Below are 57,671 nucleotides of genomic sequence, written 5' to 3'. Positions count from 1 at the left end.
TTAACGAGCTAGCCGAATGGCTTTTGAGTGGTAGCAGTTGGCAACGGGCTATGCACGGTACGGAACTCTTCGTCCAGGTCGCGGGGCACTTCGACACAGCAGTGCTCGACGTTCTCCTTGAACTGCTCCGCACGAAAGAGGATCGCCGCATCCGGCTCGTGGAGGACCTGCTTCAGCATGCGTCCCGACAGTTCGTGCTAGAAAGCGCGGTATTCGTCGAAGAGGCGATCAAGATCGCACAGGACCTGGCGCACGATAGCAGGCGGCAACTGATCCACGGTCTTCACGCTCCGACGCTGTACGGCTCGTATTCACGCACTGTCGGCGAAGACGATCCGGAAGAGATTGCCATCCGGGACGGAGCAACTGAGATAGCCAAGCACCACCCGGAAGGATCACCCGTCCGCTCCTTCTACGAAGAGGTTGCTCGAAGCGCCGCGAAACGACTCGAGAAAGAACGGGCAGACGACCGTTCGCTACGAGACACGCGTCGCTGGTAGCCACGGATGATGCTTCCAGGGTTTCCCTGCGGCCATGCACGTTGGCCAGGAAGCGCACCCACGGCTCCACCACGAGCGAACGCGATTTGCGGGACAACGATTATGCAGGCGTCACAAACATCCTGCGCGCATTGGAGGGCCGCAGCGTGCGCATCATACTCATGACCGCGATTGGCGTGACTCGGCCCGGCATGCCGTACACCCAATGGAAGCTGCGCAGCGAGCGGCTCGTCAGGGCGAGCGGTCAGCCCTACACGATCGTGCGGCCCGGCTGGTTCGACTACAACCAGACCGACCAGCGCCGCATCGTCATGCTCCAGGGAGACCGCCGGCAGAGCGGAACGCCCGCCGACGGTGTCATCGCGCGAGACCAGATCTCCCGCGTGCTCGTCGACAGCCTTAGCGCTCAAGCCGCTGACCGCAAGACCTTCGAACTTATTGCTGATCTCGGCGCAGAACAAGAGGACCGCACAGCAGTGTTTGAGTCATTGTCTGCAGACTCAGACGGAGAACTCGACGCGACGGAGTATTTGGAGGTTTGGAGACCACTCGATATTGCTTTTCGGGGCCAGCGATATTGCCAGTGGGGGCCAGTAGCCGCAGCGTTGGGGGCCAGCGGCTCCCAACGGCCTGCTCTCACTGATTCATCGTGGCATGTTCACGCATGTTGTGGATGCCTGCCTCGACCCAGATGGTGTCGTGCGCGATGCGGTCCATGATGGTGTCAGCGTGGACTCCGGAACCCAGGAGCGAGGGCCAGTCCTTCTTGGCATACTGCGCCTCCCCTCGTCCGGATGATCCAAAAGCCATTGATGGTTGCTCCTTCCATCGCGTGCCCAATACACGCGATGGAAGGAGCCTAGGCGAAGTGGCCCCCAAGCACGCCACTACCGGCCCCGAAGCGCGCTAACACCGGCAGCGCGTCCTGGCCCCCAAACCCTCGGCCGATGGACCCCAACGAAGCGAATATTCAGCGACCAAAGACGATGTCGACCTACCTGTCGCCAACGAACCAGAAAGGTTTCGTCAGGATCTGGCCAGCGTCTTGGCGGGAAACGGCAGAAACGAGCGCTAGCATCCAAAACCTCTCCCAACGCCGCGGACCGGGTTCGGCGCCACGATGACGAACTAGGACAATCGTTCGGCGACTACGCGTGATAGCCGGTGGTGTGGGCCACGAAAGCGATGTCGTCGGCACCTTAGGACGTGAAGTCAGGGCCCGGGCCGGAACCTTCGCTACCCAAGTCTCCATCCGGAGTCGAACCGCGACGAGATTTGGTCATCCTCCCCTTTGCAAGCTGCGCAATCTCGCTTAAAGCGCATCCTGCGGGGATACGGATAACCGGCTCCCCCACTACACGGGCCTTATCTACGCAAACTTCTTGGAGGCAGCTTCCTCCATTTGTCTGGCTTCGACCCATGCTGCCGCCGCTGCCATGATAGCGTCCGACCTGGGAGCCCGAGAATAGACACGGATCTCCAGATAATCGTCGCTGTTAATGCTCAGCTGCGGCAGATCATCTTCCCTGAGCCGGACCAACAGGTAGCCCGCGGCCAGCAGGTCGAGGCTCTTGGAACGGTCAACGAGCTGCTTGGGCTCGGGGCCATGCCAGTAAGCACCATCGTACTCGATGGCCACTTTTGTCCCATCGTGCTCGGCGAGGATGTCGACACTCCAGACTTTGCGTGAGCTGAAGGCTTTGTCCCGGACGTTGGCGCCCGATCGCACCTTCCCGAAGACAGTTTTGGCCGCCGCGAGGTGGTCCAGTTCTACCCGCGATTTTCCGGTTTGACGACAGTCCGGGCACTCCGACCCGTTGGAACGGGAAGCCAGCGGTGCCTCCCAGATGTGCAAAGGATTTACGGCGCATACCCATTTGGGTATAAAGCCTGTTTGGGCATGGGGCCGGACATGCCAGGGAGTCACAGGATTCTCATCACTCCATTCGGCAGCGAGGCCCGGGTCGTACCAGGCCAACGAATCGAGGATCGTGAAGCATTGCGGGCAGCGCTGTCGCTTGTATTTGTTCCGGGCTACCACTGGCTCCTGCCACTCGTGCCCGCAACAGTCGGTTTTCCACCAGATGCGCCGCTTGGATTCGGGGCCCATGTTCTGAAGCGTCCACTTACCGTTGCGCGTCGGATGCCACTGGCCCGCAATTTCGGGTAGCACGTCGGCGAGCATCGGCTTATGGCGCGCTACCGTCGCCTGACTACGGCAGGACGGGCAGCCCGATGAGAGGAACGTTTCCGGTCTGACCCTGGGGTAGTGTCCATTAGGGCACTTGAACCGACGCAGTTGCCACCCATCCGCCACCATGACCTCACGCGGATCGGCATCGTCAGCCCAGGCTGCCAGCAGCTCTGGTACCTCAGACGCCGGCGTCTGCTTCAGCCTTGCTCGCTCCTCGCCCCACTTCCGGCTCCGCTTTTCCTCGCACATGGGACATTCCGTCCTGTACATGTCAGTCATCTGGTAGACCTTGCGGAAGAACCTATGTTCGCACTGAGGGCAGACCCAACTCACCTCCCGCCGCGCTTTGAGCGTGATCGTCCTGAAGTCGTCTTCACTATTGCGTTCGTGATCCCACCATTTGAGCGCTTCGTTATCGGAATCGGCGAACAGATCCTTGCCACCGGCCTTTCGGCTCCCGGCCGGCTTGTGGCTCGAAACGGTGTTGCGAGTACAAGTGCAGCCCCACCCAATGTCACCTGGGCGTTCAGCCTGCTGAATGCCACAGTGAATGCACCGGGTCAGGACAGGATGGCTACCGCTCGGCAACGGAACAAGCTCGTGGACGGGCTCAAAGCCGTTTCGCTTCATCAGCTCGCGCAACTCGTCGACGCCGAATGGATAAATAGGCAGACCGGCCATCCGGTTGGCTTCCTCTGCCCACTGGGTCCAGAAGCAGAAGCGACAGGGAGGTTCGTTGTCCCGCGTCCGCAACTCCAGCAGGTAGTCCAGCCGGTAATGACATTCGGCATTACAGTCCCGGCATCTGGTCAGCCAGCGCTCGTTCTTGCCGGGAAAAGGAACCGCCGGTTCCATGTTCATCTCGTGGAGGATGCCGATCAGGCAATCCGTGCACCAGGCGGGCTTTGTTCTAGTGGTGAATGCGGCATTGTTTATGCAATCATCGGTCGAACAGACCTGGGTCTTAGGCACTGTCTCTCCCCCTTTATGTCGTCTGCCGGTGCCCGACTGGCCAGAATATTGTCTTCTCCGATGATAAGAGGCCTGCGACCGAGACCGCCTCACGACGACGCGAGTGGCCTAAGACGAACCTTCTGTACCAGCTACTTCAGCCTTTCCTTCAGCTCATCCAGACGCTCCTCAGCAAGAGGCGACCACCCCGCATAAATGGAGAACAAGAAAAATCCTTCGACCGCACGCAGAAGTAACTCAACTTCCGCAACTTCCTCGGCGCTGCCCTTGTCGGAGTGCTTGAGCTTTTGGAGGCGCTTCCGCGACGTAGCCAACCCAAGTGCAGCAATTTGATGGAACGTCGATTCTTCTTCAACTTCACGACCGCCGTGAGCAAAACACAGTGCCTGTCCTTGCTTGGTCGGCTTTAGCACGCCGTCTGCCACGTAAGTCATCTCGGCCGTGTCGGCACAGTTCTTTTGGATCCAAGTGCATACGAAGTCTTCTGTGAACGCCCTCCGCAGCAGCCTGTCCATGAATTCGATCAACGAGTTGGCTGCTTGTGATACGCCATCATCGGAAACCTGCAGTACCTGCTTCGCCCCTCTGATCTTGCGAGCTAGTGCGAGGCTGAGTGCCGCAACTCGCTCCTCCGACCGATCCGCCACGAGGTGCCCGATCTGGGTGGAGAGAGTTTCCAAATCCGTCTCAAGGGCCCGGAGCTCGTCTGGTCGAACTGGGATGTGCTCCAGTGGCAAGCCCTGGTCCAGTACCCGGTCGAGAACGCTGTCAAGCTCGTAGGCAATGTGGAGGGCCGAATGCGTCAACGAGGTGATGCCCTTGATGCCGCGCATTTGCTCGGGTGACAGAACGGAAGCACAACTATCCAATGCCACAGCAACGGGCATCAGTGCCCGGAGTCCCCGACGTGTCGCGATGACCAATAGTGCTCCGTCTTCCCGCATAGCACTGTCGACTCGGTCAAAGGCTGCCGCTCCCAGTAGCCGCCTGAAGAAAGCCCTGCCCTGCGGAGACTTCAAACGCTTAGTCCAAGCTTGAGCTGGGGCCTTATTCATGAAGTCGACGACCTCGCTGAGATTTGCTAGGTCAAGTGAACTAGCGTCGAGATCAAGCTCATCAAGCTTTTCAAACCATGGGCGGTTGCCTCCTTCGTCCAGCACGCATCGAACTACGGCTACAAGAACCTCAAGGAAGGCGATCACGTTATCCGAGATCCCGAAACGCTGGCGGATACTTGGCTTGATCATTTTGAGGGCGTCAGCCAGTGCTGAACTAGAAGCCTGTCCCTGGCCGTTGACCGGGCCGATTCCATGTTTGAGTTCAGATCGTGTCAGACTGTTCTTGCACAAATTTTTCCTCCGGGAAGACTATGGAGAACACGCGATTTCTCAGGTCTCAGCGTTCTCCAAACGGATCCCCGCACCAATTGGTGCGGGGATTCTCTTGCTTAGAGCATCCCCTCGTGCCTATTTGCTTTCCTGCCTCCTCGCCAATCCGTTCTAGTTCCGAGTACGCCCGTGGCTCGCATGCAGGGATACCAGAACTTACAGCTTCGGTGACCCCGCGAGGTTTTCCCCCGGCGGATCAGACACGTGACGAATTGGCCCTAATGATTGGCCTATCTGAGCTTTGCTCAGATAGGCCAATCATTTTGCTCAGATAGGTCGAGATCTCACAGCTTTTAGAAGTCCCAGTCCTCGTCTTCGGTGTTCACGGCCTTGCCGATCACGTACGAGGAACCCGATCCGGAGAAGAAGTCGTGGTTCTCGTCGGCGTTCGGGCTCAGCGCCGAGAGGATCGCCGGGTTCACGTCGGTGACCGAGGACGGGAACATCGCCTCGTAGCCCAGGTTCATCAGCGCCTTGTTGGCGTTGTAGTGCAGGAACTTCTTGACGTCCTCGCTCAGCCCCACGCCGTCGTACAGGTCGTGGGTGTACTGGACCTCGTTCTCGTACAGCTCGAAGAGCAGCTCGAAGGTGTAGTCCTTCAGCTCGGTCTTGCGCTCCTCGGACAGGCCCTCGAGCCCCTTCTGGAACTTGTAGCCGATGTAGTAGCCGTGCACGGCCTCGTCGCGGATGATCAAGCGGATCAAGTCGGCGGTGTTGGTCAGCTTGGCCCGGGAGGACCAGTACATCGGCAGGTAGAAGCCCGAGTAGAAGAGGAAGGACTCCAGCAGCGTCGAGGCGATCTTGCGCTTGAGCGGATCCTCGCCGTGGTAGTAGGACTCGATGATCGAGGCCTTCTTTTGCAGGTTCACGTTCTCCGTGGACCACCGGAACGCCTCGTCGATGTCCTTGGTGGAGGCCAGCGTGGAGAAGATCGACGAGTACGACTTCGCATGCACGGACTCCATGAACGCGATGTTCGTGTAGACGGCCTCCTCGTGCGGGGTGATCGCATCGGGGATGAGCGAGACCGCGCCGACGGTGCCCTGGAGGGTATCCAGCAGGGTCAGGCCGGTGAACACGCGCATCGTCAGCAGCTGCTCTTCGGCGGTGAGCGTGTTCCAGGACTGGACGTCGTTGGACAGCGGGATCTTCTCCGGCAGCCAGAAGTTGTTCACGAGGCGGTTCCACACCTCCACGTCCTTATCGTCCTGGATGCGGTTCCAGTTGATGGCCTCGACGTGGCCGTGCAGCTTGACCTGATCGGTCATTTCATCCCCTGACTTTCTGGTGGGCTGTGCCTGTGGGTAGGTGGTGCGGGAGCACGACGGCGGGAGGGACCCCGCCGTCGTGCTCTCCTGTGCCGGTATCGCCGGAAACTAGGTTGATACAATGCCTGCTACTAAAGCATGCAGCTGACGCAACCCTCCACCTCAGTTCCCTCCAGCGCGAGCTGGCGGAGACGGATGTAGTAGAGCGTCTTGATGCCCTTGCGCCACGCGTAGATCTGCGCCTTGTTGATATCGCGGGTCGTGGCGGTGTCCTTGAAGAACAGCGTCAGCGACAGCCCCTGGTCCACGTGCTGCGTGGCCGCGGCGTAGGTGTCGATGATCTTCTCGTAGCCGATCTCGTACGCGTCCTGGTAGTAGTCCAGGTTGTCGTTGGTCAGGTAGGGGGCCGGGTAGTAGACGCGGCCCAGCTTGCCTTCCTTGCGGATCTCGACCTTCGAGGCGACCGGGTGGATCGAGGAGGTCGAGTTGTTGATGTAGGAGATCGAGCCGGTGGGCGGCACGGCCTGCAGGTTCTGGTTGTAGATGCCGTGCTCCATGACGGAGGCCTTCAGCTCCAGCCAGTCCTGCTGGGTCGGGACGTGCACGCCGGCGAAGAGCTCACGGACCTTCGCGGTCTGCGGGACCCATTCGGCCTCGGTGTACTTGTCGAAGAACTCGCCGGAGGCGTACTTGGAGTCCTCGAAGCCGCCGAACGTCTCGCCCTTCTCCATCGCCAGGCGGTTGGAGGAGCGCAGGGCGTGGAACAGCACGGTGTAGAAGTAGATGTTCGTGAAGTCCAGGCCCTCCTCGGAGCCGTAGTGGACGCGTTCACGGGCCAGGTAGCCGTGCAGGTTCATCTGCCCCAGGCCGATGGCGTGCGATTGCTGGTTGCCCTCGGCGATGGAGGGGACCGAACCGATGTACGACATGTCCGAGACGGCGGACAGCGCGCGGATGGCGGTCTCGACAGTGGCGCCGAAGTCCGGCGAGTCCATCGTCTTGGCGATGTTCATCGACCCCAGGTTGCAGGAGATGTCCTTGCCGACGACCTCGTAGCCCAGGTCGTCGGTGTAGGTCGACGGCGAGGATACCTGCAGGATCTCCGAGCAGAGGTTGCTCATGATGACCTTGCCCTTGATGGGGTTGGCCCGGTTCACGGTGTCCTCGAACATGACGTACGGGTAGCCGGATTCGAACTGGATCTCCGCGAGGGTCTGGAAGAACTCGCGGGCGTTGATCTTGGTCTTCTTGATCCGCGAATCGTCGACCATCTCGTAGTATTTCTCGGTCACCGAGACGTCGGAGAAGGGCATGCCGTAGACGCGCTCGACGTCGTAGGGCGAGAAGAGGTACATGTCCTCGTTCTTGCGGGCCAGCTCGAAGGTGATGTCCGGGACCACGACACCGAGCGAGAGGGTCTTGATGCGGATCTTCTCGTCGGCGTTCTCGCGCTTGGTGTCCAGGAAGCGGTAGATGTCCGGGTGGTGGGCGTGCAGGTACACCGCCCCGGCCCCCTGGCGGGCGCCGAGCTGGTTGGCGTAGGAGAAGCTGTCTTCAAGGAGCTTCATCACGGGGATGACGCCGGAGGACTGGTTCTCGATCTGCTTGATCGGGGCACCGTGTTCACGGATGTTGGTCAGCGACAGGGCGACGCCGCCGCCGCGCTTGGAGAGCTGCAGCGAGGAGTTGATGCCGCGGGCGATCGACTCCATGTTGTCCTCGACGCGCAGCAGGAAGCAGGAGACGAGCTCGCCGCGCTGGGCCTTGCCTGCGTTCAGGAACGTGGGGGTGGCCGGCTGGAAGCGGCCGTCGATGATCTCGTCGACGAGTTGGGTGGCCAGCTTCTCGTCGCCGCGGGCCAGGTGCAGCGCAACCATGCAGACACGGTCCTCGTAGCGTTCGAGGTAGCGCTTGCCGTCGAAGGTCTTGAGCGTGTAGGAGGTGTAGAACTTGAAGGCGCCCAGGAAGGTCTCGAAGCGGAACTTCTTCTTGTAGGCGTGGGAGTAGAGGTCGCGCACGAAGTTCATCGTGTACTGGTCGAGGGTTTCGCGCTCGTAGTACTCGTGCTTGATCAGGTATTCGAGCTTCTCGTCCAGGTCGTGGAAGAAGACGGTGTTGGTGTTCACGTGCTGCAGGAAGTACTGTCGTGCAGCGGCCCGGTCCGCATCGAACTGGATGTTCCCATCCTTGTCGTAGAGGTTGAGCATGGCGTTCAGCTCGTGGTAGCCCAGCCCCTTGAAGGCCTCCGGGATCTCCTTGTTGTCGGTCTTCACGGTCGACTCCGCGACTGTTGTTTCCAAAACTCTTCCAATCCTTGGCGTACATGGGCCACGTCCTCGGACGTGCCCATCAGTTCGAAGCGGTACAGCACTGGAACACCGCATTTGGCGGAGATCTTGTCGGCCGCCAGGCAGTAGGTGGTTCCAAAGTTCGTATTGCCGGCGCCGATGACGCCGCGCAGCAGGTTCCGGTTTCCCTCGTTGTTCAGGAAGCGGATCACCTGCGGGAGAATCGACCGCTCCCCCTTCTCCCCACCGTAGGTGGGGAGAACGAGGACATACGGCCGGGTGGCCAACAACGCGGGGTCATTGGCGTGGAGGGGGATGCGTGCCGCGTCGAGCCCCAGCTTCTCGATGAACCGCTTCGTGTAACCCGAGGCGGAGGAGAAGTAGATCAGGGACGAACTCGTGCTGCAGGTGGTGGCGGCCGGAGACCTGTGGCCTGCCACTACCGTGTCGGCTGACATCGTGCCGGCCTCCAACTGGTCGTGATGGGTGGTGCTAGGCGACGCTCGAGGCGAGCTCTGCCAGCTCCGCGATCTTGTCCGGGCGGAAGCCGGACCAGTGGTCGGCCTCGGTGATGACGACAGGGGCCTGCATGTAACCGAGGGCCCGCACCCGCTCCAGGGCCTCAGGGTCCTGAGAGATGTCGACCTTCTGGTAGGCGATGCCCTTCTTGTCCAACGCGCGGTAGGTGGCGTTGCACTGCACGCATGCTGGCTTGGTGTAAACCGTGACGGTCATGGCGTTGGTCCCCTCGTACAAGATGGTGGTTTCTTCGATATGTGCCCCGGCTGGCCGGGGTTCTGGAAGCGGGCCGAAATGGCGTGGCCGGCGTGGAATCCGGCCGCTGTCCGCGGGGCGCCTCCAGAGATTTCAATACTACATGTAGTGCAAGCTGCGACAAGCAACCCCTATATGTTGTCTTACAAGTATGTCATTCCCCCCGGTGTTAGTCCACAGCCGCTGTGGAGAATCCGACCCCCGATTGCCGCACGAATCCGGGCTTTGGCTCGGGCCATCCACAGCCTGTGCGTTCGCCGTGCACAGGCCAAGTCCATGAGCGTGTCGTCGTCGGTCGGCGTGTCGCCTCCCCTGCTCCCTGCCGGCCCCTGCAGCCGTCAGCGTAGGGTGGGCGTAACCGCAGCGGAAGGAACGGAATCAGACATGGCCACTGTCGCAGAAAACATGATTGCCACCCTGAGGGCCAATGGCGTCCAGCGCATCTACGGCGTCCCCGGTGACTCCCTGAACGGCTTGACCGACGCGTTGCGCAAGGACGGCACGATCGCCTGGGCCCACGTCCGCCATGAGGAGGCCGCCGCGTTCGCTGCAGGAGCCGAGGCAGCCTTGACTGGCGAACTCGGCGTGTGTGCCGGCAGTTGCGGACCAGGAAACCTGCACCTGATCAATGGACTCTACGAGGCCAACAGAACTCGGGTGCCGGTGCTGGCCATCGCCGCGCACATTCCCAGTGGTGAAATCGGCAGCAATTACTTCCAGGAGACCCATCCGCAAGACCTTTTCGGCGAGTGCTCGGTGTTCTCCGAAATGGTCTCCACGCCCGACCAGATGCCTCGGCTGATGGAGATCGCCATGCGCACGGCCGTGGAAAAGCGCGGCGTCGCCGTGCTCGTGGTCCCCGGCGACGTGGCCCTGGCACCGGCAACAAGCACCCGTACCACCCGCATCCGCCGCAGCCGTCCCGTCGTCGTTCCCTGCCAGGAGGAGCTCCAGGAGGCCGCCGGGCTCCTCAACGCCGGCTCCAAGGTCACCATCCTCGCCGGCGCCGGCGTGGCCGGGGCACACGATGCAGTGACCGGCCTGGCCGAGACGCTCGGCGCACCAATCGTGCACGCGCTCGGCGGCAAGGAACACCTCGAGTACGACAACGAGTTCGACGTCGGCATGACCGGGCTGCTCGGTTTCGCCTCCGGTTACCGGGCCATGGAGGACGCGGACACCCTCCTGATGCTGGGCACGGATTTCCCCTACCAGCAGTTCTTCCCCTCGCACGCGCGCATCATCCAGGTGGACATCCGCGGGGAGCAGCTGGGGCGGCGTGCCCCCGTCGACCTGGGCCTGGTGGGCGACGTGGGCGACACGGCGGAGGCCCTCCTGCCGCTGCTCAAGCACAAGTCCCGGCGCGGCCACCTCAAGGACGCGCAGAAGCACTACCGCAAGACCCGCGAGAAGTTGGACGACCTGGCGTCGAAGACCCGCAAGGGCGTTCCCCTGCACCCGCAGTTCGTCGCCCGCAGCGTCAACCAGCTCGCCTCGGATGACGCGGTCTTCCTGCCGGACGTCGGCTCCCCCGTCATGTGGGCCGCCCGCTATATCCGGATGAACGGCCGACGGCGGATGATTGGCTCCTTCGCCCACGGCTCGATGGCCAACGCCCTTCCCCAGGCCATCGGCGTCCAGTCGGCAGCGCCCGGCCGGCAGGTCGTCGCCCTCTGCGGCGACGGGGGCCTGGCGATGCTCATGGGCGAGCTGCTCACGGTGGTGCAGTCCCGTTTACCGGTGAAGATGGTCGTCTTCAACAACTCCTCCCTGAACTTCGTCGAACTGGAGATGAAGGCGGCCGGATTCGTGAACTACGCGACCGACCTGGACAACCCCAACTTTGCCGACGTCGCCAACTCGCTCGGCGTCCTGGGGATCCGGGTGGAAAGCTCGGCCGATCTGGACGCCGCACTGAAGAAGGCCTTCGACCACAACGGCCCGGCGTTGGTCGACGTCGTCACGACGCGCCAGGAACTGTCCATGCCCCCGGCGGTCACCGCCGAACAGGCCAAGGGATTCGCGCTGTACGCCGTGCGTACCGTCCTGTCCGGCCGCGGCGACGAGTTGATCGACCTGGCCGCCACGAACTGGCGTCAGCTCTTCTAGTACCGCCATGGGCCGCACCGACGTGGTGACACAGTGGATTCCGGCGAGCCCGGACCGCGTGTTCGCTGCGTTCACCGACAACCAGGCACTCGAGTCATGGCTGCCACCCACCGGTATGAGCTGCCGCGTGCTGGAGCTGGATCTGCGGCCCGGAGGGCACTTGCGCCTGCTCATGCGGTACCTCGACGCAAGGGGTGCACCGGGCAAGTCCACAGCGGATGCGGACATCGTCTCCTCGTCCGTGCTGGAGGTAGTGCCGGGCGTCCGGCTCGTCCAGGCCGTGGAATTCGAGCAGGCCGGTCCCGAATTCGTGGGTCAGATGGTCATGACCTGGTCCGCCGTCCCCGCCCCGGGCGGGTCCGACGTCGAATTCCGTGCGGACAACGTGCCCCGGGGAATCCTGGAAGGCGACCACCGGAAGGGGATGTCCGATTCGCTGGCTCAGCTGGCCGCGTACCTGGCCTAGGTGGCAGGAGCGTCGACACTTCGACTCACGGCGTGCGGAGCTTGCGGGCTACCATGAGGTAGCCGCAAATCGGCAGGGTTCGCCGCGCTCTAGGCATGCGCCCGGTGCTGGACCGGGCCTCGTATTCCCCTTGCGCGGGTTCCCTTCACGACCCGCCAGCGAAGGAGAATTGATTGTCAGAGGGCGATGACCCGCAGGCCGCTCCCCCGGAACCGACCGAGGGACGTGTCGAGCGCAGTCGTTTCGGCGCCACGGAACGGCGCAAGGACCCTGTGGCCGAGGAACGACGCCCGCCGATTTCCAGCAATGAGCTGAGCAAGGGCCCGGCCGAGCTGGCGGAGCACCGTGGTCCCCGGGTCAATTGGCGCGTCTTCATCATCTCCGCTGCGATCGTGTTGGCGTTCTCCATCTGGGCGATGATCCTCCCGGACCAGGCGGCTACCATCATGCAGACGGCGGTCACCTGGATCGCAACGAACCTGGGCTGGTTCTACGTGCTAACGATCACCCTGGTCATACTCTTCGTCCTCTGGGTGGCCCTGTCCAAGGAGGGCAGCGTCCGGCTGGGACCGGATCATTCCCGCCCGCAGTACAGCCTGTTCACGTGGGTGGCGATGCTCTTCGCTGCCGGCGTGGGAATCGACATGCTCTTCTATTCGGTCACCGGGCCCATCACCCAGTACATGGCGCCCCCGGCAGCCACCCCGGAGTCCGCTGCTGCGGCGCAGGACGCGGTCGTCTGGACGATGTTCCACTACGGGATCGCCGGTTGGTCGATGTATGCACTGCTGGGTATGGCGATGGGCTATTTTGCCTACCGCTGGGGCATGCCGCTCTCCATCCGTGCCGCGCTCTATCCGCTCCTGGGCAGGCGCGTCCGGGGAGCGACAGGTGATGTGATCGACATCTTCGCCCTCGTCGGCACGGTCTTCGGCGTCGCGACCTCCATGGGCATCGGCGTCGTCCTGCTCGATGTCGGATTCGCCTGGCTCTTCGGCTTGTCAGAGGGCCTTTCGCTGCAGATCGCCCTGGTGCTCGTCGCCGTGATCATGACCGTGGCAGCGTGCACCTCGGGTGTGGACAAGGGCATCCGCCTCATCTCCGAGCTCAACCTCTGGGCCGCCGGCGCCATGATGCTGTACATCCTGGTCACCGGGAAGACCTCGTTCCTGCTCAATGCCATGGTCGAGAACATCGGCCGGTTCGTCTTTTCCCTGCCGGAACGGACATTGCAAACGTTTGCCTACACAGACGGCGGCGCTGACTGGATGGCTGGATGGACCCTCTTCTTCTGGGCGTTCTGGCTCGCGTGGGGCCCGTTCGTCGGTCTGTTCCTCGCCCGTATTTCCCGCGGCCGGACCCTGCGCGAATTCGTCATTGCCGCCATCACGGCGCCGGTCCTCTGCGATTTCTTCATCGTCTCCATTTTCGGAAACAGCGCGATGAGCGAGGTCCTGGACGGCAACACTGCCTTCGCCGACCTGGCCATGAGAGACCCGGAACACGGCTGGTACGCCTTGCTGGAGATGTTCCCCGGTGCGCCCTTCCTCATCGGCCTGGCCACCCTGTCGGGTCTTCTCTTCTACTTAACGAGCGCCAACTCCGGGGCGATGGTCATGTCGAACTTCTCCTCGTCGATTCCCGATCCCGCGGTGGACGGGGCGAAATGGCTGCGGATCTTCTGGGCCCTGCTCACCGCAGTCCTGACCGTCGCCATGCTTGTTGCCGGCGGCGTGACGACCATGGAACACGCGACCCTGATCTTCGCGCTTCCGGTGACGATCATCGCCTATCTGGTGATGGCTTCCTTCTCCAAGGTGCTGCGGATGGAGCGGGCCGAGCGCGAGGGGCAGGTGATGCGTCGACGGAGTGCGGCAGTGCATGGCGGGCAGACGCCGGAGAAGACCTGGCGCCAGCGGCTGGCGCAGCTCCGCGCCTACCCGTCCAAGAAGCAGGTGGCCCAGTTCGCCGAACGGGTCGTCCACCCGGCGCTGCAGGACGTGCTCAGGGAATTCAGCGAACTCGGCTACGACGCCGACCTCACGACGACGCCGAACGACGCGACCTCCATCGACGAGTACACGCTTGTGGTCAACATGGCGCATCACCGCAACTTCCACTACCAGGTCGCGGCGGTGGAGGCCCCGGTGCCGATGTTCGGCGCGCGGAGCGTGTCCCGGCAGGTCGACGTGTACTTCCGGTTGGAGGTCTTCACCCAGACCGGTACGGAGGGCTATGACCTCGTTGGGCTGACCCAGCAGCAGGTCATCAACGACGTCCTGGACCGCTACGAAGCCCATCTGGGCTTTCTGCGCTACTCCAGTGAACACGACTACGACTCGGTGCTCACCCCGCCGGTGCAGCCGACCACGGGGACACTGCCTCATATCCCGACCACGGCAGACGATGTGGAAGCCCTCGAGGACGACAAATAGCCATCGACGTGGGGATGCGGCCCGCCGGCTATCGCTGGCGCATCGCCACATCGTGCAGCGGGCGGAGCGAGCCCCAGGATCGCCGTCGGCGGAACACGCAAGGACGAGGCCGCCCGGGCTGCCAGCTGGGGCAATAAGCAGAAAAGCCCCGGCCACTGGCCGGGGCTTCCCCTCGCAGGTGATGGGCTCTTCCGTCCCATCCAGTTCGTGGAGGTAAGGGGATTCGAACCCCTGACCTTCTGCATGCCATGCAGACGCGCTACCAACTGCGCCATACCCCCGAACGAGGGCTGTACCGGACGTTTCCGTCTGGACAACTCATCCATCATAGGGCACGGAATTTAGCCCGTGCAAATCGGCGCGAACCGCCTATTCGGGCGTAGCGGCCTCGTTGCCGGACGAGGCCACCGACTGAGCCGCCGTGGGCAGCTCGATGGCCGGGCAGTCGCTCCACAACCGGTCCAGGGCGTAGAAGACCCGGTCCTCCTGGTGCTGGACATGGATCACGATGTCCACGTAGTCCAGCAGGACCCAGCGGCCCAGTCCGCGTCCTTCACGGCGCACCGGGCGCACGTCGTGCTCCTCGATCAGCGCTTCCTCGATGCCGTCGACGATGGCATTGACCTGCCGCTCGCTCTCGGCCGAGGCCATGAGGAACGCGTCGGTGATGCCGAGGCGTTCGCTGACGTCCAAGGCGACGAGGTTGTCGGCGAGTTTGTCCGCAGCCGCGAGGGCTGCGGTGCGGATGATGTTGAGGGAATGCTCTGTTGCGGCCATGTGGCTCCTTGGGGTGGTGTCTGGCGGTACGAATCGGCAGCTAGCCGTTGGTGCTGATCATGACGATGCCGGTCACCAGTGCCCCGGCTCCGACGGCCAGGGCGGCGATGACCGCCACTGTCCAGGCATTGACCCGGCGGACACCTGCGGTCAGGTAATCCAGCGGCTCCAGTCCTTGCGCGGACCGCGCGCTGACGGGCTGGCCCCCGGTTTCCGTTCCCTGGCCCTCCACGGCTTGCCCGCTTGACGCCTGCTTCCGGGCAGGCTTCGATGCCTTGGGGGCATCACGGTCCTGCTCCCCTGCCGGCGCGGTCTTGCCCGCGGGCTTGGACTGGGCCGGCATCTCCAGGCGGAATCCGTTGGTGTGCGGTGCGTTGACGCCCGTATTGGCCAGGTCGCGCTCGGCCTGTTCGATCCGCAACCGGTTCATGGCTCCGGTGAACGGGTCGGCTGCTTGCTGCGTGCGTTCGGAGTTGGACCGCTGCAGCCGCTCACGCTCGGCGACGCGGCGGCTAATGATCGCCGCGCGAGCCGCAAGCTCGCGCTGGCGGGCGATGACCTCCAGGTCGTCCGCGTCCGTCTCGTCGGCGGTCGGCTTCTGGATTTTCGGCTGCTCGGCGATGATCTTCCGGCGCGCTTCCAGCGCCGCCTCGACGCTCAGCGAGTTCCCGGTCTCCGCCGGTTCCGCCGGCGTGGCGGCACCTGCCGCTACCGGGCCCTGGGTGGATTCGTTGCCCTCCGGTGTGGACGGCGCCTGGCCTGCGGCGCGGGCCGCCGCGAGGGCCTGCAAGCGGAGCTGCCGTCGGGTCAGCGGTGCTGCCTCGTGGGGCGTCCGCTCGTCGTCGGCCGATGTGGCATCGCGTTGTGCGGCTTCGCGTTGTGCGGCTTCGCGGTTCGCGGCTTCGCGGCGCGCGCGCAGGGCCTCGCGGTCGCGGGCGCGCTGGAGTGAACTACGTTCTCCGCGCTCGGGAACCATGTCGAAGGGGACATCGGCGGCCCTCCGGCTTCGGTTGGCCTTGGCCACGCGTTCGAGCTGGTTGGTGTCGTCGGAGGAGCGCGTCTCGGAGTCCGTGGCCGGCTGGTCCGGGGTCGACGGATCCCGGTCGCGGGCCTCGTCCGCGGCCTCGCCAGCTCGTCGTTGCTCACGGAGGGAGCGCCGTGTCGGTGCGCGCCCCAGATCGTCGCTCATGTTGTCCGTTCCCGGCATAGCCCCTCAGGCGACGCCGTCGTAGTGATACAACTCGTACTTCGCAATGTACTGAACCACCCCGTCGGGCACCAAGTACCAGACGGGCTTGTTGCCCTTGACCCGGTCCCGGCATGCGGTGGACGAGATCGCCATCGCCGGTACCTCCAGCAGGCTGACATCCGACCGCCCCAGGTCCGGCAGCTGGTGTCCAGGACGCGTGACCCCGACGAAGTGCGCCAGGCTCCAGAGCTCGTCGATGGCCTTCCACGACATGATCTGCTCCATGGCATCGGCGCCCGTGATGAAGAAGAGTTCCGCATCGGGGCGCTGCCGCCGCAAGTCACGCAAGGTGTCGATGGTGTAGGTCGGGCCTGGCCGGTCAATGTCGACCCTGCTGACGGTGAAGCGCGGGTTCGAGGCCGTGGCCACGACAGTCATCAGGTACCGGTGCTCCGAATCCGTGACGTCCCGGTCGGCCTTTTGCCAGGGCCGGCCCGTGGGGACGAAAACGACTTCGTCCAAGTCGAATTCGGCGGCCACCTCGCTGGCGGCCACCAGGTGCCCATGGTGGATCGGGTCAAAGGTCCCGCCCATCACACCAAGGCGGACCGGCCGTTCCGACCCATCCGCCTCTGCTTTGCTAGTGATCGCCGTGGCCGTGCTTGTTGGAGAACTGGCGGTGGGTATCGTCGGCCTCGGCGTGGGCCTCGTGGCGGTTGCCGACGTTGGTGAAGGACACGCAAATGAAGAGCAGCAGCAGGAAGAAGGCGAAGATCCCGCCGCCGACGATGTACGGCATGTTGCCAGCACCCTCGGCTTCCGTACCACTCGCCAGTACCGTCCCCAAGACCTGCGTGAGCATGTTTCTCCTTCGTACCCGTCATCCACCGGCTCCACCACGTCTCGGTGCATCCGGGGCTCGTCTAATGTCTACCTACCATCCTACCCACCCGGGGCGGACTCTACGAACGGATGTGGCCGTCTCCCTGGACAATCCATTTGGTCGTCGTCAGTTCCCGCAAGCCCATGGGTCCGCGGGCGTGCATCTTCTGCGTCGAGATGCCGACTTCGGCGCCCAGGCCGAGCTGGCCGCCGTCGGTGAAGCGCGTGGAGGCGTTGACGATGACCGCCGCCGAATCGATTTCGGCCACGAAGCGTTCTGCATGTGCAAGGTCGTTGGTGAGGATCGCCTCGGTGTGCCCGGTGGTCCACTGGCGGATGTGGGCCATGGCCGCGTCGAGATCGTCCACCACGGCGACGGCGAGATCCAGGGACATGTATTCCCGGGCCCAGTCCTCCTCGGTCGCGGGCACTGCTCCCAGGCCGTCGGCCAGGGCCAGTGCCCGCTCGTCGGCGTGCAGCGTGACGCCGGCCTTCACCAACGCCTCCAGGACGTGGCGCGACGCGGGGGCGGCGGCGTGCAGCAAGAGCGTTTCCACGGTATTGCACACCGAGGGGCGCTGGGTTTTCGCATTGAGCAGGATCGCTGCTGCCGATTCGGCGGAGGCGGATTCATCGACGAAGATGTGGACGTTGCCCTCGCCGGTCTCGATGACGGGGACCTTCGCGTTCTCCAGCACCGATTGGATCAGCGCGCGTCCCCCGCGGGGAATGAGCACGTCGACCTTTCCGCGTGCACCCATCAGCTCCGTCGCCCCGGCCCGGCCGAAGTCGTCGACGCTCTGCACGGCATCGGCGGGGAGCCCGACGGAGACGAGGGCGTCGCGGATGAGTTCCACCAGTGCCTGGTTGGACTCCGCCGCTGCGGAACCACCGCGGAGCAGGACTGCGTTGCCGCTCTTCAAGGCCAGCCCGGCGATGTCGACCGTGACATTCGGGCGCGCCTCGTAGATGGTCCCGAGGACCCCCATCGGGACGTGGACCTGGCGAAGCCGCAACCCATTGGGCAGGGTCTGGCCGCGCTCCACGGTACCTACCGGGTCGGGAAGGCCTGCGAGTTCCTCAAGGGCCGCGATGAGGCCGTCGACCCGGGCGTAGTCCAGTTTCAGCCGGTCCAGCAGCCCCTGGCTGGTCCCCGCGGCCCGTTCGCGCTCGAGGTCCTTGGCGTTGGCTGCCATGACGGCCGAACGCCGCTCGTCCAGCGAGGCGGCAATGGCCAGCAGGCCGCGGTCCTTCCAGTCCCGGTTGGCTCGCGCCAGCGTCCGCGAGGCCGTCCGGGCACGGTCGGCACGCAGGCCGACCTCACGGGCAACGGACTCGGCGGTGGGGGTGGTCTCGGTGACGCTCTGGCTCATGGAACCAGTCTAGCCACGGGCACCGCGGCGACGGCGATTGTTGAGCGGCCATGTGACGGCCCGCGGGCGCCATTGGGGGGTCAGGGCGTGCCGGCCGGTGCCCGGGGCCCGACGAGCACGAGATCGTCGACATGGACGACCTCCCGTTCGTAGTGCTGCCCCAGCGCCCGGGCCAATTCGCGCGTGCTGCGTCCCAGCATCTCGGGCAGCTCGGTGGAGGCGTAGTTGACCAGGCCGCGGGCGATCACGGTGCCGGCGGCATCGGTGATCTCCACGGCGTCCCCGGCCTCGAAGTCGCCGCGGACCTCGGTGATGCCGGCCGGCAGCAGCGAGCGGGATCCCGAGGCAACGGCGGTGACTGCCCCGTCGTCGAGCACCAGGGTGCCGCGGGTGGAGGCCAGCTGGGCCAGCCAGAGCATGCGCAGCGGGCGGCGGCCCCCGCGGGCCGTGAACCAGGTTCCGACGTCATCGCCGGCCAGCGCACGGCCGGCTTGCGCCGTGGAGGTCACCAGGGTGGGGATGCCCGACTCCGCGGCCATCGTCGCGGCCTCGACCTTGGTGACCATTCCCCCGGTGCCGACCCCCGAGGCGCCGACGGAACCGATGACGACCCCCTCGAGGTCGGCGGCGCTGGTGATCGTGGGGATGCGGCTGGCCCCTTCCGAGGGTGGCCCGTCGTAGACGGCGTCGACGTCCGAGAGCAGGATGAGCGCGTCGGCCTTGACCAGGTGGGCCACCAGCGCGGCCAGGCGGTCGTTGTCGCCGAAGCGGATTTCGTGCGTGGCCACGGTGTCGTTTTCATTGACGACGGGGACCACGCCCAGCCGGAGCAGTCGGCCGAGTGCGCGGAAGGCGTTGGCGTACTGCTGGCGGCGGATGAGGTCGTCAGCAGTGAGCAGGACCTGCGAGACCGTGATGCCGTGCGAGCCGAACGCCTGGGTGTACTTGGCCATCAGCAGGCCCTGCCCCACGCTGGCGGCTGCCTGCTGGGTGGCCAAATCGCGGGGACGCCGGTCCAGGCCCAGTGGCGCGATGCCGGCGGCGATGGCGCCGGAGGAGACGAGGATCAGCTCGATGCCGCCGTTGCGGACGGCGGAGAGTTCCCCGACCAGGCCGTTGAGCGCCTCCTCGGAGATGCCGCCGTGGACGGTCGTCAGCGAGGACGAGCCGACCTTCACGACGATGCGGGTGGCCTCGGTGAGCTGCGAACGCCGGCGCACCGAGGACGGGATGCGGTTTTGCCGCGTCACTTCCCGCTGTCCTTGGACGAGCGTTCGTTCTTGTAGTTGACCGACTCCGTCCAGATGCCGGCCTTGCGTTCGGCCTCGAGTTCGGCGCGGGCCGCGGCCCGGGCGTCCTTGCGGTCCTGGTGTTCCTGCCGCTTCTGCTCACGGGTCGGCCGGCTCATGTCGTCCAGGCGCACGTCCTCGCCGCGGCGCGAGCCCAGCAGCTCGGCGCCGGCGGCCATGGTGGGCTCCCAGTCGAAGACCACGCCGTCGTCGTCGTCTCCGATCACGACGGCGTCGCCCGGCTTCGCGCCGGCCTTGAAGAGCTTGTCCTCGACGCCGAGCTTGGCCAGGCGGTCGGCCAGGTAGCCCACGGCCTCGTCGTTGCTGAAGTCCGTCTGCTTGACCCAGCGGATGGGCTTTTCACCCTGCACCCGGAAGAGCGGTTCGAGGTTGCGCTCCTCGCGGTGGATGGTGAATTCGGCGCGGTTTACCGCGCGGGGCCGCAGGACCGGGACGTCCACGATGGCCGGGGCCACCGCGGAGGCCTCGCGGGCTGCGGTGACCAGCTCGCCCATGGCATAGCCCAGTTCCTTCAGGCCCGTGCGCGCCAGCGCGGAGACCTCGAAGACCCGGTAGCCGCGGGCTTCGAGGTCCGCCCGGACGAATTCGGCCATCTCGGCGCCGTCGGGCATGTCGGTCTTGTTCAAGGCGACCAGACGGGGACGCTCGTTCAACGGCACGACCGTGCCGTCGGCTCCGGCGTAGCTGGCATCGGTGGCGTAGGCGGCCAGCTCGGCCTCGATGGTCTCCAGGTCGCTGATCGGGTCGCGGTCGGATTCCAGGGAGGCGCAGTCCAGCACGTGCACCAGGGCGGCGCAGCGTTCGACGTGGCGCAGGAACTCGTGCCCGAGCCCCTTGCCCTCGCTGGCCCCGGGGATCAGGCCGGGGACGTCGGCGACGGTGAACCGGACGTCTCCGCTTTCCACGACCCCCAGGTTGGGGATCAGGGTGGTGAACGGGTAGTCGGCGATCTTCGGGCGGGCAGCCGACATGGCGGCGATCAGGCTGGACTTGCCGGCTGACGGGTAGCCCACCAGGGCGATATCGGCGACGGACTTCAGTTCCAGGACGATGTCCTGTTCGTCACCGGGGATCCCCAGCAGGGCGAATCCGGGGGCCTTGCGCTTTTGCGAGGCGATGGCCGCATTGCCCAGTCCGCCCATGCCGCCGGCCGCGGCGACGTATTCGGTCCCCTCGCCGACCAGGTCGGCCAGGATGTTGCCGGCCCGGTCCTTGATGACGGTGCCCTCCGGGACCGGCAGGACCAGGTCCTCGCCGTTCTTGCCCGGGTGCATGTCGCCCTTGCCGGGTTCGCCGTTGCCGGCCTGGCGGTGCGGGGCGTGGTGGTACGAGAGCAGGGTGGTGGTCTGGCTGTCGACGCGAATGATGACATCCCCGCCGTTGCCGCCGTTGGCCCCGTCCGGGCCGCCGAGGGGCTTGAACTTCTCACGGCGGATCGACACGCAGCCGTGCCCGCCGTTTCCGCCGGAAACGTGAAGGACTACGCGGTCTACGAACGCTGCCACTGGGGGGACTCCTCTATTGGGTGGCCGCCGGGTGCTGGTTGCCCACGGTGCGGCCGGAAAAAAGAACTAGAGGGCGGGCCGTGCGGCCCACCCTCCAGTCTAGCTAAATGCGGTAACGCCCTGCTTAGCCGGCGTTGACGATGTTCACGACACGACGGCCGCGACGGGTGCCGAACTCGACCGAGCCGGCTGCCAGTGCGAACAGGGTGTCGTCGCCACCGCGGCCGACGTTGGCGCCCGGGTGGAAGTGCGTGCCACGCTGGCGGACGATGATCTCGCCGGCGGAAACGACCTGGCCGCCGAAGCGCTTCACGCCCAGGAACTGAGCGTTGGAGTCGCGGCCGTTGCGAGTGGAGCTCGCGCCCTTCTTATGTGCCATTAGATGTGCCTACCTTTGAATCGGGGGTTATCTGGTCTCCGGCGCCTTAGGCGATGGAGGTGACCTTGACCTTGGTCAGCGCAGCACGGAAACCCTGGCGCTTCTTGTAGCCGGTCTTGTTCTTGTACTTCTGGATGACGATCTTCGGGCCGCGGAGGTTTTCGAGAACCTCGGCGGTCACGGTGACCTTGGCCAGTTCTTCGGCAGCGGACGTGACCTTGTCGCCATCGACCAGAAGCAGCGCGGGGAGCTCAATGGTTCCACCAGCTGCCTCGGGGACGCGGTCAAGGGTGACCCAGTCTCCTACGGAAACCTTTTCCTGCCGGCCGCCTGCGCGGACAATCGCGTACACCACTTGGGAACTCACTTCTCTCGACGTCTATTACTCTTACCGCGCACGTTCCACCGCTTCGTACTGAATGGGGATAAGCGCTGTGCTGTCACGCCGAGCGGAAAAATCCGATGAGCGGCGCATGCACCGAGGATCTAGATTACGCTATTGCGTCCCGCCGGGGCAAATACACCCGGCCCCGGCGGGTCGTCAATAGCCGGTTGCTCAGAGCTCCTCTGCGGGGACGCCCACGCCGAGCATGACGGGCGTCTCACCGGCGGTGTCCTGCGCCTTCCCAGCACGCGGATCCAGCTTGGCCACGTGGCTGGTGCCTGCGGCAGCGGACGACGCCGGTGCCTCCTTGCGCTCGATCGGCGTGTTGGCACTGCCCTGGGCACTGGACGCCGAGCGGCTGCGGCGCGGCTTCCGTGCAGGCTGCGCGGCGGCAGCAGGCTGCGTGGCGGCAGCGGGCTCCTGGGGGGCAACCGGCTCGTCCACCACGGGAGCCGGGGTAGCGGCGGGTTCCACGGCGGCGGGCTGCTTGGCCGGCTCCTTGGCCTGCTCCGGTGCGGCAGTCTCGCGGGCCGGCTCCGGGGTGGCGCCGAAGGCCGCGCTGAGCGACTCCAGCGTCAGGTCCGGGGTCTGCGTCGGCGCCGTGGCGCGGCGGCTGCGGCGGGCCCGCGGCAGGCGGACCGGTTCGCCGGCCAGGCTCACGACCGGGCCCTCGTCGGCGACCTCGGAGGCACCGCCGGCTGCGGCGGGTGCAGGCTGCGCGGGAGCCTGCTGCGCCTGCTGCTGCACGGGTTCCTGCTCGTTCTGCGGCTGTTCCTGCGGTGAGGTTTCCGGCGAGCCGGCCCGTCCGCGGCCGCGTGAGCGTCCCCGGCCGCGGCGGCGTGATCCGCCGTCGCGCTGGTCCTCTCCCCCGGAGCTTCCGCCGGCCTCCTGGCCGGTCCCACCGGAGGTGGGGGCACCGCCGTCGTGCCCGGTGCTCTGCGCCGTGGCGCCGTCCTGGTGGGCGGCGTGCGCTGCCGCCGCGATGGAGGCGAACGCGGCGCGGGCGGCCTCGGCCTTGGCCTCGGCCTCGGGGTCCTGTGGCTTGGGCTCCGGAGCGGTGAACTCGGTGGTGTGGTCCACCTCGCCGCCCTTGCCGTGGCGGTTGCCGCGCGGCTTGCGGTCATTGCGGTCGTTGCGCTTGTGGTTGTTCTGCTCGGCCGGGCCGCCCGAGGAGCGGCGGTGCTCGACCGGCTCGTCGTGGGTGACGACGCCGCGGCCGTTGCAGGCCTCGCAGTTCTCGCTGAAGACCTCGAGCAGGCCGGTGCCCATGCGCTTGCGCGTCATCTGGACCAGGCCCAGCGAGGTCACCTCGGCGACCTGGTGCTTGGTCCGGTCGCGGCCCAGGCATTCGACCAGGCGGCGCAGGACCAGGTCCCGGTTGGCCTCGAGCACCATGTCGATGAAGTCGATGACGATGATGCCGCCGATGTCGCGCAGGCGCAGCTGGCGGACGATCTCCTCGGCGGCCTCGAGGTTGTTCTTGGTGACGGTTTCCTCGAGGTTGCCGCCCGAGCCGGTGAACTTGCCGGTGTTCACGTCCACCACGGTCATGGCCTCGGTGCGGTCGATGACCAGCGAACCGCCGGAGGGCAGGAAGACCTTGCGGTCCAGCGCCTTGTGGATCTGCTCCTCGATCCGGTGGGAGGCGAAGATGTCCTCGCCGGACGTCCACTTCTCCAGCCGGCTGATCAGGTCCGGGGCCACGTACATCACATAGGCCTCGATGGTGTCCCAGGCCTGCTCGCCGGAGACGATGAGCTTGGTGAAGTCCTCGTTGAAGACGTCTCGGACCACCTTGATGGTCAGGTCGGGCTCGGCGTAGAGCAGTTCCGGCGGGGTGGTCTTCGTCGAGGTCGAGGCGGACTCGATGCCCTCCCACTGGGCGCGCAGGCGGTTGATGTCGTTCATCAGCTCCTGCTCGCTGGCCCCCTCGGCGGCGGTGCGCACGATGACGCCGGCGTTCTGCGGCAGGTGGTCCTTGAGGATCTTCTTGAGCCGGTTGCGCTCGACGTCGGGCAGCTTGCGGGAGATGCCGGTCATGGAGCCGCCGGGCACGTAGACCAGGTAGCGGCCCGGCAGGGAGATCTGGCTGGTCAGCCGGGCGCCCTTGTGCCCGACCGGATCCTTGGTGACCTGGACCAGGACCGAATCGCCGGACTTCAGCGCGTGCTCGATGCGGCGCGGCTGGCCCTCCAGACCCGCGACGTCCCAGTTGACCTCGCCGGCGTAGAGCACGGCGTTGCGCCCGCGCCCGATGTCGATGAACGCGGCCTCCATGGACGGCAGCACGTTCTGGACCTTGCCGACGTAGACGTTGCCGATCAGCGAATCCTGCTGGGTCTTGGACACGAAGTGCTCGGCCAGCACGCCGTCCTCGAGGACGCCGATCTGGATGCGGTCCTCGTTCTGGCGGACCACCATCTGGCGGTCGACCGATTCGCGGCGGGCCAGGAACTCGGCCTCGGTGATCACGTGGCGGCGGCGCCCGGCATCACGGGAGTCGCGGCGACGCTGGCGCTTGGCCTCGAGCCGGGTCGAGCCCTTCACGGAGGTGACCTTGTTCGAGGGGGCCGCCTCGGTGGTGGCCCGCGGTCCGCGGACCCGGGTCACCGTGTTGGGCGGGTCGTCGTCCTGGCCGCCGGTCAGTTCGAGATCGGCATCACCGCGGCGACGGCGACGGCGACGGCGGGACGACGTGCCATTGCCCTCCTCGCCCTCGGAGTCCGCCTCGGCGTGGTCCTCCCCCTGGCGGGAGGAGTCGTCGCGGGAGCGGGATCGGCTGCGCCGGCTCTGGCGGTTCCGTCCGCCCTGGTCCTGGTCGGCGGAGGCGTCCTGCTCGTCGGTGGACTCGCTGCCACGTGATGCGGGGACGACGGCGGAGAGGTCCGGTGCCTGGAACAGGACCGATACCGGGGAATCGGGGATGGCGAACGGGTTGGCGGCCGTGGGAGCCGTGGTGCCGGCAACCTCGTCAGCGGCGGCGGTGGGCTGCTCGGTAGTCGGCTGCTCGGTGGTGGACGCGGCCGGGGCCTGGCTGGCTGCACCCTCGGTGGCCGCGGTCTCGGTGGCAAGGCTCTCGGTGGCAGGAGCTTCGGCGGGGGCTTCGGCGGTCGCGCGCGTCTTGCGGGCCGGTGCCTTCCGAGTCCGCGGGGCCTTGGCCGGGGCAACCGGCTCGTCGGCGGATGCGGCCGAGGTGTCCGCGGCGTCAGGGGCCGCGCCATCGGCAGGGGCGGCGCTGTCGGCGGGTGACTCGGCGGCGGGCGCGGCCTTGGCTGCGGTCTTGCGGGTGCGCGGCGCGCGGGCCGGCTTCTTCGGGGCCTCCGCCTGGGCGGCGGTTGCCTGCTCTTCGGCCGGGGCCTCGGTGCCTGCCTCAACGGCGGCGTCTGCAGGGGCCTCGCTCGCGGTGTCCGCGGCGGGCGCGGCCTTCTTGGCCGGCGCCTTGCGGGTGCGGGTGGCACGGGCGGCCTTCGGTGCCGGCTCTGCGGCCGTTTCCCCGGACGAGTCGGTGGTGCCTGCTGCTTCGTCGTCGGTGGCTGCGGCGGGGGCCTTGCGGGTGGTGGCGCGTGTGCGCGGTGCCCGCTTGGCTGCCGGTGCCTTCACGTCCGCTGTGATGTCGGTGGTGGCGGGCTCGGGGGTGTTGCCAGTGGCGGGCACGGGGAGGGACGACTGTGCCGGCCCATTCAGTTCTTCGTTCGTTGCTTCCATGGAAGGCCATACTCCTAGCCGGAGTACCCTCCACAGCCGGTACGCCGGCGCTCGGTTCGGGATCCGCGGCCCCGGGGGCCTTCCGGATCCCGGAAGTCAGTATTCGCGTTTCCCGAGGTGCACCAACGTCGGCGGGTGCGGCGTTCCCGGGGAACCAACGCAGTCCGCCGGGCAAGCCGCTTTCTGTTGCGGCGGCCGTCTGCGGTATTCATCCGCGGACATCGTTGCCGATGCCTGCGGTGATCCATCGCGAGCGGGCCCGGAATCCTGCAGTCGGGCTGGCGGCAAACTGTGGATTCACCGACAACCACGCCCATTGTCTCATATGGAACCAGCCCGGGGCTGGTGATCCGCCTAGACTCGAGGGATGCAGGCACTGCCCGGTGCCGCCACCGCTACCCGAGGAGACACCGCGTGGCCCACGAAGCCCATTCACCCACCGTCCGCCACGACGCAGATTCGACACCGGAAGACGATGGCATGCCGGGCTTCGCACGCGACCGCGTCTTCGGCTGGATCCTCGCGGTGGCCGGATTCGTCAGCTGGATAGCCGCCTGCACGCTGACGCTCGAACGCCTGGAGATCTACAAGGACCCCAACTACGTCACCTCGTGCGACATCAGCCCCTGGGTGTCCTGCGGCACCGTCATGCAGACCCACCAGGCCGAGCTCTTCGGCTTCCCCAACCCGCTCATTGGCGTGGCGGGCTTCGCCGTCGTCGTGGCCATCGGCATCACGCTGGCCACCGGGGCGCGGATGCCCCGCTGGTACTTCATTGGCCTGCAGACCGGCATCACGTTGGCCCTGGTGATGATCTGCTGGCTGTGGTTCCAAGCCCTGTATGTGATCCACGTGCTGTGCCCCTACTGCATGGTGGTGTGGGCCATGATGATCGCCTTGTTCGTCTACACGACGGCCCGCAACATCAGCCAGGGGGTCATTCCGGCTTCGGGGGGCGTGAAGCGCTTCGTGGCCGAATGGCACTGGGTCATCGCCGTGGTCCTGGCCGTGCTGTGCGCCGGTTCCATCCTGATCGCCTTCGCCAACGCGTTCTTTGGATAGCCCTCCCCCGGCCGGGGCGCGTCCGGACTCGGGCCGGCGCGGGCACCATGGATGTCCCGCCTCGTTTGACCATCCGTGCCTTCCAGCCGTCCACTCATCGCCGCAATCCTGCGGTCGGCCATCGTCCCTTCCGCTGCCCACAAGGCCACGGACCTGCGCGGCATGGCCGTGCTCCCGTGGCAGGCAGATTTGCGGATAATAGACACAGGATCACATCGTTCGATCGACCACAGGAGTCCCCACGTGACCGTGCCACCCGAGATGACCGTCAGCGAATACCTCCATGGGCAGATACTGGAGTCGGACACCCTGGAGGCCTTCCTGAATGCGTTGACGCGCCTGGCCGCGCTGGAGCTGTCGGATGACGACACGGACGTCATGTGCGGTGTCACCCTGCTGAGGCACAAGAAGGCGGGGACCATCGCCAGCAGCGGCCCCGTCGCCCAGGCCATGGACGAACTCCAATACGACTACCAGGACGGGCCCTGCCTCACGGCGGCCCGCACCCAGGAACTGGTCCACGCCCCTGACTTCGCCACGGACACCCGTTGGCCCGAATACTCCGTGGTCATCCGGGAACACGGCATCCACTCGGTGTTGGCCATTCCCTTCGACCTCGAGGGCCCCGACCGGGCGGCCTTGAACCTCTACGCCGGCCAGGCGCACTGGTTCACCCCCGAGCGTGTGGCCGCCGCCCGCGAATATGCCTCGCAGAGCGCCCAGGCGTTGCAGATCTCCATCCGGCTCGCCCACCACCTCGACGCGGAGCGTGACGCCCTAGCGGCCATGAAGTCGCGGACCAGCATCGACCTGGCGGTGGGGATCATCATGGGGCAGAACCGCTGCAGCCAGGAGGAGGCCTTCGCCTTGCTCGTCTCGGCCTCGAGCACGCGCAACATCAAGCTCCGCGACGTGGCGACCGCCATGGTCGAGGGAACCGGCGCGAAGGAACCGGCCACGCACTTCGACCGCTGAAAAAACGCCGGACAGGCACCGCGAAGGTGCCTGTCCGGCGTCGTCCCGGGTGCTCCCGGCTGGTTTCCCGCTAGGAGAACCAGATGCCGATCTCGCGCTCGGCGGACTCGGGCGAGTCGGAGCCGTGGACGAGGTTCTGCTGGACCTTCTCGCCCCAGTCGCGGCCGAAATCCCCGCGGATGGTTCCCGGGGTCGCCGTCGTCGGGTCGGTGGTGCCGGCCAGCGAGCGGAAGCCCTCGATGACGCGTTCGCCCTCGAAGATGGCGGCCACGACCGGGCCGGAGAGCATGAACTCGACCAGCGGCTCGTAGAACGGCTTGCCGACGTGCTCCTCATAGTGGGACTCCAGGATTGCGCGGGTGGCGGTGACCTGCTTGAGTTCGGCCAGGCGGTAGCCCTTGGCCTCGATGCGGGCCAGGATCTGGCCGGTCAGCTGGCGGTTGACGCCGTCGGGCTTGACCAGTACCAGGGTGCGTTCTGTGGACACGCGGGTCCTCCTTCGTCGTTCGGGGTTCGTATCGAGTCTAGTGGCCGGGATCCGGCTCCGGGTGCGCCGCGTCCCATTCGGCCTGCAGGGCGTCCCGCCGGGCGTTCTCCCGGTCGATGGTGCGGCCCTTGGTGACGGCGTACCACCAGCACAGGGCGAACAGGACGCCGACGACGAACATCGACGGGTCCACGAAGCCGAGCAGGATCAGGATGACCTGCACAGTCCAGCCGATCCAGTAGCCCAGCGGCTTGGACAGGAACGCGCAGGCCAGGATGCACACGGCCATGATCCAGCCGCCGACCAGGAAGATCAGCGCCGGGTTGATCTCGTCGCGGTAGAGGCCGAAGACGGCCAGGGTGGCGAAGAGGGCGACGCCGGCTTCGAGGGTCAGGACGGTGGAGGCGAAGAGCACGCGGGTGGAGCGGCGCTTCTTCTTCATGCCGGGGCGCCATTCGCGTTGGGCTTTGGTCATGCGTGCCATGGGGTGCTTGCTTTCCTCACTGCTTACTTGCCCAGGCTACTTGCCCAGGAGGGTCCGGGCTTCGCCGACGACGGTGATCGAGCCGGTGACCAGGATGCCGCCGGCCAGGTCGTCGGTGGCCTCGGCGCGTCCGACGGCCCATTCCAGGGCGTCGTCGAGGCGTTCGGTGATGTACAGGTCCTGTTCCTTGAACCCGGCGCGCAGGGCCAGTTCGCCCAGTTCACCGGCCGGGATGGCCCGGGGCGAGGTCGACTGGGTCAGGCAGAGGTCCTCGACCAGGTCGCCGTACTGGGCGTACAGCTCCTCGAGCATGGCGGCGGCGTCCTTCTCGGCCAGGATGCCCACGACCAGCACCAGCGTGCTGAAGCCGAAGGCCTCCTTGACGGCTTCGGCGGAGACCCGCAGGCCGGCCGGGTTGTGCCCGGCGTCGACCAGGATCGTCGGGGCCGAGCGGACCAGTTCGAGCCGTCCGGGGCTGGCGACGTTCTCGAACGCCTGCCGGACCAGCTCCTCGTTCAGCGCCGTCTCCCCTCCCCCGAGGAACGCCTCCATCGCGGCGACGGCTACGGCCGCGTTCTGCGCCTGGTGGGCGCCGTGCAACGGCAGGGCGAGGTCCTCGTAGCGGCCGGCCAGGCCCTGGATGGTGAGGCTCTGCCCGCCGACGGCCAGGGTGCGGGATTCGACGCCGTATTCGACGCCCTCGAACCGGAAGGGGACCTCCAGCTCGCGGGCGGCCTCGAGCAGCACCTGGGCGGCCTCGGGCTCCTGCGCCGAGGAAACCAGGAAGCCGCCGGGCTTGATGATGCCGGCCTTTTCCAGGGCGATGTCGCGCACGGTGTCGCCGAGCAGGTCGGTGTGGTCCAGCGAGATCGGCGTGACCACGGAGACCTGCCCGTCGCCGACGTTGGTGGCATCGGTGATCCCGCCCAGGCCGACCTCGATGACGGCGACGTCGACGGGGGCGTCGGCGAAGATGGCGTAGCCCAGGACGGTCAGCGCCTCGAAGTACGTCAGCGGGACCAGGCCCTGCTCGGCCAGTTCGGCGTCGACGATGGCCAGGTAGGGGCGGATCTCGTCCCAGATCCGCACGAAGACCTCGTCCGGGACCGGGGCGCCGTCCAGGCTGATGCGTTCGGTGACGCTGGACAGGTGGGGGCTGGTGTAGCGGCCGACGCGCAGGTCGTGGGCCAGCAGCAGCTGCTCGATGATCCGCGCAGTGGAGGTCTTGCCGTTGGTCCCGGTCACGTGGATGATCGGCATGGCCTTGTTCGGCTCGCCGAGCACCTCCATGGCACGGAACATCGGCTCCATGCGCGGTTCCATCTTGTTCTCCGGGGCGCGCCCGAGCAGTTCCGCGTAGACGCTCTCCACGGAGAACGCGTCGTGTCCGGTGGGCATTCAGGCAACCGTCCGTTCTACGGTGATGGTGGTCTCGACGTCGCCCGGGATGAGCTCCAGGTCGAGGGTCAGGGTCTCCCGGCGCACCAGCTCGGCGTTGGCGTGCAGGGCGTCGACGACGTCCTGCGGGGCGCTGATGGTGGTGAGGATGCGGTCGCTGACGTGCAGCTCGGCGTCCTTGCGGGCCTGCTGGATGGCGCGGACCATGTCCCGCGCCGTCCCCTCGGCCTCCAGCTCGGGGGTCAGCTCGGTGTCCAGGACCACGAACCCGCCCCCGGGGAGCATCGAGACCGCGGTGGTGCCGCCGTCGTGCGTGTCGGCGACGACGGTCTCGAGCGTGTACTCGCCCTGCACCAGGTCCAGTCCGCCGGCGGTGACGACGCCGGCGTCGGAAATGGACCAGTCGCCGGACTTGGAGCCCTTGATGGCGGCCTGGACGTTCTTGCCCAGGCGGGGGCCTGCGGCGCGGGCATTGACGACGAGCATCTGCTCGATGCCGAACTCCTCCGGGGAGGCGTCGGCGGCGTCGACCAGGCGCACGTGGCGCAGGTTCAGCTCGTCGGCGATCGTCTCCGCCCCGGATTCCAGATCCGCGGCCCCGGGGACGACGACGGTGAGCTCCTGCAGGGGCAGGCGCACCCGCAGCTTCGCCGCCTTGCGCAGGCTGGAGCCGGTGGAGCAGATCTGGCGGATCCGGTCCATCCGCTCGACCAGTGCGGGGTCGGAGCCGAAGGCGGCGGCCTCGGGCCAGTCGGTCAGGTGCACCGAGCGCCCGCCGGTGAGGCCGCGCCAGATCTCCTCGGTCACCAGCGGCAGCAGCGGGGCGGCCACCCGGCACAGGGCCTCCAGGGCGGTGTAGAGGGCGTCGAACGCGTCCGTGTCCTCGGCGAAGAAGCGGTCGCGGCTGCGCCGGACATACCAGTTGGTGAGCATGTCCAGGTAGGAGCGCAGCGCGTCGCAGGCACCGGAGACGTCGTAGTCGTCCATCCGGGCGGCCACCTCGGCGACCAGGTCGGAGGTGTTGGCCAGCAGGTAGATGTCCAGCGAATCGGTGTAGCCGTCGTGGCGCAGCTGCGCGTCGTAGCCGGCACCCCCGTTGGCGGAGTTCGTGTAGAGGGTGAAGAAGCTGTACACGTTCCACAGCGGCAGGATCACCTGGCGGACGCCGTCGCGGATGCCCTGTTCGGTGACGACCAGGTTGCCGCCGCGCAGGATGGGGCTGGACATCAGGAACCAGCGCATCGCGTCGGAGCCGTCGCGGTCCAGCACCTCAGTCACGTCCGGGTAGTTGCGCAGCGACTTGGACATCTTCTGCCCGTCGGAGCCGAGCACGATGCCGTGGCTGATGACGTTGCGGAAGGCCGGGCGGTCGAACAGCGCGGTGGAGAGGATGTGCAGCATGTAGAACCAGCCGCGCGTCTGCCCGATGTACTCGACGATGAAGTCCGCCGGGTTGTGCGTGTCGAACCATTCGCCGTTCTCGAACGGGTAGTGCACCTGCCCGTAGGGCATGGAGCCGGAGTCGAACCAGACGTCCAGGACGTCCTCGACGCGGCGCATGGTGGAGGCCCCGGACGGGTCGTCAGGGTTGGGCCGGGTGAGCTCGTCGATGAACGGGCGGTGCAGGTCCACCTCGCCCTCGGTGTTGCGCGGCAGCCGGCCGAAGTCGGCCTCCAGCTCGGCCAGCGAGCCGTAGACGTCGGTGCGCGGGAACTCCGGGTTGTCGGAGACCCACACAGGGATGGGGCTGCCCCAGTAGCGGTTGCGGCTGATCGACCAGTCGCGGGCGTTGGCCAGCCACTTGCCGAACTGGCCGTCCTTGACGTTGCCCGGGATCCAGTTGATCTGCTGGTTCAGCTCGGACATCCGGTCCTTGAACGCGGTGACCTCGACGTACCAGGAGGAGATGGCGCGGTAGATCAGCGGGGTGCGGCAGCGCCAGCAGTGCGGGTAGGAGTGCTCGTAGCTGGCCTGGCGCAGCAGCCGGCCGGAGTCGCGCAGGACCCGGGTGATGGCCTTGTTCGCGTCGAAGACCTGCACGCCGGCGATCTCGGCCAGCGGGCCGGTGGCGAACAGCGGCAGGAACTTGGCGCCCTCGTCGACGGAGAGGACCACGGGGATGCCGTTGGCCTCGCAGATGTTCTGGTCCTCCTCGCCGTAGGCGGGGGCCTGGTGGACGATGCCGGTGCCGTCGGTGGTGGTCACGTAGTCGGCGACGAGGATCTTCCAGGAGTTCTGGGTCCCGTAGGCCTCGGCGTCGGCGAAGTAGTCCCAGAGCCGGCGGTAGCCGATCCCCTCCAATTCCGTGCCGGCGACGGTAGAGGCGACCGCGGCGGTGGCGGCGGCGCCGTCGTCGTACCCGAGGTCCTTGGCGTACGAGGCGACGAGGTCCTCGGCGAGCAGGAAGCGTTCGCCGGCGGCCGCCGCGCCGTTCGGGCCCACCGGCACGACGGCGTAGCGCACCCCGGGGCCGACGGCGAGGGCCTGGTTGGTGGGCAGGGTCCACGGCGTGGTGGTCCAGGCGATGGCCTGGGTGCCGGCCAGCTCGCGGGAGATCTCGGAGTCGCCGGGCAGCAGCTCGAAGGTGATGGTGACGGTCTGGTCCTGGCGGTCCTTGTAGACGTCGTCGTCCATGCGCAGCTCGTGGTTCGAGAGCGGGGTCTCGTCCTTCCAGCAATACGGCAGCACGCGGTAGCCGTTGTAGGTCAGGCCCTTGGAGTGCAGCTGCTTGAACGCCCAGAGCACCGATTCCATGTACTCGACGTTCAGGGTCTTGTAGTCGTTGTCGAAGTCGACCCAGCGGGCCTGGCGGGTGACGTATTCCTGCCATTCGCCGGCGTACTTCATGACGGAGGAGCGGCAGGCAGCATTGAACTTGTCGATGCCCATGGCCTCGATCTGCTTCTTGTCGGTCATGCCCAGCTGCTTCATCGCCTCGAGTTCGGCGGGCAGCCCGTGGGTGTCCCAGCCGAAGCGGCGTTCGACGCGCTTGCCGCGCTGGGTCTGGTAGCGGGCGACGAGGTCCTTGACGTAGCCGGTGAGCAGGTGCCCGTAGTGGGGCAGGCCGTTGGCGAAGGGCGGGCCGTCGTAGAAGACGAACTCGTTGGAGCCGTCCTTCCCGGCCGGGCGTGCGTCGATGGAGGCCTGGAAGGTGTGGTCCTTCTCCCAGTACTGCAGCACGCGTTCCTCGATCTCGGGGAAGCGCGGGGAGGCGACGGTGGCGTCCTCGGGATGGGTGGAGGCCTTGGGGTACATGCTCATCGGCGGTAGTCCTCGCATCGGTTCGGCGTGGGGTGCCCGCGCCTGCTCGTCTCGATGCGGGGACGATTCCCGGCGCTCGGTCGCCGGTGCTCGCGGTACCACCCCGCTTGTCCGTGGCCCGCCCCGTGGGGTGGCGCGCACGAACCGCTCTCCAGGGGCTCTGACGCGCCCAACCGCCCGGTTCTACTGGGCCCACGTCGCGGGCCGTTCTTCCGGAAGCTCGCCGGTGATGGCCGGGTCGTAGCTGGTGGCCCCAGTCTAGCGGATCCGGCGTGGCGGCGACGACCCGGCCGGGGCAGCTGGCTCGTCCCCGCCGTCGTGCCCGGTAGTCGTGCTGCTCCCTCGTGCTGTTCCGTCGTGCTGTTCCGTCGTGCCCCGTCCTCGTTCCGCGCTGCGGTGCCGCCCTAGTAGGTCTTGCGCTCGATCTTCGGCTCGGGCAGCCGGCTGCGCAACCGCCACAGTCCCCAGATGGCCAGGACCAGCACGAGCAGAACCGGCGACCAGAGCAGCGCGGATCCGCCCTGGAGTTCGGTGGTCACGATGACCACGACCAGCACCGCGGCGAAGAAGCCCAGGAACCCGATGAGAATGTCCAGGTTCTCTGCACGTCGCGCGGCCCGGCGTTCGGGGGTGGCCATGGGCGGCCCTACTTCACGCCGCCGGCGGTCAGCCCGGCGACGATCTTGCGTTGGAAGACCAGCACCATGATGACCAGCGGGACCGTGACGATCGTCCCGGCGGCCATGACCGCCGTATACGGTTCCTGGTGCGGTTGGGCGCCGGCGAAACTGGCGATGGCGACGGTGACCGGTGCAGTGGCATCGGAGGACAGCTGGCTGGCAATCAGGAACTCGTTCCACGCCGAGATGAAGGCCAGGATCGCCGTGGTGAAGACCGCTGGCGCGGCAAGGGGCATGATGACCCTGCGGAACGCCTGGCCCTGGGTGCACCCGTCGATCCGTGCGGCCTCCTCCAGTTCCCAGGGCATCTCCCGGAAGAAGGCGGTCAGCGTGTAGACGGTCAGCGGCAGGACGAAGGAGATGTCGGGGATGATCAGCGCCTGGTAGGTGCCCATCCAGCCGATGTTCGTGAAGAGCTGGAACAACGGGGTGACGATGGCCACCCCGGGGAACATCGAGGCGCCCAGGATGAAGCCGAGGACGATGAACTTGAAGCGGAAGTTCAGCCGTGCCAGGGCATAGGCGGCGAAGACGCCGAACAGCAGGCCGATGGCAGTGGTGCAGATGCCGATGAAGAAGCTGTTGAACAGCGATCGTCCGAAGTGGTTGCCCAGATCGGTGGAGAACGCCGTGGCGAAGTTCTCCAGCGTGACATGTGTGGGCCAGAAGCTCGTGTCGAAGGTGTAGCCGACATCGCGGAAGGCCGTGAGGACCATCCAGTAGAAGGGCAGCAGGCACCACAGCACGATGACCCCGGCATTGATGTAGGTACGGGTCGAGGACCATCGCTGGCGCGTGCGGGCGGCAGCACGGGGTGCCCCGTCGTCCACGCCGCGGGTGGCAGTTGCGGGTACGGCGCTCATTTCGTCTCCTTCGTCTCCACGATGTTGGTGTTCTGCACGACGTTGGCCCCGAGGAAACGCACGAAGATGAACGCCACGATGAAGATGATGATGAAGGTGATCGTCGACAGCGCGGCCGCGGCGTTGAAGCCCTGCCGGATCTGGTCGACGACGAGGATGGACAGCGTGGTGGTCCCGTTGGCGCCCCCGGTGAGGATGTAGGGCAGGTCGAACATCCGCAGTGCGTCCAGGACGCGGAACAGGATGGCGACCATCAGGGCGGGTTTCACCAACGGCAGCGTGATCTGGGTGAAGCGCTGCCAGGTCGAGGCGCCGTCCATCTTCGCGGCTTCGTACACGTCGTTGGGGATCAGCTGCAGCCCGGCCAGGATCAACAGCGCCATGAACGGCGTCGTCTTCCAGACATCGGCGATGATGACGGCGGTCCGGGCCGGCCCCTCGCTTCCGGTCCACAGGATGTTCGCGTTGAACAGGCTGTTGGCGATGCCCTCGTAGGCGAAGATGAAGAACCAGAGCTTCGCGGTGACCGCGGTCGGGATCGCCCAGGGCACCAGGACCGCGGCACGGACCAGGCCGCGGCCGCGGAAGGTGCGCGCCATGATCATCGCCATCCAGAAACCCATCACGGTTTCGATGGCCACGGTGATGACGGTGAAGAAGAAGGTGTTGTAGGTGGCGCTCCAGAACTGGGAGCCCAGGGTGCCCGGCGCGCAGTCGACGGTGCCGCCCCCGATGGACGGGCACTGCTGCAGCAGCCACCCGATGTAGTTGCCCAGTCCGGCAAATCCGCCGGCCACGAACATCCCGGTGGCCGGATCCAGGCCCTGGTCCTTCTGCAGCGACAGGACGATGGCGCTGATGACCGGGTAGACGATGACGCAGCCCAGCAGGATCAGCGAGGGAAGGATCAGCCAGGTCGCCCATTTGCCTTGGCTTTTGGCGCGCTTGTCGGTCGGCTCCGGCTCTTCCGCGTCCATGTCCGGCCCCGCAGGGTGCTCCGGTGGAGGCGGCTCCTGCGGCTGCCGCCTGCGGCGTCCCCGCGTACGTCCCACTGCCTCGGTTGCCATCTCAAGTCCTTTCAGCCTGGGCGTACGGCAGGAGTGCTGGCGACGCGTACCCCCAGGAGTGGAACGCCGCGGGCCTGCTGTGCCGTGCGCAGGTGGGAGGCCCGGGGCCGGGCGCGAACCCGGCCCCGGAGTGCCCCTGGGCTAGGCGCCAGCCGAACTGATGGCGTCCGACATGTCCTGCAACGCCTGGTCAACGCTCTTCTCGCCCTTGATGGCCGCGTAGGCGTTGTCCTGGATGGCCTTGGTGACCGCCGGATAGAACGGGGTCACGGGCCGCGGAACCGCATTGGCGATCGAGGTCTTCAGCACCGGAAGGTAGGGCAGCTGCTTGACCAGTTCCTGATCGTCGTAGAGGTCGGTCAGGACAGGCGCCAGGGAACCCTGCGTCGCGTAGAACTTCTCGGTTTCGGCACTGGTCATGAATTCGACGAAGTCATGGGCCGTCGCCTTGTTCTTGGAGTAGACGCTGATGGCGATGTTGTGGCCGCCCAGCGACGAGGCGCCCGGACCGTCCTTGCCCGGCAGCGGAGCCAGTCCGAACTTGTCCTTGACCTTGGAGGAGGCGTCGGTCTTGGCCAGGTTGTAGACATACGGCCAGTTGCGCAGGAACAGCAGGTTGCCGGCCTCGAAGGCCTGCCGGCCTTGTTCCTCCTGGTAGGTAATCGCCTGCTTGGGGATGTTGCCGTTCTGGTAGGCCTTCACCAGGTTCTCCAACCCGGCCTTGGCCTCCGGGGTGTCCAGGGTCGGCTTGCCGTCCTCGCCCAGGATGCTGCCGCCGGCGGAGTTGATGGCTTCGGCGGTGTTGACGGTCAATCCCTCGTACTTCGCGAATTGTCCGGCATAGCAGCCCATGTCGTTCTTCTCCGCGATGGAGCACATGTCCATCATCTCGTCCCACGTCTTGGGTGGGGTCTTCACGAGGTCCTTGCGGTAGTAGAGGATGCCGCCGTCGCTGGTCTGCGGGGCCGCGTACAACGTGTCGTTGTAGGTGCCGCTCTTGACCGTGGGCGCCAGCATGGCGGAGGTGTCAATGGCGAGGCTGTCCTCGAGCGGCTGCAACCAGCCCTTGGCCGCGAACTCGGCCGTCCAGATCACGTCAACGTCCACGACGTCGTACTCGGAGTTCTTGGCCTGGAAATTCTGCACCAGGTCATCATGCTGCTGGTCGGCTTGGTCGGTCTGCTCCTTGAAGGTCACCTTCTCATCGGGGTGGGCCTCGTTCCACTTCTTCACCAGCGGCCGGACCACATTGGAGTTGTCCTTGCCCTGGACGTAGGTAATCGGCCCGCGTCCGTCCAGGTTTTCGGATGCCGGGCCGCTGGCGGCCCCCTGGACCGATTTTCCGCCACCGCCGCCGCATGAGGCCAACGTCAGGGCGAGAACACCCGCCGCCGCGATCGGTCCCCATCGTTTTGCATAATGCATGCCAAACCCTCCTCAACCGAATGAATCATCCGGGCCGCTCTCCACCCTGAGACGAGAGGCCTGACTAAGGCTTACTGCGGGTTCGGGGCCATGACAAGGCTTATGTGGAAAGTTTGCAAAACGGTTACCGCCCCAGGAAGGTGCCGGGCCGATGGCAGGGGCCCGAATTCCCCTACTGGTGGCGCACAATCTTGTGGTTGGCCGCTTGGGCGACCGGGCGGATGACGATCTCGTCGAGGTTGACGTGATGCGGCAGGCCCACGGCGTAGGCGACGACATCGGCCACGTCCTCGGCGGTCAATGGCTTCTCCACACCGGCATAGACCTTCTCGGCGGCCTCGCTGTCCCCACCCAGGCGCTTGAGCGAGAACTCCTCGGTCTGCACCAGCCCGGGAAGGACCTCGACGACGCGCACATTGTTCCCGACTTCCTCGAGCCGCAGCGCCTGGGTCATGCCGTGCTCGGCGAATTTGGCGGCGTTGTAGCCGGCCCCGCCCTCGTAGCCGGCCAGTCCCGCCGTCGAGCTGAGGTTCAGCACGGTCCCCTCGCCATTCGCGCGGAGCATCGGCAGGAAAGCACGGGTGATCTTCATGGTGCCCAGGACGTTGACCCGGTACATCCAGTCCCAGTCCTCCGACTTGGCATCGGCGATCTGGTCCACGCCGCGCGCTCCCCCGGCGATGTTCACGAGCGTGTCGGCTCCACCGGCTTCGGTGACCGTGGCCAGCAGCCGGGCCACGTCGTCATCCTCGGTGATGTCGGCGGGCACGGGGACGACGCCTGTTTCGGCGGCCAGTTGCTCTAGCCGGTCCGCGCGGCGGGCGACGGCGAAGACCTTCCACCCGCGCCTGGCCAGGAGCCGGGCGGTTGCCTCGCCGATGCCGGTGCTGGCTCCGGTGACGACGGCGGTGTGCTGCTGCTGTTCGCGTGGTGAAGTCATGGATCCAGACTATCCATCCCGTGCGCCGCGGCGCACCCACGATGACGGGGGCCCATGATTCCTTTCCCCGGCCCGCTTTCGGGTGTCCACTGGAACTACCGACGCACCTCCGTGGCCGGTGCCGAGGCCGAGGGAAGGGACGTTCGATGCCGGGTCGTCCAGCGCGGCGGGGCGCGGGCCCCGGTGTGCCCCGGAACCGCGGCGCACGGGGCGGAGGTCCCGTGGTGCAGGTGACCGGCGGGCGGGTCAGCGGCATCCGGGACGGCCAACTGCTGGCCTGGCGCGGCATCCCCTACGCGGCCCCACCGCTGGGCACCTTGCGGTGGCGGGCCCCGGCGCCCGTGCTTCCGTGGGACGGGGTGCGCGACGGGTCGGCCTTCGGGCCGGTGGCGCCCCAGCCTGCCCGGCCGCGGGTCGGCCGGGGTGCCTCCCCGCACCTCGGCGCCGAGGACTGCCTGACCGTCAACGTCCATGCCCCAATCGACATCGCGCCGGATGACCGGCTACCGGTGATGGTCTTCATCCACGGCGGCGGCTATTACCAGGGTTCGTCGGCCGACTTCGCCGGACAGGGCGAGGGGTTCGCCGGAACGGGACGGGTGGTGTTCGTCAGCTTCAACTACCGCCTCGGCCCCCTGGGGTACCTGGACTTCGGCGCGTACTCCACCCCGGAGCGGCCCATCGACGGCAACCTCGGCCTCCGCGATCAGGTGGCGGCCTTGAACTGGGTGCACGAGAACATCGCGGCCATGGGCGGCGATCCGGACCGGATCACGGTGTTCGGCGAATCGGCGGGCGGCAATGCGGTCACCACGCTGCTGGCCGTCCCCGCGGCCCGGGGCCTGTTCGCGCAGGCCATCGCGCAGAGCGCGCCGGCCAATGCCGTCTACCCGGCGGAGCTGGCCGCCCGTTGGGCCTCCGAGTTTCTCGGCATCCTGCAGGGTGGGGTACCCGGCGGCAGCCCAGTCGTCCCCGGCGCGCCGGCCCGCCCCGAGGAGTCCCGGCCCACCGGGCGGCTGCTGGCTGCGTCGGTGGCGGAGTTGCTCGCTGCCGCGCATGTGCTGCAGCAACGGACCCCGGAAGCCTATCCGGGTGCCTATTGCTTTGCCCCGGTGGTCGACGGGGACTTCCTGCCGGAACCGCCCATCGACTCGATCCGCAGGGGACGGGCCGTCCCCGTGCCCCTGGTCATCGGCACGAACGAGAGGGAGGGGACGGTCTTCCGGGGGCGGATGGACATCCTGCCCGGGACCGCCACGCGGATCGAGGCACTCTTCCGCCTCGCCCCCTCGGGAACCGGCCAGGTGATGCGCCGGGCCTACCCCGGCCTCCCGCGCTGGCGGGCAGCGGCCGACTTCGGCGGCGACTACGGGTTCTGGTATCCCTCCACACGCGTTGCCGACTTCCATTCACGCCATGCGCCCGTGCATGCCTACCGCTTCGACCTGGCTCCCCGGTTGCTCCGGCTGGTCGGGCTGGACGCGACCCATGGGGTCGAGATGTTGACCTTGTTCGACCGGACGGACGTGCCACTCGCGCGCACCATCACGTCGCTGGGCGGACGGGAGCCCTATGCCCGGGCGGGAGACCGGATGCGCCACGAGTGGATCCGCTTCGCCGAATCCGGGACGACCTCCGGGGCCTGGCCCGCCTACACCGAGCAGGACCGGGCCACGCTGATCATCGACGACGAAGACCGGATCGAGCGCGATCCGCACCAGGACCGGCGGATCGCCTGGGACGGCTTCCTGCCGCGGTTGGGCAACCCGACGACGGCCACCGGCCCCGAGACCGGTTCCGCGGGATGAAGGCCGGAAGGTGCCGCGCGCCTCAGGTGTTCTCGTCCAGGAAGTCCAGCAGGACCACGGCATTGTTGTGTTCCTCGTCCTTGGTCGAATACACCAACACGATGTCCTCCTGTTCCCGGGCCAGCTCCATCAAGTGCTCGGCCGCCTCCGTGGCCGCCCCGTCCTCCAGTTCCGCGATGTAGCGTTCACGGAACTCCTCGAAGCGGTGATCCCGATGGTTGAACCAGGCGCGCAGCTCCTGCGACGGGGCCACGTCCTTGAGCCATTCGTCGAGCTCCGCGTCCTCTTTCGAGACCCCGCGCGGCCAGAGCCGGTCGACCAGGATCCTGTATCCGCCGTTGGGTGCCTCGTAGGCCCGCTGCAGTCTGAAGTTGCCCATGCTCCGATGGTAGGCCGAGTGGCCCCTGACCGTGCCGGATCGCCGGCAGTTGTGGAGAAGCCGGTGGACGGGCATGGAATCGGCCGGGCGGCTCCGACATGGGACAATGGCAGGCATGGCTGAACAGAACTTGGGCACAGACACGCCCGCAACCGTTTCCGTCCCCGACAAGCCGGCGTTGGAGGGCCTCGAGGAGAGGCTGGGCCAGCAGTGGCGCGAGGACGGGACCTACACCTTCAACCCCGTGACCACCCGCGAGGCGGTCTACTCGATCGACACTCCCCCGCCGACGGCGTCCGGTTCACTGCACGTGGGACACATGTTCTCCTACACGCAGACCGACGTGCTCGCCCGGTACCAGCGCATGAAGGGCAAGAACGTCTTCTACCCGATGGGCTGGGACGACAATGGCCTGCCCACCGAACGCCGCGTGCAGAACTACTACGGGGTGCGCTGCGACCCGAAGATCGCCTACGACGCGGACTACCGCCCGCCGGCCACCCCGGCGAAGAACCAGCGCGACTGGGACGTCGTGTCCCGGCGCAATTTCATCGAACTCTGCGAGGAACTCGCCGTCGAGGACGAGAAGGTCTTCGAGCACCTGTTCAGCACGCTCGGGCTCTCCGTCGACTGGAACCTGACCTACAGGACCATCGACGACACCTCGCGCGCCGTGTCCCAGCGGGCGTTCCTGAAGAACCTGACCGATGGCGACGCCTACATGGCCGAGGCGCCGACCCTCTGGGACGTCACGTTCCGCACCGCCGTGGCGCAGGCCGAGCTGGAGGACCGCGAGGTTCCCGGGGCCTACTACCGCTACCCGTTCTTCGCCGAGGACGGCACCAAGGTCTACATCGAGACCACCCGCCCGGAACTGCTGGCCGCCTGCGCCGGCCTGGTCGCCAACCCGGATGACGAGCGCTACCAGCCGTTGTTTGGCAAGAAGGTCACCTCGCCGCTGTTCGGCGTCGAGGTCGAGGTCCACCCGCATCCGCTGGCCAAGGCCGACAAGGGTTCGGGCATCGCGATGGTCTGCACCTTCGGCGACCTGACGGACGTCACCTGGTGGCGCGAACTGCAGCTGCCCACCCGGGCGATCATCGGCCGCGACGGCCGCGTCGTCGGCGAGACCCCGGAGTGGATCACCACCGACGCCGGACGCGAGGCCTACGCCGCCATCGCCGGCAAGACGGTGTTCTCCGCGAAGGAGGCCGTCGCCGGCATGCTGGTCGAGGCCGGGCTGCTGGACGGCGAGCCGCGGAAGATCAGCCACCCGGTGAACTTCTTCGAAAAGGGCGACAAGCCCCTCGAGGTCGTCAGCTCCCGCCAGTGGTACATCCGCAATGGCGGCCGCGACGCCGACCGGCGCGATCGCCTGGTCCGCCGCGGCCAGGAGATCGATTTCCATCCGGAGTTCATGCGCTCGCGCTACACGAACTGGGTCAACGGCCTCAACGGCGATTGGCTGGTGTCCCGCCAGCGGTTCTTCGGGGTTCCGATCCCGGTCTGGTACCCGCTGGATGCCGAGGGCAACCCGGACTACGACCGGCCGATCCTGCCGGAGGACGCGCAGCTGCCCGTCGACCCGGTCGCCGAAACCGCCCCCGGCTACAGCGCCGACCAGCGCGATGTCCCCGGCGGATTCACCGGTGACGCCGATGTCCTGGACACGTGGGCGACCTCCTCGCTGACGCCGCAGATCGTGGGCCGGTGGAGCCGTGACGACGAGTTCTTCACCAAGGTCTTCCCGTTCGACCTGCGCCCGCAGGGGCACGACATCATCCGCACCTGGCTGTTCTCCACGGCGGTCCGCGGCGACGCGCTGCACGGGTGCGTTCCGTGGAAGAATGCGGCGATCTCGGGCTGGATCCTGGACCCGGACCGCAAGAAGATGTCCAAGTCCAAGGGCAACGTCGTGGTCCCCACCGATGTGCTCAACGACTTCGGCGCGGATGCGGTGCGCTATTGGGCCGCCTCGGCCAAGCTCGGCGCCGATACCGCCTACGAGGTCGCGCAGATGAAGATCGGCCGCCGCCTGGCGATCAAGATCCTCAACGCCTCCAAGTTCGTCCTGAACCTGGGAGCCACCGAGGCCAACGTGCTCGAAGGCGACGCGCACCTGGTCACCAACGGCCTCGACCGGTCGCTGCTGGCCCGGTTGTCCGGGGTCATCGAGGAGGCGAACCGCGCGTTCGAGTCCTACGACTACGCCCGCGCGCTGGACCTCGTCGAGTCGTTCTTCTGGTCCTTCACCGACGACTACGTCGAACTGGTCAAGGACCGCGCCTACGGTGCCCGCGGCGAGGCCGAGCAGGCCTCGGTGCTGGCTGCCCTGGCGACCACGCTGGACGCCGTGTTGCGCCTGTTCGCCCCGTTCCTGCCCTTCGCCACCGACGAGGTGTGGGGCTGGTGGCGTGCGGGGTCGGTCCACCGTGCCAGCTGGCCGACCAATGCGCACCTGGCCGGAGCGGTCGAGGGCGCCGACACGGCGGTCCTCCCGGCCGTCGGCGTGGCGCTGGGTGGCATCCGCAAGGCCAAGTCCGAAGCCAAGGTGAAGCAGCGCACACAGGTGCTCTCCGGCGTCGTGCGTGCCCCGGAGGACGTCATCGCCCGGATCCGCACGGGGCTGGGCGACCTGTTGGCTGCGGGCAACGTGGTCGAGCTGGACCTGCAGGCCGGCGGCGAGGACCTGATGGTCTCCGACGTCGTGCTGGCCCCCGCCGAGGAGCCGGCGGCCCAGGGCTAAGGCAGCCGCCCACAGAGGTGGCCCCGGCGGATTTCCGCCGGGGCCACCTCTGTCGTTCGGCCGGTTCGGCCGGCTCGAGCGGGCCGGGCCCGAACGCGTGGCGCTAGGACGCGCTCGACTGCGCGAACTCCTGCGCCTGGTCGAACTGCGGGTTCTCGGTGCGCGTGCGCTTGATCTCGAAGAAGTACGGGAAGGAGGCCAGCGTGACGGACGCGTCGAACAGCCGGGCCGCCTCCTCGCCAGTGGGGACACGCGTGATGACGGGGCCGAAGAAGGCTGTTCCGTTCAAGGCGACGACGGGGGTCCCGACGTCCTGGCCGACCTTCGAGATGCCTTCCTCGTGGCTGGCGCGCAGGGCCTGGTCGTGGTCGTCGGTGTCGGCGGCCCGGGCCAGGTCGGCGGGCAGTCCCACGCGCTCCAGGGCGCGGTGGATGACCTCGCCGCGGTCCTTGACGCCTTCGTGGTGGATGAGCTCGCCCATCGCGGTGTACAGCGTGCCGACGACGTCCTGCCCGTGGGCTGCTGCGGCGGCGATGATCACGCGCACCGGACCCCAGGCGGTTTCGAGGCCCTTGCGGTAGTCCTCGTCGATGTCCTTGTCCTCGTTGAGCACGGCCAGGCTCATCACGTGCCAGTTCACCTCGATGTCGCGGACCTTCTCGACCTCGAGGATCCACCGGGAGGTGGCCCAGGCGAACGGGCAGATCGGATCAAACCAGAAGTCAACGGTTGTTTTCTCGGTCAAGAGGACCTCCTGAGGTCGGCGTCATCGGTCGGCGGGAGGTGTTTAGCCCACCGGTTAATGGAACGCCGGGCCTAGGCGGACTTATTCCGCCGCTTGGTCACGACCTCGGCCGAGATGAGCGTGGGTTCGGCGATCTTGTGCACCACGTCGGCGGTGATGACGACCTCGGCGACGTCGTCGCGGCCGGGCAGGTCGAACATGATGGACGCGAGCGTCTCCTCGAGGATCGCGCGCAGCCCACGGGCGCCGGTGCCACGTTCCAGCGCCATGTCGGCGATGGCCTCGAGGGCATCCAGCTCGAACGTCAGCTCGACCCCGTCGATGCGGAACATCTTCTGGTACTGCTTGACCAGGGCGTTCTTCGGCTCGGTGAGGATCTTGATCAGCGCGTCGCGGTCCAGGTTCTCGACCGTGGTGATCACGGGCAACCGGCCGATGAATTCGGGGATCAGGCCGAACTTCAGCAAGTCCTCGGGGCGCACATCCGAATAGGCGGCGGCCTCGGACTTCAAGGCCGTCAACGGCGCGCCGAAGCCGATGCCCTTCTGCCCGGCCCGCGAGCCGATGATCTCCTCGAGGCCTGCGAAGGCGCCGGCGACGATGAACAGCACGTTCGAGGTGTCGATCTGGATGAATTCCTGGTGCGGGTGCTTGCGCCCACCCTGCGGCGGGACGGAGGCGACGGTCCCCTCGAGGATCTTCAGCAGGGCCTGCTGGACGCCCTCGCCGGAGACGTCGCGGGTGATGGAGGGGTTCTCCGACTTGCGGGAGATCTTGTCGATCTCGTCGATGTAGATGATGCCCTGTTCGGCCTTCTTGACGTCGTAGTCGGCGGCCTGGATCAGCTTGAGCAGGATGTTCTCGACGTCCTCGCCCACGTACCCGGCCTCGGTCAGGGCCGTGGCGTCGGCGACGGCGAAGGGCACGTTCAGGCGGCGGGCCAGGGTCTGGGCGAGGTAGGTCTTGCCGCAGCCAGTGGGGCCGATCAGCAGGATGTTCGACTTGGAGACCTCGACGTCGTCGAGTGCGTCCACTTCGCTGAGCTGGGCCGCCGCCGACGAGCCCGTGCCCGACTGGATACGCTTGTAGTGGTTGTACACGGCCACGGCGAGCGAGCGCTTGGCGCCCTCCTGGCCGATCACGTACTCCTGCAGGGAGTCGAAGATCTCACGCGGGCGCGGCAACTCGAACTCGGGGCCGGCCTCGATCTCGGCCAGTTCCTCCTCCATCAGCTCGTTGCACAGCTCGATGCACTCGGTGCAGATGTAGACGCCGGGTCCGGCGATGAGCTTGCGTACCTGCTTTTGGCTTTTGCCGCAGAAGGAACACTTGAGCAGGTCGGAGCTTTCACCCATACGAGCCATGGTGTTCTTCCCCTAACGTGGTGCTGAGAGCCGCCCGGCGGACGCCGTGCGGGAATGTCTACCTACAACTCTAGGTGAGGAGGCCGACAGAATAGGCGACCGGGCGTCCCGTGGTGCGAAAAACCTCGGGACGCCCGGCCGGTGCCGCTAGCTGGTGATGGCCTGCGGCTTGATCTTGCGGGGGCTGAGCACCTCGTCGATGAGGCCGTATTCCTTGGCGCCCTCGGCGGTCATGAACAGGTCGCGCTCGATGTCGTTACCGACCTCTTCCGGGCTCTTGTGGCTGTGCGCGGCGAGGGTCGTCTCCAGCCAGGTGCGCATGCGCATGACCTCTTCGGCCTGGATCTGCAGGTCGGTCGCCGTGCCGCGTTCGCCGCCGCCCATGGCAGGCTGGTGGATCAGCACGCGCGCGTTCGGCAGCGCCAGGCGCTTGCCGGGCGCACCGGCGGCCAGCAGCACGGCGGCGGCGCTGGCGGCCTGGCCGAGGCAGACGGTCTGGATCTCGGGGCGGATGAACATCATCGTGTCGTAGATCGCCGTCATGGCGGTGAAGGATCCGCCGGGCGAGTTGATGTACAAGGTGATGTCGCGCTCGGGGTCCATCGACTCGAGGACCAGCAGCTGGGCCATCACGTCGTCCGCGGACGCGTCGTCGACCTGCGCGCCGAGGAAGACGATGCGGTCCTCGAACAGCTTCGCGTAGGGGTCCTGGCGCTTGAAGCCGTACGGGGTCCGCTCCTCGAACTGCGGCAGGATGTAGCGGGCGGACGGCATCTCGCCTGCCGTGCCTTCGTAGCCGGTGAAATTCATGTTCTTCTCCTGGGGTGTCTGTGGGGTGCTCGTCGGCGGGATGGCTAGTTCTGGACTCCGCCGCCGCCGGAAACCGACACGGAGTTCTGGGCGATGTGGTCGAAGAAGCCGTACTCGAGGGCCTCGGTGGCGGTGAACCACTTGTCGCGGTCGTTGTCCTTCAGGATCGTCTCCAGCGACTGGCCGGTCTGTTCGGCGGTGAGCTCGGACATGACCTTCTTCATGTGCAGGATCAGTTCCGCCTGGATGCGGATGTCCGAGGCCGTGCCGCCGATGCCGCCGGAGGGCTGGTGCATGAGGATGCGGGCGTTCGGGGTGGCGTAGCGCTTGCCCTTGGTGCCCGAGGAGAGCAGGAACTGCCCCATCGAGGCGGCGAGCCCGGTGGCCACGGTGACGACGTCGTTGGGGATGTAGTTCATCGTGTCGAAGATCGCCATTCCCGCGGTGATCGAGCCGCCGGGCGAGTTGATGTACAGGTAGATGTCCTTGTCCGGGTCCTCGGCGGAGAGCAGCAGCAGCTGGGAGGAGATCGCATTGGCCGACTCGTCGCTCACTTCCGAGCCGAGCCAGATGATGCGCTCCTTGAGCAGCCGGTTGTAGATGTAGTCCTCGCGGCTGGCTGCCTCGACCGAGGCCATCTTGGGGGTGTGGGATTCCGTCGTCATTTTCGAATACCTCTCCATGGGTGCCATGCGACGTGGCTGATCCGGCCACGCACGGTAGCGCTTGCTTTCCTTGACACTACTGCAGTGCCAACGCCCGCCGCGCGTGGGATCATCTGCTGTTCGCTGTTGGCGCATACCCCGGCCGCGGCGCATCGCCCGTGGCTTAAAGGTGCAGCCCTGCGCTGAATCCGGACCCGTCGGCGCCGTGGAGGAGTAGGCCCAGGCGTGGCATTAAAGAACGACGGCGGAACCACCCCGGGAGGGCAGTTCCGCCGGACCGGCCCGGTGGGCCGGGCGGGGTTCGTTCGGCTACTCGGCCGAGTCCGCCGAAGCGGAGGACGCCGAGGAGGCGGAGGACGCGGACGAGGCGCTGGCTTCGCCGGCCGGGCGGACGAAGTCGGTCAGGTCGACGTCCTTGCCCTCCGAGTCGGTGACCTTGGCCATCTCGAGGACCTTGGCCAGCGCCTTGCGGCGGCGGACCTCGCCGATCATCATCGGGACCTGGCCGGCGCCGTCGAGCATCTGCGCGAACTGGTTCGGGTCCATGCCGTACTGGCTGGAGGACTGCACGATGTAGTCGATGAGCTCGGACTGCTCGACGCCGATCTCTTCCTTCTCGGCGATCTCATCGAGGATGATCTCGTTCTGGAAGGCGCGCTCGGTGTTGGTCTTGACCTCGGCGCGGTGCTCCTCGGTGTCGTGCTCCTCGCCGGGGTTTCCGCCACCCTGGGCGAAGTGCTGCTCGACCTGCTCGGTGATCACGGATTCGGGAACCGGAACGGAGATGAGCTCGGTGAGCTTGTCCATGACCTTGTCGCGGGCCTGGACGCCCTGCTCGACGACCTTCGAGTCGGCGGCCTGCTTGGCCAGGTCCTCGCGCAGTTCGGCCATGGTGTCGAACTCGGAGGCCAGCTGGGCGAAATCGTCGTCGGCCACCGGCAGCTCGCGCTCCTTGACGGCCTTGACGACAACCTTCACCTGGGCGGTCTCGCCGGCGTGATCGCCGCCGGCCAGCGTCGTCTCGAAGGTGGCGTCCTCGTCGGCCGACAGGCCGGTGACGGCCTCGTCGAGGCCCTCGAGCATCGTGCCCGAGCCGACCTGGTAGGAGAGGTCGGTGGCGGCGTCGACCTCTGCGCCGCCGACGGTCGCGGCCAGGTCGAGGGTGATGAAGTCGTTGTCGGCGACGGGGCGCTCCACGACCTTCAGGGTGCCGAAGCGTCCGCGCAGCTCGTCCAGGGCGGTGTCGACGTCGGCGTCTGAGGCCTCCACGGCGTCGACCTCGACCTCGAGTCCGGTGTATTCGGGCAGGTCGATCTTCGGGCGGATGTCGACCTCGACGTTGAAGACGAGGTTGCCTTCGGTGGCCGTGGGCTCGGGGACCTCGGTGATGTCGACCTCGGGGCGGGACAGCGGAACGATCTCGGTCTCGCGCACGGCGGTCTGGTAGAAGTCGTTCAGGCCGTCGTTGATGGCGGTCTCGAGGACGTAGCCGCGGCCGACGCGCTGGTCGATCAGGCGGTTCGGGACCTTGCCCTTGCGGAAGCCCGGGACGTTGATCTGCTCCGCGATGGACTTGTAGGCAGCGTCGATGTTCGGCTGCAGTTCCGTGAGGGGAACCTCGACATTGAGCTTGACCCGGGTGGGCGTGAGGTTTTCGACGGCGCTCTTCACTACGTAGCTCTCCTGAATGATCTGGGCTATTACGAAACTGCACACTTGCCCCCGCAGGTGGAGCTTAACGGGGCTGAAGGTTCAGAGTCGGGGTGACAGGATTTGAACCTGCGACCTCACGCTCCCAAAGCGCGCGCTCTAGCCAAGCTGAGCTACACCCCGATGGTGCAGAGGCCAGTTTACGCAGAATCCGCGCCGATTAACTAATTGTTCGAAGCCGCCCGTTCGGCCTCGCAAGGCCCGACTACGGCCGCTCGTCGCCGGTGGTCGCGGTGACGGGTTGCCGGATGATCCACTCGTCGCCGGGCCGGCGCTGCATGTAGTAGAAGCCGCCGATGCGCGAGGCCGGATTGGGCGGGGCCTCGGGGTGGTAGTTGAGCACCAGCTGGTGTTCCTCGAGCCAATCGAGCCAGGCGTGCAGTGCCGACAGGTCCCGCTCCGGGACCTCGAGCCCGGACCGCAGGCGGGCGAGGACGCGGATGTGCCCCATGACGGCTGTGGACCGGTGCGCGACGTCGATAGCCCACGGCAGGATGTCCCGGTAGGTCCGCCGGCCGGCATTCGCCTCGGCGCGTGCCAGGGCCCGCTGGACGCCGCTTTCGGTCACACCGTAGAGCTCAGCGATCCCGGCCAGGGTCATGCCGCGGTCGCGCAACTCCAGCAGGATCCGCGCCTCCGGCAATTTCCGGGGTGCCGCCATCGCGCCCTCCTTCTCGTGGCCGGGCCACTGAATGTCAAGTCGTGTATATGCGACTCGATCATGGGCCCACGAGTACGACGGCGTCAATTTGGCGGGGATCTGAAAGCACTGCTAATGTGGTGCGAGCAACGGGCCGGAAGGCCCGGATTCATGGGGATGTAGCTTAATGGTAAAGCCTCAGTCTTCCAAACTGATGACGCGGGTTCGATTCCCGTCATCCCCTCCACCATGAAGGGCCGCCTGCGGGCCGCCCTTCGTCGTTTGACCGCAGCACGGGAAGGCCACCGGGGCAGGCGCCATGGCCTTCCGGACGACCGGTACCGTCCGGCTACTCGTCGCGGCGGACGGGACGGTGGGCGATGCGGTGATGCCCCGTGTGGTGCACGTGGTGATGCCGGTACCAGGTGCCGACCAGCATCAAGACGATCGCGAACAGCACCGCAAACGCGGGACCGTACGTCACCGTCGACATTTCCCCGCAGAGCGCATCCGGTGCGCATGCGGCCAGGAGCTGGGTTGCGTTCATGCCCCCATGCAAGCACTTTGCCCTTCCCGTGGCTAGATTCCGCGGGGAAACGTTATGCTCGGTGTTCTGCCCGGCGGGCTACTCCGCGCCGGGTCGCTGGCATCCGGGGCACCAGTACAGCTTGCGCGTCGCGAGTTCGGTGAGGCCGATCGGCGTGCCGCAGACCAGGCACGGCAGGCCCTGGCGCTGGTAGGTGTAGTAGGCGTGGTCCGGCCAGACCGGTGCCTGCCGGTCGGCCCGGTGTTCCGGGCGGGTCGTGATGATGTGGCCCTCGCGCACGCCGTCGGCCATCAGGGCGCAGAGGTCGTCCCACAGTTCCCCGAGGGCGGACCGCGGGACGTCGCGGCCGCGCGTCCAGGGATCCAGTCCCGCACGGAACAGCGCCTCGGCCCGGTAGATGTTGCCCACCCCGGCCACGAGGGCCTGGTTCATCAGGGCGGTGGCGATGACCGTCCCGGTGGCGCCGAGGCGCTGGATGAACTCCTCGCGGCCTGCTTCCGGGACACCTGGTGCCAGCGGATCCGGGCCCAGCCGGGCGCGGACCGCGGCGGCTTCCGGGACCGAGAGCACCTCGCAGGCCGAGGCCCCGCGCAGGTCCGCCCATCCATGCGCGGAGACCAGGCGGGCCCTGACCTGGCCCACGGGCTCCGGTGGGCCCTCGTACGGGACCGGGGTTCCGCCGTCGTACATTTCGCGTTCGCCGATGCGCCGCGGGGCACCGATGCTCGAGGCGCCGCGGAAGGTCTCGTCGCCGCCGAAGCTGAAGGCACCGTAGAGGCCCAGGTGCACGCGCAGGACGTGGCCACCGGAGAACCGGGCGAAGAGCTGCTTGCCGTGGGCGGTGGCGGCCCGGAACTCGCGGCCGTCCAGCAGCGCCGCTCCGGCGGCGAAACGGCCCTGCGGGCTGGACACGCGCAGGTGCTGGCCGGCGAAGACGTCGGTGAGCTGCCGGGCTAGGCGGTGGACGGAATGGCCTTCGGGCACGTTCAGCCCTGGATGGTGCCGGTGGCCTCGTACGCGGCGATCTGCCCGATCCGACGGGCATGGCGTTCGGCACCGCTGAACGGCTCGGCCAGAAAGGCCTCGACCAGCCCGGTCGCCTCGGCGAGGCTGTGCTGGCGTCCGCCGATGGCGATGACGTTCGCGTCGTTGTGCTGGCGGGCCAGGCGTGCGGTGTCCAGGTTCCAGGCCAGCGCGGCGCGGATGCCCTTGACCTTGTTGGCGGCGATCTGCTCGCCGTTGCCCGAGCCGCCGAGCACGATCCCCAGCGAATCCCGGCCCTGCTCCCGCTCCGCCGCGACCGCCTCGGCGGCGGCGATGCAGAACCCCGGGTAGTCGTCCTCGGCGTCGTAGGCCGTCGGCCCGTGGTCGATGACCTCGTAGCCGGCACCGGTTAGGTGGCCGACCAGGTGGGCGCTGAGTTCGAGTCCGGCGTGGTCGGTGGCGATGTGAACGCGCATGGGGTCCTTCGTGTCGGGCGGAGGGGACCCTCCAACACTACTAGTGCGCCACGACCTCGATCCACAGGGGCCCGTCGCCGGTGGCGGCCCGGTCGGTGGCCCTGAGCGTGCCGTCGGCGGGGTCGATCCGGTAGGCGCTGAGGTGCCCGGAGAGTTCGCCGCAGACCAGCAGGTGCGTGCCCGTGGCGTCGACGGCGGCCCCCCGGGGCTGCTGTTCGGTGTCGGTGGTGCGCAGGAATTCCAGTCGGCCGGTGGTGCGGTCCACCGCGAACGTGCTCACGGTCGAGGTGGACCGCTCGGTGGTGAAGAGGTAGGCGCCGTCGGCGCCCAGGCGGATGTCGGCGCACCAGATCGCGTCCTTGCCGGGCACGGGGCCGCCGGAGCTGCGGGCGAATCCGGGCACGAGCCCCAGGGCTGGAGGTACGGATTCGACGCGTTCGAGCTCGGTCAGCGCCCCGGATTCGGCATCGCGCGCGTAGACGGCGACCTCGCCGGACATTTCGTGGATGACGTAGAGGCGCGACCCGTCGGCGTTGAAGACCTGGTGGCGCGGCCCCGAGCCGGGGGCCGAGTCGATCGACCCGGCCCAGGCGAGCCCGCCCGCGGTGTCGGCACCGTCGTCGTCCAGGGCGGTGGCGGGGTTGGGCACGGAATACCAGACGACGCGGTCGCTGCCCAGCGAGCAGGCGTAGACGAAGCGGCCGTCGGGCGAGGACCTGACGCTGTGGGCCTTCTCGCCCGGGCTGGGTGCCCGCCGGGCCGGGGACGTGGGCAGCCCGTCGCCGTCGAGCTCCACGGAGTTGACCGCGTTCTGGTGGTAGGAGGCGCTGCGGATCGAGCCTCCGCCGGCATCGAGGCTGATGTAGGCGGTGCTGTCGGCCAGCTCCGTATCCGCTGCGGCGGCCAGGGCGCCGGTGGCCGGGTCCATGCGCCAGGCGCTCAGGGCCGGGGGCTTGGCCGAGGCCCCGGCGTAGAGCAGGCCGCGGCCGGCGTCGGCGGCCAGGCTGCGGACGGCGTCGACCTCGGCGGTATGGCCGGTCGGGGTGAGGGTTCCGCCGTCGGGGTCGAAGGTGAAGGCCTCGACGGTTCCTGCGCTGGCGCAGCCGACATAGACATGGGTCTGGGACACGGTGCTTCTCCTGGTCGTCGACGGAAGGGAGATGTGGCGGGACGGGCCCGTGCTCCGATCCTAGCGGCGTTGGCCGGACGATGCCCGGGGTTGTGTTCGCGCAGTGGGCGCAGTGTGCGCCCGCCCGGCACGCCGGCGTGTGTCGGCGCTGGCCTGCAGGCGGTCTTCCACTCCCCCCGGCGCGCCGTCCTGACGCGGTCCGGAGGCCGTCCAGATGCCGCCAGCGGCGTGCCAGCGGGGCGCCATCCCGCGGACCTGTCGATTTTTATGGATCCGGAGCGGGAAATGTGCCGCCAATCACGCCAGGGGTGAGAGAATGTCCATAATGTTCAGGAACCGCTTCACATACCGGGTCCCGGACCGACCGCACCCAGCCGCAACAGGAGGCATCGCCATGCCAGGTTTGAATCTCACCCGCGAGGAGGCGCGTGAACGCGCCGGAATCGTCCACGTCGAATCCTACGAGGTCGACCTCGACCTCACCCGGGGCGAGAGGATCTTCGGTTCCACCACCACGGTCCGCTTCGACGCCACCGAGGGCGCCTCCACCTTCATCGATGCGGTCACCGACACGGTGCACTCGGTGCTGCTCAACGGCGTCGAGCTGGAGGTCTCCGAGGTGAACGACGGCGTCCGCATCCAGTTGCCCCGGCTCGCCGCCCACAATGAACTGCGCATCGTCGCGGACGCGCTCTACATGAACACAGGTGAGGGCCTGCACCGCTTCGTGGACCCCGTGGATGGCGAGGTCTACCTCTACTCCCAGTTCGAGGTCCCGGATTCGCGCCGCATGTTCGCCGTCTTCGAACAGCCCGACCTGAAGGCCGCCTTCTCCTTCACGGTCACCGCCCCGGACCACTGGGACGTGGTGTCCAACTCCCCCACCCCGACGCCGAGCCCGGCCGGCGAGGCCAAGGCCACCTGGGTCTTCTCCCCCACCCCGCGCATCTCCTCCTACATCACCGCGCTGATCGCCGGACCGTACCAGGCGGTGCGCAGCGAACTGACCAGCTCCGATGGCCGGAAGATTCCGCTGGGTGTGTTCGCCCGCGCCTCGATCATGGAACACCTCGATGCGGAGAACATCTTCACGCTCACCCGCCAGGGCTTCGAGTTCTACGAGGCCCAGTTCGGCACCCCCTACCCGTTCGAGAAGTACGACCAGCTCTTCGTCCCCGAGTTCAACGCCGGGGCGATGGAGAACGCCGGGGCGGTGACGTTCCTGGAGTCCTACGTCTTCCGCTCCCGCCCCACCGACGCCATGGTCGAGCGCCGTGCCATCACGGTGCTGCACGAACTGGCCCACATGTGGTTCGGCGACCTGGTCACGATGCGCTGGTGGAACGACCTGTGGCTCAACGAGTCCTTCGCCGAGTTCATGTCCGCCCTGGCCGCCGCCGAGAACACCGAGTTCACGCAGGCGTGGACGACCTTCTCCTCGATGGAGAAGTCCTGGGCCTACCGCCAGGACCAGCTGCCCTCCACGCACCCGATCAAGGCCGAGATCAACGACCTCGAGGACGTCCAGGTCAACTTCGACGGCATCACCTACGCCAAGGGCGCCTCCGTGCTGCGCCAGCTCGTTGCCTGGGTCGGCCAGGAGGAGTTCATGGCCGGGGTGCGCGAGTACTTCGCCAAGCACGCCTTCTCCAACACCGAACTGCCGGACCTGATGCGCGAACTCGAGGCCTCCAGCGGCCGCGACCTGGCCGAATGGACCCGGCTGTGGCTGGAGACCGCCGGGGTCAACAAGCTCGAGGCCGAGCTGCAGACCGCCGACGACGGCACCATCACCGGTTTCGCCGTCGTGCAGAGCGCACCGGCCGACTACCCCACCATCCGCCCGCACCGCGCCGCCATCGGCTTCTACTCCATGGACGACGGCGGACAACTGGTCCGCACCCACCGCGAGGAACTCGATGTGGCGGGGGAACGCACCGAGGTGGCCGCGCTGGTCGGCATGAAGCGCCCGGACCTGGTGCTGGTGAACGACGACGACCTGGCCTACGCCAAGATACGCCTCGACGCCGCCTCGCTGCGGGTCGCCACCGCGCACCTGAAGGACATCGACGAGTCGCTGCCGCGGACCCTGGTCTGGGGCGCCGCCTGGGATGCTGCCCGCGACGGGGAGACCGCCGCCCGCGACTACGTCGAGCTGGTGCTGCGCAACATCGGCCATGAGTCGGATTCTTCGGTGGTGCTGGTCATTCTCCGCCAGCTGAACACCGTGCTGGACTACTACGTCCGTGCCGAGGACCGCGAGCAGATCGCCGCCGTCGCCGCAGATGACCTGTGGGAGTTGGCCCGGTCGGCCGAGCAGGGTTCGGACAAGCAGCTGCAGTTCGTGAAGGCCTTCGCGCTGCGCTCGCGCACCGCGGCCCAGCTGGACACGGTCGCGGCCCTGCTCTCCGGCGACGAGCACCTCGCAGGGCTGCAGCTCGACGCCGACCTGCGCTGGGAGCTGCTGACGGCCTTGGTCGCCGGCGGCCGCGCCGGGCAGGCCGAGATCGACGCGGAGCTCGCCGCCGACGACACGGCCAACGGCCGGCTCGCCGCCCAGCTGGCCCAAGCCGCGATCCCGACCCCGGAGGCCAAGCAGGCCGCGTGGTCTGCCATCGTCGAGGGCCGCGAGCTGTCCAACACCCACCAGCGCAGCGCCATCGCCGGGTTCAACCGGGCGCACGACCGGGCGCTGCTGGCCCCGTTTGCCGCCCGGTACTTCGAGTCCATCACCGGTGTGTGGGAATCGCGCAGCTGGGAGATCGCCCAGCAGATCATCGTCGGGCTGTTCCCGCTGGCGCAGACCACCGAGTCCACCGTGCAGGCAACGGACGAATTCCTCGCCCGGCTCGGCGCCGACAGCCCGGCCCTGCGCAGGATGCTGGTGGAAAGTCGTGACGGCGTGGTGCGCGCGCTGGCTGCCCAGGCCGCCGACCAGTAGGCCCCACAGGGCCCGGGGACGGCGCTACGCAGCCAGCGCGTTCCCGGGCCTACAGTGGTGTCATGGACCTGAACACCCACCGCTATGCCGTCAACCTCGAATGGACCGGCAACCGGGGGTCCGGGACCTCCGGATACCGCGACTACGGCCGCGACCACATCGTGCGTGCTGCCGGGTTGCCCGCCCTTCCGGGCACGGCGGATCCGACCTTCCATGGGGACCGCGACCGCTGGAACCCGGAACAGCTGCTGCTGGCTGCGCTCGCCCAGTGCCACATGCTCTCCTACTTCCACCTCGCGGTGAAGAACGGCCTCGCCGTCGTCGGCTACACCGATGCCGCCACCGGGACGCTGCGCTTGAACCGCGACGGCAGCGGTGAATTCACCGAGGCCGTTCTGCATCCCCGGGTCATATTGGCCAACGAGGACCAGCGCGAGCTGGCCGATTCGCTCCACGACCGGGCCCACGAGGTCTGCTTCATCGCGCGCTCGGTGAACTTCCCCGTCCGCAACGAACCGGAGCGTCCCTCCGGCGTCCAACCAGCATGACCAGTACGCTCCCGGTACTGATCACCCAGCGCTTGGCGGCCGCGGGGGATCCGGGGACGGCGGCGGACATGCAGCGGTACATGAAGACCCGGATGCCGTTCCTCGGAGTCCGGGCGCCCATCGCCCAACGCATCGTCCGGGAGACGGTGCGTGAACTGGGAACCACCCGTTGGGAGGACTTCCACTCCGCAGCGCAGGAGCTCTGGGAATCGGCAGGGCACCGGGAACAGTGGTATGCGGCACAGCAGCTGACCGGCTACCGGTCCTGTAGCGGCCGGCTCGAGTTCCTGGACCTCTACGAACGCATGGTCCTGGACGGGGCCTGGTGGGACATCGTGGACAACTGCCACCGGCGGTTCGGGGGCCTGTTGCGGGAACACCCGGACCATGTGGATCCCCTGCTGCGCTCGTGGGCCATCCATCCCAACCATTGGAAGCGGCGTTCGGCCATCATCGCCCAGCTCGGTGCCAAAGCCGACACCGACGTCGCCTTGCTCGAAGCAGCCATCCTGCCCAACCTGGTGGAGCGGGACTTCTTCCTGCGCAAGGCCATCGGCTGGGCCTTGCGTGAATATGCCAAGACGGATCCGGAGTGGGTCAGGACGTTCGTGGCCCGGCACGAACCGCGGCTCTCCGGGCTGTCCCGACGCGAAGCACTGAAGAACCTGCCAGTTCGGTAGTGTTGAAGCGGCCGGCATCACCGGCCATGGAAGGAACCAAGACGTGAACGACCAGCATCACCAGTCCGGCGAACCCATCCGCCTGCCCGGAGGCGAGTCCCTCGGCATCCACATCGGCCAGGCCAGGCCGGTGTCCTCCCCGTCCGTCCCACAGGGTGCTCCGACGCCGCAGTCGGAGACTCCCGCAGACGCCGCCCTGGTCCCCGACCGGTTCGGTGGAACCACTCCGGCCTCGGCCGACGCCGGGGACCATGAGGACCTCTCCCCCTATCTGGGGACCTTCTACGCGGAAGTCGGAGGTTCCAAGACCTTCCAACGGCTCACCGAACTCTTCTACGAGGGCGTCGCCAACGACCCGGATTTCCGGACGATCTATCCGGAAGAGGACCTGAAGCCGGCAACCATCCGACTGCAGCTGTTCCTGGAGCAGTACTGGGGCGGGCCCTCGACCTACAGCCAGCACCGGGGGCATCCGCGGTTGCGCATGCGACATGTCCCGTACGTCGTCGACAGTGCTGCGCGCGATACCTGGCTGCGCCACATGCGCCACGCCCTGGACCAACTGGAGCTGCCGCCGCTGCAGGACGCCACGCTATGGGATTACTTCGACAGGGCCGCCCGTTCACTGCAGAACGCCACCGACCACTAGAACCCTGGCCTTGTTCCTAGCTGGTGTCGCCGGGTAGGGGTGGTGATTGGGAGCGGTACGTATGCCCCGTCGGGGTCGTGGTGAGCGTGGTATGCCGGTGACCGGCAACGCTCGCCGCGCTCCATCCGGGAGCTTCCTTGGAGTAGTTGCAGTCGGCGCACTTGGCGCTGGAGTTCCCCGCGGTGGTCCTGCCCCCGCTCGCCCAAGCCAGGACATGGTCATTGTGGCGGATTGGGGCATCGCAGTACGGTGTCGCGCATGTCTGGTCCCGGGTGGCGATGAACCGCGCCAGCCCGGGCGGGAAGAGCC

51 protein-coding genes and 3 tRNA genes (1 of these 54 running past the window's edge) are annotated in these 57,671 nt (G+C 67.1%); 14 read left to right on the top strand and 40 right to left on the bottom strand.

Going from position 1 to position 57,671, the window contains the following annotated elements; translation table 11 throughout:
* A protein-coding gene (locus AB8M85_RS12405; protein WP_372699136.1) for a helix-turn-helix domain-containing protein crosses the window boundary here: on the top strand, positions 1–500 show its 3' portion. 3,541 nt of this gene lie to the left of the window's left edge; 500 of the gene's 4,041 nt are visible here — the last part of the coding sequence; its start codon lies off the left edge, out of view; it ends in the stop codon at positions 498–500.
* Positions 501–541: 41 nt separating this feature from the next.
* Positions 542–1,219: an NAD(P)H-binding protein gene (locus AB8M85_RS12400; RefSeq protein ID WP_372699135.1), complete on the top strand. Its 678-nt coding sequence runs from the start codon at positions 542–544 to the stop codon at positions 1,217–1,219.
* On the opposite strand, the gene AB8M85_RS12395 is transcribed toward AB8M85_RS12400, so the two are convergent.
* From AB8M85_RS12395 to nrdH, 7 genes are all read right to left on the bottom strand, one after another.
* Positions 1,137–1,310, bottom strand: coding sequence for a hypothetical protein (locus AB8M85_RS12395; RefSeq protein WP_372699327.1), 174 nt, complete (start codon positions 1,308–1,310; stop codon positions 1,137–1,139). The genes AB8M85_RS12400 and AB8M85_RS12395 overlap by 83 nt on opposite strands.
* Positions 1,311–1,869: 559 nt before the next feature.
* Entirely contained in the window at positions 1,870–3,666 is a 1,797-nt protein-coding gene (locus tag AB8M85_RS12390) for a zinc-ribbon domain-containing protein (protein ID WP_372699134.1), read from the bottom strand.
* A 131-nt stretch (positions 3,667–3,797) separates the two neighbouring features.
* Complete coding sequence (locus AB8M85_RS12385; protein WP_372699133.1) at positions 3,798–5,015, bottom strand: hypothetical protein; 1,218 nt, start codon at positions 5,013–5,015, stop codon at positions 3,798–3,800.
* Between the two features lie 332 nt (positions 5,016–5,347).
* A complete protein-coding gene (gene nrdF, locus AB8M85_RS12380; RefSeq protein WP_372699132.1) occupies positions 5,348–6,322 on the bottom strand; it encodes a class 1b ribonucleoside-diphosphate reductase subunit beta in 975 nt (324 codons plus the stop codon).
* A 131-nt stretch (positions 6,323–6,453) separates the two neighbouring features.
* On the bottom strand, positions 6,454–8,574 hold the full coding sequence (gene nrdE, locus AB8M85_RS12375) for a class 1b ribonucleoside-diphosphate reductase subunit alpha (RefSeq protein WP_372699321.1): 2,121 nt from the start codon (positions 8,572–8,574) through the stop codon (positions 6,454–6,456).
* Positions 8,575–8,591: 17 nt separating this feature from the next.
* Positions 8,592–9,068 (bottom strand): class Ib ribonucleoside-diphosphate reductase assembly flavoprotein NrdI, encoded by a 477-nt coding sequence (gene nrdI / locus AB8M85_RS12370; RefSeq protein ID WP_372699131.1) that lies wholly within the window; start codon positions 9,066–9,068, stop codon positions 8,592–8,594.
* A gap of 34 nt (positions 9,069–9,102) precedes the next feature.
* Positions 9,103–9,345 (bottom strand): glutaredoxin-like protein NrdH, encoded by a 243-nt coding sequence (gene nrdH, locus AB8M85_RS12365; protein WP_372699130.1) that lies wholly within the window; start codon positions 9,343–9,345, stop codon positions 9,103–9,105.
* Positions 9,346–9,768: 423 nt separating this feature from the next.
* Between nrdH and poxB the strand changes: the two genes are divergently transcribed.
* The 3 genes from poxB (at position 9,769) to betT (ending at position 14,394) form a co-directional block, all read left to right on the top strand.
* Positions 9,769–11,493, top strand: a complete 1,725-nt coding sequence (poxB, locus tag AB8M85_RS12360; protein ID WP_372699129.1) for a ubiquinone-dependent pyruvate dehydrogenase — start codon at positions 9,769–9,771, stop codon at positions 11,491–11,493.
* Positions 11,494–11,500: 7 nt separating this feature from the next.
* Positions 11,501–11,959, top strand: coding sequence for an SRPBCC domain-containing protein (locus AB8M85_RS12355; RefSeq protein ID WP_372699128.1), 459 nt, complete (start codon positions 11,501–11,503; stop codon positions 11,957–11,959).
* Positions 11,960–12,132: 173 nt separating this feature from the next.
* A complete protein-coding gene (gene betT / locus AB8M85_RS12350; RefSeq protein ID WP_372699127.1) occupies positions 12,133–14,394 on the top strand; it encodes a choline BCCT transporter BetT in 2,262 nt (753 codons plus the stop codon).
* A 208-nt stretch (positions 14,395–14,602) separates the two neighbouring features.
* Here betT and AB8M85_RS12345 read toward each other — a convergent pair.
* From AB8M85_RS12345 to AB8M85_RS12295, 11 genes are all read right to left on the bottom strand, one after another.
* Positions 14,603–14,675, bottom strand: a tRNA-Ala gene (locus tag AB8M85_RS12345).
* A gap of 88 nt (positions 14,676–14,763) precedes the next feature.
* The gene (gene rsfS / locus AB8M85_RS12340) at positions 14,764–15,171 is read right to left on the bottom strand and encodes a ribosome silencing factor (protein WP_372699126.1); all 408 of its coding nucleotides are present in this window, start codon (positions 15,169–15,171) and stop codon (positions 14,764–14,766) included.
* 40 nt (positions 15,172–15,211) lie between these two features.
* Complete coding sequence (locus tag AB8M85_RS12335; protein WP_372699125.1) at positions 15,212–16,360, bottom strand: hypothetical protein; 1,149 nt, start codon at positions 16,358–16,360, stop codon at positions 15,212–15,214.
* A 24-nt stretch (positions 16,361–16,384) separates the two neighbouring features.
* Entirely contained in the window at positions 16,385–17,008 is a 624-nt protein-coding gene (nadD, locus tag AB8M85_RS12330; protein WP_372699320.1) for a nicotinate-nucleotide adenylyltransferase, read from the bottom strand.
* On the bottom strand, positions 17,001–17,222 hold the full coding sequence (locus AB8M85_RS12325; protein WP_372699124.1) for a hypothetical protein: 222 nt from the start codon (positions 17,220–17,222) through the stop codon (positions 17,001–17,003). Before AB8M85_RS12325 ends, nadD begins: the two co-directional genes overlap by 8 nt.
* A 100-nt stretch (positions 17,223–17,322) precedes the next feature.
* Positions 17,323–18,615 (bottom strand): glutamate-5-semialdehyde dehydrogenase, encoded by a 1,293-nt coding sequence (locus AB8M85_RS12320; RefSeq protein WP_372699123.1) that lies wholly within the window; start codon positions 18,613–18,615, stop codon positions 17,323–17,325.
* An 80-nt stretch (positions 18,616–18,695) separates the two neighbouring features.
* The gene (gene proB / locus AB8M85_RS12315) at positions 18,696–19,865 is read right to left on the bottom strand and encodes a glutamate 5-kinase (RefSeq protein ID WP_372699122.1); all 1,170 of its coding nucleotides are present in this window, start codon (positions 19,863–19,865) and stop codon (positions 18,696–18,698) included.
* Complete coding sequence (obgE, locus tag AB8M85_RS12310) at positions 19,862–21,430, bottom strand: GTPase ObgE (RefSeq protein WP_372699121.1); 1,569 nt, start codon at positions 21,428–21,430, stop codon at positions 19,862–19,864. The genes proB and obgE overlap by 4 nt, the downstream gene beginning before the upstream one ends.
* Positions 21,431–21,554: 124 nt before the next feature.
* The gene (gene rpmA, locus AB8M85_RS12305; RefSeq protein ID WP_372699120.1) at positions 21,555–21,809 is read right to left on the bottom strand and encodes a 50S ribosomal protein L27; all 255 of its coding nucleotides are present in this window, start codon (positions 21,807–21,809) and stop codon (positions 21,555–21,557) included.
* 46 nt (positions 21,810–21,855) lie between these two features.
* A complete protein-coding gene (rplU, locus tag AB8M85_RS12300; protein WP_372699119.1) occupies positions 21,856–22,164 on the bottom strand; it encodes a 50S ribosomal protein L21 in 309 nt (102 codons plus the stop codon).
* A 201-nt stretch (positions 22,165–22,365) separates the two neighbouring features.
* Entirely contained in the window at positions 22,366–25,899 is a 3,534-nt protein-coding gene (locus AB8M85_RS12295) for an Rne/Rng family ribonuclease (RefSeq protein ID WP_372699118.1), read from the bottom strand.
* A 414-nt stretch (positions 25,900–26,313) separates the two neighbouring features.
* Between AB8M85_RS12295 and AB8M85_RS12290 the strand changes: the two genes are divergently transcribed.
* Positions 26,314–26,961: a vitamin K epoxide reductase family protein gene (locus AB8M85_RS12290; protein ID WP_372699117.1), complete on the top strand. Its 648-nt coding sequence runs from the start codon at positions 26,314–26,316 to the stop codon at positions 26,959–26,961.
* A gap of 243 nt (positions 26,962–27,204) precedes the next feature.
* Complete coding sequence (locus tag AB8M85_RS12285; protein ID WP_372699116.1) at positions 27,205–27,936, top strand: GAF and ANTAR domain-containing protein; 732 nt, start codon at positions 27,205–27,207, stop codon at positions 27,934–27,936.
* A 70-nt stretch (positions 27,937–28,006) separates the two neighbouring features.
* Here AB8M85_RS12285 and ndk read toward each other — a convergent pair whose 3' ends face one another.
* The 9 genes from ndk to AB8M85_RS12240 form a co-directional block, all read right to left on the bottom strand.
* Positions 28,007–28,423, bottom strand: coding sequence for a nucleoside-diphosphate kinase (gene ndk / locus AB8M85_RS12280; RefSeq protein WP_372699115.1), 417 nt, complete (start codon positions 28,421–28,423; stop codon positions 28,007–28,009).
* 37 nt (positions 28,424–28,460) lie between these two features.
* A complete protein-coding gene (locus AB8M85_RS12275; protein ID WP_372699114.1) occupies positions 28,461–28,907 on the bottom strand; it encodes a DUF4233 domain-containing protein in 447 nt (148 codons plus the stop codon).
* A 36-nt stretch (positions 28,908–28,943) separates the two neighbouring features.
* Positions 28,944–30,305, bottom strand: a complete 1,362-nt coding sequence (locus tag AB8M85_RS12270) for a folylpolyglutamate synthase/dihydrofolate synthase family protein (protein WP_372699113.1) — start codon at positions 30,303–30,305, stop codon at positions 28,944–28,946.
* A complete protein-coding gene (gene ileS, locus AB8M85_RS12265; RefSeq protein ID WP_372699112.1) occupies positions 30,306–33,566 on the bottom strand; it encodes an isoleucine--tRNA ligase in 3,261 nt (1,086 codons plus the stop codon).
* A gap of 404 nt (positions 33,567–33,970) precedes the next feature.
* A complete protein-coding gene (locus tag AB8M85_RS12260) occupies positions 33,971–34,204 on the bottom strand; it encodes a hypothetical protein (RefSeq protein WP_372699111.1) in 234 nt (77 codons plus the stop codon).
* Positions 34,205–34,212: 8 nt separating this feature from the next.
* Positions 34,213–35,109 (bottom strand): carbohydrate ABC transporter permease, encoded by an 897-nt coding sequence (locus AB8M85_RS12255; RefSeq protein WP_372699110.1) that lies wholly within the window; start codon positions 35,107–35,109, stop codon positions 34,213–34,215.
* Complete coding sequence (locus AB8M85_RS12250) at positions 35,106–36,176, bottom strand: carbohydrate ABC transporter permease (protein WP_372699109.1); 1,071 nt, start codon at positions 36,174–36,176, stop codon at positions 35,106–35,108. The genes AB8M85_RS12255 and AB8M85_RS12250 overlap by 4 nt, the downstream gene beginning before the upstream one ends.
* 141 nt (positions 36,177–36,317) lie before the next feature.
* On the bottom strand, positions 36,318–37,601 hold the full coding sequence (locus AB8M85_RS12245; protein WP_372699108.1) for an ABC transporter substrate-binding protein: 1,284 nt from the start codon (positions 37,599–37,601) through the stop codon (positions 36,318–36,320).
* A gap of 172 nt (positions 37,602–37,773) precedes the next feature.
* Positions 37,774–38,541 carry an SDR family oxidoreductase gene (locus AB8M85_RS12240; protein WP_372699107.1) on the bottom strand — a complete coding sequence of 256 codons (768 nt, stop codon included), beginning with the start codon at positions 38,539–38,541 and terminating at the stop codon, positions 37,774–37,776.
* Between the two features lie 221 nt (positions 38,542–38,762).
* Here AB8M85_RS12240 and AB8M85_RS12235 point away from each other — a divergent pair, with 221 nt between their 5' ends.
* Complete coding sequence (locus AB8M85_RS12235) at positions 38,763–40,349, top strand: carboxylesterase/lipase family protein (protein ID WP_372699106.1); 1,587 nt, start codon at positions 38,763–38,765, stop codon at positions 40,347–40,349.
* A 22-nt stretch (positions 40,350–40,371) separates the two neighbouring features.
* Here the strand turns inward: AB8M85_RS12235 and AB8M85_RS12230 are convergent, their stop codons facing one another.
* Complete coding sequence (locus tag AB8M85_RS12230) at positions 40,372–40,728, bottom strand: DUF488 domain-containing protein (RefSeq protein WP_372699105.1); 357 nt, start codon at positions 40,726–40,728, stop codon at positions 40,372–40,374.
* A 115-nt stretch (positions 40,729–40,843) separates the two neighbouring features.
* On the opposite strand from AB8M85_RS12230, the gene valS reads away from it, so the two are divergent.
* Positions 40,844–43,474 (top strand): valine--tRNA ligase, encoded by a 2,631-nt coding sequence (gene valS, locus AB8M85_RS12225; protein WP_372699104.1) that lies wholly within the window; start codon positions 40,844–40,846, stop codon positions 43,472–43,474.
* Positions 43,475–43,577: 103 nt separating this feature from the next.
* Here the strand turns inward: valS and AB8M85_RS12220 are convergent, their stop codons facing one another.
* The 7 genes from AB8M85_RS12220 to AB8M85_RS12190 all read right to left on the bottom strand — a co-directional run bounded on the left by AB8M85_RS12220 (position 43,578) and on the right by AB8M85_RS12190 (position 49,429).
* The gene (locus tag AB8M85_RS12220) at positions 43,578–44,219 is read right to left on the bottom strand and encodes a DsbA family protein (protein ID WP_372699103.1); all 642 of its coding nucleotides are present in this window, start codon (positions 44,217–44,219) and stop codon (positions 43,578–43,580) included.
* A 71-nt stretch (positions 44,220–44,290) separates the two neighbouring features.
* A complete protein-coding gene (gene clpX, locus AB8M85_RS12215; protein WP_372699102.1) occupies positions 44,291–45,583 on the bottom strand; it encodes an ATP-dependent Clp protease ATP-binding subunit ClpX in 1,293 nt (430 codons plus the stop codon).
* Between the two features lie 147 nt (positions 45,584–45,730).
* Positions 45,731–46,393, bottom strand: coding sequence for an ATP-dependent Clp protease proteolytic subunit (locus AB8M85_RS12210; RefSeq protein ID WP_372699101.1), 663 nt, complete (start codon positions 46,391–46,393; stop codon positions 45,731–45,733).
* A 44-nt stretch (positions 46,394–46,437) separates the two neighbouring features.
* Complete coding sequence (locus AB8M85_RS12205; protein WP_372699100.1) at positions 46,438–47,058, bottom strand: ATP-dependent Clp protease proteolytic subunit; 621 nt, start codon at positions 47,056–47,058, stop codon at positions 46,438–46,440.
* 309 nt (positions 47,059–47,367) lie between these two features.
* Positions 47,368–48,729, bottom strand: coding sequence for a trigger factor (gene tig, locus AB8M85_RS12200; RefSeq protein ID WP_372699099.1), 1,362 nt, complete (start codon positions 48,727–48,729; stop codon positions 47,368–47,370).
* A gap of 87 nt (positions 48,730–48,816) precedes the next feature.
* Positions 48,817–48,891: transfer RNA gene (locus AB8M85_RS12195), tRNA-Pro, on the bottom strand.
* A gap of 82 nt (positions 48,892–48,973) precedes the next feature.
* On the bottom strand, positions 48,974–49,429 hold the full coding sequence (locus AB8M85_RS12190; protein ID WP_372699098.1) for a hypothetical protein: 456 nt from the start codon (positions 49,427–49,429) through the stop codon (positions 48,974–48,976).
* A 152-nt stretch (positions 49,430–49,581) separates the two neighbouring features.
* Here AB8M85_RS12190 and AB8M85_RS12185 point away from each other — a divergent pair.
* Positions 49,582–49,655 (top strand) — tRNA-Gly (locus AB8M85_RS12185).
* Between the two features lie 102 nt (positions 49,656–49,757).
* Here AB8M85_RS12185 and AB8M85_RS12180 read toward each other — a convergent pair.
* From AB8M85_RS12180 to AB8M85_RS12165, 4 genes are all read right to left on the bottom strand, one after another.
* Positions 49,758–49,955, bottom strand: a complete 198-nt coding sequence (locus AB8M85_RS12180) for a hypothetical protein (RefSeq protein ID WP_372699097.1) — start codon at positions 49,953–49,955, stop codon at positions 49,758–49,760.
* Positions 49,956–50,033: 78 nt separating this feature from the next.
* Positions 50,034–50,939: an Fpg/Nei family DNA glycosylase gene (locus AB8M85_RS12175; protein ID WP_372699096.1), complete on the bottom strand. Its 906-nt coding sequence runs from the start codon at positions 50,937–50,939 to the stop codon at positions 50,034–50,036.
* 2 nt (positions 50,940–50,941) lie between these two features.
* The gene (locus AB8M85_RS12170) at positions 50,942–51,415 is read right to left on the bottom strand and encodes a ribose-5-phosphate isomerase (RefSeq protein ID WP_372699095.1); all 474 of its coding nucleotides are present in this window, start codon (positions 51,413–51,415) and stop codon (positions 50,942–50,944) included.
* Between the two features lie 40 nt (positions 51,416–51,455).
* Positions 51,456–52,544: a lactonase family protein gene (locus tag AB8M85_RS12165; protein WP_372699094.1), complete on the bottom strand. Its 1,089-nt coding sequence runs from the start codon at positions 52,542–52,544 to the stop codon at positions 51,456–51,458.
* 394 nt (positions 52,545–52,938) lie between these two features.
* Here AB8M85_RS12165 and pepN point away from each other — a divergent pair, with 394 nt between their 5' ends.
* From pepN to AB8M85_RS12145, 4 genes are all read left to right on the top strand, one after another.
* A complete protein-coding gene (gene pepN, locus AB8M85_RS12160) occupies positions 52,939–55,485 on the top strand; it encodes an aminopeptidase N (RefSeq protein WP_372699093.1) in 2,547 nt (848 codons plus the stop codon).
* A gap of 62 nt (positions 55,486–55,547) precedes the next feature.
* Positions 55,548–56,033 (top strand): OsmC family protein, encoded by a 486-nt coding sequence (locus AB8M85_RS12155; RefSeq protein WP_372699092.1) that lies wholly within the window; start codon positions 55,548–55,550, stop codon positions 56,031–56,033.
* Positions 56,030–56,713 (top strand): DNA alkylation repair protein, encoded by a 684-nt coding sequence (locus AB8M85_RS12150; protein WP_372699091.1) that lies wholly within the window; start codon positions 56,030–56,032, stop codon positions 56,711–56,713. Before AB8M85_RS12155 ends, AB8M85_RS12150 begins: the two co-directional genes overlap by 4 nt.
* A gap of 271 nt (positions 56,714–56,984) precedes the next feature.
* Entirely contained in the window at positions 56,985–57,362 is a 378-nt protein-coding gene (locus tag AB8M85_RS12145) for a globin (RefSeq protein ID WP_372699319.1), read from the top strand.
* A gap of 16 nt (positions 57,363–57,378) precedes the next feature.
* Here AB8M85_RS12145 and AB8M85_RS12140 read toward each other — a convergent pair.
* Positions 57,379–57,671, bottom strand: a 293-nt coding sequence (locus AB8M85_RS12140; protein ID WP_372699090.1) for an HNH endonuclease, incomplete at its 5' end; no start/stop codon positions are given.

This window comes from Arthrobacter sp. JSM 101049 (genome assembly GCF_041679245.1).
GTDB lineage: Bacteria > Actinomycetota > Actinomycetes > Actinomycetales > Micrococcaceae > Arthrobacter_H.
The sequence above is the reverse complement of the archived record's forward strand: the minus strand, read 5'-3'. Positions and strand labels throughout refer to the sequence as shown.

Excerpts from the sequence above, each read along its gene's own strand:
- AB8M85_RS12395 (WP_372699327.1), bottom strand. The coding sequence starts at position 1,310 with ATGGCTTTTGGATCATCCGGACGAGGGGAGGCGCAGTATGCCAAGAAG.
- nrdF (WP_372699132.1), bottom strand. The coding sequence starts at position 6,322 with ATGACCGATCAGGTCAAGCTGCACGGCCACGTCGAGGCCATCAACTGG.
- nrdI (WP_372699131.1), bottom strand. The coding sequence starts at position 9,068 with ATGTCAGCCGACACGGTAGTGGCAGGCCACAGGTCTCCGGCCGCCACC.
- nrdH (WP_372699130.1), bottom strand. The coding sequence starts at position 9,345 with ATGACCGTCACGGTTTACACCAAGCCAGCATGCGTGCAGTGCAACGCC.
- poxB (WP_372699129.1), top strand. The coding sequence starts at position 9,769 with ATGGCCACTGTCGCAGAAAACATGATTGCCACCCTGAGGGCCAATGGC.
- AB8M85_RS12355 (WP_372699128.1), top strand. The coding sequence starts at position 11,501 with ATGGGCCGCACCGACGTGGTGACACAGTGGATTCCGGCGAGCCCGGAC.
- rsfS (WP_372699126.1), bottom strand. The coding sequence starts at position 15,171 with ATGGCCGCAACAGAGCATTCCCTCAACATCATCCGCACCGCAGCCCTC.
- AB8M85_RS12335 (WP_372699125.1), bottom strand. The coding sequence starts at position 16,360 with ATGAGCGACGATCTGGGGCGCGCACCGACACGGCGCTCCCTCCGTGAG.
- AB8M85_RS12325 (WP_372699124.1), bottom strand. The coding sequence starts at position 17,222 with ATGCTCACGCAGGTCTTGGGGACGGTACTGGCGAGTGGTACGGAAGCC.
- AB8M85_RS12320 (WP_372699123.1), bottom strand. The coding sequence starts at position 18,615 with ATGAGCCAGAGCGTCACCGAGACCACCCCCACCGCCGAGTCCGTTGCC.
- rpmA (WP_372699120.1), bottom strand. The coding sequence starts at position 21,809 with ATGGCACATAAGAAGGGCGCGAGCTCCACTCGCAACGGCCGCGACTCC.
- AB8M85_RS12295 (WP_372699118.1), bottom strand. The coding sequence starts at position 25,899 with ATGGAAGCAACGAACGAAGAACTGAATGGGCCGGCACAGTCGTCCCTC.
- AB8M85_RS12275 (WP_372699114.1), bottom strand. The coding sequence starts at position 28,907 with ATGGCACGCATGACCAAAGCCCAACGCGAATGGCGCCCCGGCATGAAG.
- AB8M85_RS12270 (WP_372699113.1), bottom strand. The coding sequence starts at position 30,305 with ATGCCCACCGGACACGACGCGTTCTCCGTGGAGAGCGTCTACGCGGAA.
- ileS (WP_372699112.1), bottom strand. The coding sequence starts at position 33,566 with ATGAGCATGTACCCCAAGGCCTCCACCCATCCCGAGGACGCCACCGTC.
- AB8M85_RS12260 (WP_372699111.1), bottom strand. The coding sequence starts at position 34,204 with ATGGCCACCCCCGAACGCCGGGCCGCGCGACGTGCAGAGAACCTGGAC.
- AB8M85_RS12255 (WP_372699110.1), bottom strand. The coding sequence starts at position 35,109 with ATGAGCGCCGTACCCGCAACTGCCACCCGCGGCGTGGACGACGGGGCA.
- AB8M85_RS12250 (WP_372699109.1), bottom strand. The coding sequence starts at position 36,176 with ATGGCAACCGAGGCAGTGGGACGTACGCGGGGACGCCGCAGGCGGCAG.
- AB8M85_RS12245 (WP_372699108.1), bottom strand. The coding sequence starts at position 37,601 with ATGCATTATGCAAAACGATGGGGACCGATCGCGGCGGCGGGTGTTCTC.
- AB8M85_RS12240 (WP_372699107.1), bottom strand. The coding sequence starts at position 38,541 with ATGACTTCACCACGCGAACAGCAGCAGCACACCGCCGTCGTCACCGGA.
- AB8M85_RS12230 (WP_372699105.1), bottom strand. The coding sequence starts at position 40,728 with ATGGGCAACTTCAGACTGCAGCGGGCCTACGAGGCACCCAACGGCGGA.
- valS (WP_372699104.1), top strand. The coding sequence starts at position 40,844 with ATGGCTGAACAGAACTTGGGCACAGACACGCCCGCAACCGTTTCCGTC.
- clpX (WP_372699102.1), bottom strand. The coding sequence starts at position 45,583 with ATGGCTCGTATGGGTGAAAGCTCCGACCTGCTCAAGTGTTCCTTCTGC.
- AB8M85_RS12210 (WP_372699101.1), bottom strand. The coding sequence starts at position 46,393 with ATGAATTTCACCGGCTACGAAGGCACGGCAGGCGAGATGCCGTCCGCC.
- AB8M85_RS12205 (WP_372699100.1), bottom strand. The coding sequence starts at position 47,058 with ATGACGACGGAATCCCACACCCCCAAGATGGCCTCGGTCGAGGCAGCC.
- AB8M85_RS12190 (WP_372699098.1), bottom strand. The coding sequence starts at position 49,429 with ATGGCGGCACCCCGGAAATTGCCGGAGGCGCGGATCCTGCTGGAGTTG.
- AB8M85_RS12180 (WP_372699097.1), bottom strand. The coding sequence starts at position 49,955 with ATGAACGCAACCCAGCTCCTGGCCGCATGCGCACCGGATGCGCTCTGC.
- AB8M85_RS12170 (WP_372699095.1), bottom strand. The coding sequence starts at position 51,415 with ATGCGCGTTCACATCGCCACCGACCACGCCGGACTCGAACTCAGCGCC.
- pepN (WP_372699093.1), top strand. The coding sequence starts at position 52,939 with ATGCCAGGTTTGAATCTCACCCGCGAGGAGGCGCGTGAACGCGCCGGA.
- AB8M85_RS12155 (WP_372699092.1), top strand. The coding sequence starts at position 55,548 with ATGGACCTGAACACCCACCGCTATGCCGTCAACCTCGAATGGACCGGC.
- AB8M85_RS12150 (WP_372699091.1), top strand. The coding sequence starts at position 56,030 with ATGACCAGTACGCTCCCGGTACTGATCACCCAGCGCTTGGCGGCCGCG.